General features: G+C 62.2%; 52 protein-coding genes, 1 tRNA gene and 1 pseudogene (1 of these 54 only partly in view). 35 read left to right on the forward strand and 19 right to left on the reverse strand.

The genetic code is table 11. The features are described from left to right. The 9 genes from ACIQTS_RS14675 to ACIQTS_RS14715 form a co-directional block, all read left to right on the forward strand. The coding region (locus tag ACIQTS_RS14675) for a hypothetical protein (protein WP_402473759.1) at positions 1–1423 on the forward strand (1423 nt) is incomplete at its 5' end. Positions 1424–1471: 48 nt separating this feature from the next. Continuing rightward, entirely contained in the window at positions 1472–2479 is a 1008-nt protein-coding gene (locus ACIQTS_RS14680; RefSeq protein WP_402473760.1) for an HAD-IIA family hydrolase, read from the forward strand. Positions 2480–2651: 172 nt separating this feature from the next. Then, on the forward strand, positions 2652–3440 hold the full coding sequence (locus ACIQTS_RS14685; RefSeq protein WP_402473761.1) for a TlyA family RNA methyltransferase: 789 nt from the start codon (positions 2652–2654) through the stop codon (positions 3438–3440). A gap of 74 nt (positions 3441–3514) precedes the next feature. Beyond that, positions 3515–4540, forward strand: a complete 1026-nt coding sequence (locus ACIQTS_RS14690) for an NAD kinase (protein ID WP_402473762.1) — start codon at positions 3515–3517, stop codon at positions 4538–4540. A 117-nt stretch (positions 4541–4657) separates the two neighbouring features. Next, positions 4658–6412, forward strand: a complete 1755-nt coding sequence (recN, locus tag ACIQTS_RS14695; RefSeq protein WP_402473763.1) for a DNA repair protein RecN — start codon at positions 4658–4660, stop codon at positions 6410–6412. A gap of 107 nt (positions 6413–6519) precedes the next feature. Continuing rightward, a complete protein-coding gene (locus tag ACIQTS_RS14700) occupies positions 6520–8199 on the forward strand; it encodes a CTP synthase (RefSeq protein ID WP_332487349.1) in 1680 nt (559 codons plus the stop codon). 120 nt (positions 8200–8319) lie between these two features. Then, positions 8320–8964 carry an NUDIX hydrolase gene (locus ACIQTS_RS14705; RefSeq protein WP_105659029.1) on the forward strand — a complete coding sequence of 215 codons (645 nt, stop codon included), beginning with the start codon at positions 8320–8322 and terminating at the stop codon, positions 8962–8964. Next, the gene (gene xerD / locus ACIQTS_RS14710) at positions 8961–9884 is read left to right on the forward strand and encodes a site-specific tyrosine recombinase XerD (RefSeq protein WP_402473764.1); all 924 of its coding nucleotides are present in this window, start codon (positions 8961–8963) and stop codon (positions 9882–9884) included. The genes ACIQTS_RS14705 and xerD overlap by 4 nt, the downstream gene beginning before the upstream one ends. Continuing rightward, positions 9884–10390, forward strand: a complete 507-nt coding sequence (locus ACIQTS_RS14715) for an NUDIX domain-containing protein (protein ID WP_332595000.1) — start codon at positions 9884–9886, stop codon at positions 10388–10390. Before xerD ends, ACIQTS_RS14715 begins: the two co-directional genes overlap by 1 nt. A 14-nt stretch (positions 10391–10404) precedes the next feature. On the opposite strand, the gene ACIQTS_RS14720 is transcribed toward ACIQTS_RS14715, so the two are convergent. The 6 genes from ACIQTS_RS14720 to ACIQTS_RS14745 all read right to left on the reverse strand — a co-directional run bounded on the left by ACIQTS_RS14720 (position 10405) and on the right by ACIQTS_RS14745 (position 15628). Next, positions 10405–10617, reverse strand: a complete 213-nt coding sequence (locus tag ACIQTS_RS14720; RefSeq protein ID WP_105659032.1) for a helix-turn-helix transcriptional regulator — start codon at positions 10615–10617, stop codon at positions 10405–10407. Beyond that, positions 10617–11114 (reverse strand): DUF2975 domain-containing protein, encoded by a 498-nt coding sequence (locus ACIQTS_RS14725; RefSeq protein ID WP_402473765.1) that lies wholly within the window; start codon positions 11112–11114, stop codon positions 10617–10619. The genes ACIQTS_RS14720 and ACIQTS_RS14725 overlap by 1 nt, the downstream gene beginning before the upstream one ends. Before the next feature lie 180 nt (positions 11115–11294). Then, entirely contained in the window at positions 11295–12434 is a 1140-nt protein-coding gene (locus ACIQTS_RS14730) for a bifunctional 2-methylcitrate synthase/citrate synthase (RefSeq protein WP_105659034.1), read from the reverse strand. Between the two features lie 95 nt (positions 12435–12529). Then, positions 12530–13459, reverse strand: a complete 930-nt coding sequence (prpB, locus tag ACIQTS_RS14735; RefSeq protein WP_402473766.1) for a methylisocitrate lyase — start codon at positions 13457–13459, stop codon at positions 12530–12532. A 1-nt stretch (position 13460) separates the two neighbouring features. Then, positions 13461–14978, reverse strand: coding sequence for an MmgE/PrpD family protein (locus ACIQTS_RS14740; RefSeq protein ID WP_402473767.1), 1518 nt, complete (start codon positions 14976–14978; stop codon positions 13461–13463). Then, complete coding sequence (locus ACIQTS_RS14745; RefSeq protein WP_400290604.1) at positions 14975–15628, reverse strand: GntR family transcriptional regulator; 654 nt, start codon at positions 15626–15628, stop codon at positions 14975–14977. Before ACIQTS_RS14745 ends, ACIQTS_RS14740 begins: the two co-directional genes overlap by 4 nt. 145 nt (positions 15629–15773) lie before the next feature. On the opposite strand from ACIQTS_RS14745, the pseudogene ACIQTS_RS14750 reads away from it, so the two are divergent. Then, positions 15774–17732 (forward strand): annotated as a pseudogene (locus ACIQTS_RS14750) (AMP-binding protein); the annotation flags it as partial. A 13-nt stretch (positions 17733–17745) separates the two neighbouring features. On the opposite strand, the gene ACIQTS_RS14755 reads toward ACIQTS_RS14750, so the two are convergent. Both ACIQTS_RS14755 and ACIQTS_RS14760 read right to left on the reverse strand, forming a co-directional pair. Beyond that, positions 17746–18495, reverse strand: a complete 750-nt coding sequence (locus ACIQTS_RS14755) for a response regulator (RefSeq protein ID WP_133834500.1) — start codon at positions 18493–18495, stop codon at positions 17746–17748. 14 nt (positions 18496–18509) lie between these two features. Further along, on the reverse strand, positions 18510–20216 hold the full coding sequence (locus ACIQTS_RS14760) for an ATP-binding protein (RefSeq protein ID WP_402473768.1): 1707 nt from the start codon (positions 20214–20216) through the stop codon (positions 18510–18512). Positions 20217–20383: 167 nt separating this feature from the next. Between ACIQTS_RS14760 and ACIQTS_RS14765 the strand changes: the two genes are divergently transcribed. From ACIQTS_RS14765 to ACIQTS_RS14775, 3 genes are all read left to right on the forward strand, one after another. Then, a complete protein-coding gene (locus tag ACIQTS_RS14765; RefSeq protein ID WP_105659041.1) occupies positions 20384–21682 on the forward strand; it encodes a cation:dicarboxylate symporter family transporter in 1299 nt (432 codons plus the stop codon). 115 nt (positions 21683–21797) lie between these two features. Further along, entirely contained in the window at positions 21798–22409 is a 612-nt protein-coding gene (locus tag ACIQTS_RS14770; protein ID WP_400290606.1) for a GDSL-type esterase/lipase family protein, read from the forward strand. Between the two features lie 9 nt (positions 22410–22418). Continuing rightward, the gene (locus tag ACIQTS_RS14775; protein WP_332595002.1) at positions 22419–22862 is read left to right on the forward strand and encodes a cytidine deaminase; all 444 of its coding nucleotides are present in this window, start codon (positions 22419–22421) and stop codon (positions 22860–22862) included. Between the two features lie 16 nt (positions 22863–22878). Here ACIQTS_RS14775 and ACIQTS_RS14780 read toward each other — a convergent pair whose 3' ends face one another. The 3 genes from ACIQTS_RS14780 to ACIQTS_RS14790 form a co-directional block, all read right to left on the reverse strand. Further along, positions 22879–23229: a VOC family protein gene (locus ACIQTS_RS14780; RefSeq protein WP_105659044.1), complete on the reverse strand. Its 351-nt coding sequence runs from the start codon at positions 23227–23229 to the stop codon at positions 22879–22881. 69 nt (positions 23230–23298) lie between these two features. Further along, positions 23299–23469: a maleylpyruvate isomerase N-terminal domain-containing protein gene (locus ACIQTS_RS14785; RefSeq protein WP_400290988.1), complete on the reverse strand. Its 171-nt coding sequence runs from the start codon at positions 23467–23469 to the stop codon at positions 23299–23301. A 44-nt stretch (positions 23470–23513) separates the two neighbouring features. Beyond that, on the reverse strand, positions 23514–23885 hold the full coding sequence (locus tag ACIQTS_RS14790; protein WP_400290610.1) for a hypothetical protein: 372 nt from the start codon (positions 23883–23885) through the stop codon (positions 23514–23516). Positions 23886–24071: 186 nt separating this feature from the next. Between ACIQTS_RS14790 and ACIQTS_RS14795 the strand changes: the two genes are divergently transcribed. The 10 genes from ACIQTS_RS14795 (at position 24072) to abc-f (ending at position 34077) form a co-directional block, all read left to right on the forward strand. After that, entirely contained in the window at positions 24072–24968 is an 897-nt protein-coding gene (locus ACIQTS_RS14795; protein WP_013348536.1) for a ParA family protein, read from the forward strand. Then, positions 24968–25870, forward strand: a complete 903-nt coding sequence (locus ACIQTS_RS14800; RefSeq protein WP_332487318.1) for a ScpA family protein — start codon at positions 24968–24970, stop codon at positions 25868–25870. Before ACIQTS_RS14795 ends, ACIQTS_RS14800 begins: the two co-directional genes overlap by 1 nt. Continuing rightward, positions 25863–26453 (forward strand): SMC-Scp complex subunit ScpB, encoded by a 591-nt coding sequence (gene scpB, locus ACIQTS_RS14805; protein WP_105659047.1) that lies wholly within the window; start codon positions 25863–25865, stop codon positions 26451–26453. The genes ACIQTS_RS14800 and scpB overlap by 8 nt, the downstream gene beginning before the upstream one ends. 101 nt (positions 26454–26554) lie before the next feature. After that, the gene (locus tag ACIQTS_RS14810) at positions 26555–27664 is read left to right on the forward strand and encodes a pseudouridine synthase (RefSeq protein ID WP_332502657.1); all 1110 of its coding nucleotides are present in this window, start codon (positions 26555–26557) and stop codon (positions 27662–27664) included. Between the two features lie 3 nt (positions 27665–27667). Beyond that, on the forward strand, positions 27668–28768 hold the full coding sequence (locus ACIQTS_RS14815; protein ID WP_332487314.1) for a prephenate dehydrogenase: 1101 nt from the start codon (positions 27668–27670) through the stop codon (positions 28766–28768). Then, positions 28750–29445: a (d)CMP kinase gene (gene cmk, locus ACIQTS_RS14820; protein WP_402473769.1), complete on the forward strand. Its 696-nt coding sequence runs from the start codon at positions 28750–28752 to the stop codon at positions 29443–29445. The genes ACIQTS_RS14815 and cmk overlap by 19 nt, the downstream gene beginning before the upstream one ends. A 65-nt stretch (positions 29446–29510) precedes the next feature. Continuing rightward, positions 29511–31043, forward strand: coding sequence for a ribosome biogenesis GTPase Der (gene der, locus ACIQTS_RS14825; RefSeq protein ID WP_105659051.1), 1533 nt, complete (start codon positions 29511–29513; stop codon positions 31041–31043). Between the two features lie 101 nt (positions 31044–31144). After that, positions 31145–31218, forward strand: a tRNA-Pro gene (locus ACIQTS_RS14830). 100 nt (positions 31219–31318) lie between these two features. Continuing rightward, the gene (locus ACIQTS_RS14835) at positions 31319–32161 is read left to right on the forward strand and encodes a PhzF family phenazine biosynthesis protein (RefSeq protein WP_402473770.1); all 843 of its coding nucleotides are present in this window, start codon (positions 31319–31321) and stop codon (positions 32159–32161) included. Between the two features lie 209 nt (positions 32162–32370). After that, positions 32371–34077 carry a ribosomal protection-like ABC-F family protein gene (gene abc-f / locus ACIQTS_RS14840; protein ID WP_402473771.1) on the forward strand — a complete coding sequence of 569 codons (1707 nt, stop codon included), beginning with the start codon at positions 32371–32373 and terminating at the stop codon, positions 34075–34077. Here the strand turns inward: abc-f and ACIQTS_RS14845 are convergent. Both ACIQTS_RS14845 and ACIQTS_RS14850 read right to left on the reverse strand, forming a co-directional pair. Continuing rightward, entirely contained in the window at positions 34070–35476 is a 1407-nt protein-coding gene (locus tag ACIQTS_RS14845) for an FAD-dependent oxidoreductase (protein WP_402473772.1), read from the reverse strand. The two genes, abc-f and ACIQTS_RS14845, sit on opposite strands and share 8 nt — an antisense overlap. Continuing rightward, positions 35473–36228: an SDR family oxidoreductase gene (locus tag ACIQTS_RS14850; RefSeq protein WP_402473773.1), complete on the reverse strand. Its 756-nt coding sequence runs from the start codon at positions 36226–36228 to the stop codon at positions 35473–35475. Before ACIQTS_RS14850 ends, ACIQTS_RS14845 begins: the two co-directional genes overlap by 4 nt. An 82-nt stretch (positions 36229–36310) precedes the next feature. Here ACIQTS_RS14850 and ACIQTS_RS14855 point away from each other — a divergent pair, with 82 nt between their 5' ends. The 4 genes from ACIQTS_RS14855 (at position 36311) to ACIQTS_RS14870 (ending at position 40649) form a co-directional block, all read left to right on the forward strand. Then, entirely contained in the window at positions 36311–36778 is a 468-nt protein-coding gene (locus ACIQTS_RS14855; protein ID WP_400290625.1) for a MarR family winged helix-turn-helix transcriptional regulator, read from the forward strand. 119 nt (positions 36779–36897) lie between these two features. Next, a complete protein-coding gene (locus ACIQTS_RS14860) occupies positions 36898–37839 on the forward strand; it encodes an NADP-dependent oxidoreductase (RefSeq protein WP_400290627.1) in 942 nt (313 codons plus the stop codon). Positions 37840–37863: 24 nt separating this feature from the next. After that, the gene (locus ACIQTS_RS14865) at positions 37864–38547 is read left to right on the forward strand and encodes an NADPH-dependent F420 reductase (protein WP_400290629.1); all 684 of its coding nucleotides are present in this window, start codon (positions 37864–37866) and stop codon (positions 38545–38547) included. A gap of 212 nt (positions 38548–38759) precedes the next feature. Continuing rightward, a complete protein-coding gene (locus tag ACIQTS_RS14870) occupies positions 38760–40649 on the forward strand; it encodes an FAD-binding monooxygenase (RefSeq protein ID WP_400290631.1) in 1890 nt (629 codons plus the stop codon). Between the two features lie 236 nt (positions 40650–40885). On the opposite strand, the gene ACIQTS_RS14875 is transcribed toward ACIQTS_RS14870, so the two are convergent. Continuing rightward, entirely contained in the window at positions 40886–41248 is a 363-nt protein-coding gene (locus ACIQTS_RS14875) for a DUF488 domain-containing protein (protein WP_133834491.1), read from the reverse strand. A gap of 267 nt (positions 41249–41515) precedes the next feature. Here ACIQTS_RS14875 and ACIQTS_RS14880 point away from each other — a divergent pair, with 267 nt between their 5' ends. The 4 genes from ACIQTS_RS14880 (at position 41516) to ACIQTS_RS14895 (ending at position 44157) form a co-directional block, all read left to right on the forward strand. Further along, on the forward strand, positions 41516–41968 hold the full coding sequence (locus tag ACIQTS_RS14880) for an FHA domain-containing protein (RefSeq protein ID WP_400290633.1): 453 nt from the start codon (positions 41516–41518) through the stop codon (positions 41966–41968). A 74-nt stretch (positions 41969–42042) separates the two neighbouring features. Beyond that, positions 42043–42798 carry a MerR family transcriptional regulator gene (locus tag ACIQTS_RS14885; protein WP_402473774.1) on the forward strand — a complete coding sequence of 252 codons (756 nt, stop codon included), beginning with the start codon at positions 42043–42045 and terminating at the stop codon, positions 42796–42798. A gap of 40 nt (positions 42799–42838) precedes the next feature. Further along, positions 42839–43321 (forward strand): bifunctional nuclease family protein, encoded by a 483-nt coding sequence (locus ACIQTS_RS14890; protein ID WP_400290637.1) that lies wholly within the window; start codon positions 42839–42841, stop codon positions 43319–43321. Between the two features lie 242 nt (positions 43322–43563). Continuing rightward, positions 43564–44157, forward strand: a complete 594-nt coding sequence (locus ACIQTS_RS14895) for a MerR family transcriptional regulator (RefSeq protein WP_105659060.1) — start codon at positions 43564–43566, stop codon at positions 44155–44157. A 93-nt stretch (positions 44158–44250) separates the two neighbouring features. On the opposite strand, the gene ACIQTS_RS14900 is transcribed toward ACIQTS_RS14895, so the two are convergent. Beyond that, on the reverse strand, positions 44251–45066 hold the full coding sequence (locus ACIQTS_RS14900) for a ParA family protein (protein ID WP_105659072.1): 816 nt from the start codon (positions 45064–45066) through the stop codon (positions 44251–44253). 351 nt (positions 45067–45417) lie between these two features. Here ACIQTS_RS14900 and ACIQTS_RS14905 point away from each other — a divergent pair, with 351 nt between their 5' ends. Together ACIQTS_RS14905 and ACIQTS_RS14910 are read left to right on the forward strand one after the other, a co-directional pair. Continuing rightward, entirely contained in the window at positions 45418–48870 is a 3453-nt protein-coding gene (locus tag ACIQTS_RS14905) for a pyruvate carboxylase (RefSeq protein ID WP_400290639.1), read from the forward strand. 98 nt (positions 48871–48968) lie between these two features. After that, the gene (locus ACIQTS_RS14910) at positions 48969–49511 is read left to right on the forward strand and encodes a hypothetical protein (protein WP_105662560.1); all 543 of its coding nucleotides are present in this window, start codon (positions 48969–48971) and stop codon (positions 49509–49511) included. Here ACIQTS_RS14910 and ACIQTS_RS14915 read toward each other — a convergent pair. The 3 genes from ACIQTS_RS14915 to ACIQTS_RS14925 all read right to left on the reverse strand — a co-directional run bounded on the left by ACIQTS_RS14915 (position 49484) and on the right by ACIQTS_RS14925 (position 52613). Continuing rightward, on the reverse strand, positions 49484–51295 hold the full coding sequence (locus ACIQTS_RS14915; RefSeq protein ID WP_402473775.1) for an AMP-dependent synthetase/ligase: 1812 nt from the start codon (positions 51293–51295) through the stop codon (positions 49484–49486). The genes ACIQTS_RS14910 and ACIQTS_RS14915 overlap by 28 nt on opposite strands. Before the next feature lie 113 nt (positions 51296–51408). Continuing rightward, on the reverse strand, positions 51409–51843 hold the full coding sequence (locus tag ACIQTS_RS14920) for a hypothetical protein (protein WP_400290643.1): 435 nt from the start codon (positions 51841–51843) through the stop codon (positions 51409–51411). After that, positions 51840–52613 carry an alpha/beta hydrolase gene (locus ACIQTS_RS14925; protein WP_402473776.1) on the reverse strand — a complete coding sequence of 258 codons (774 nt, stop codon included), beginning with the start codon at positions 52611–52613 and terminating at the stop codon, positions 51840–51842. Before ACIQTS_RS14925 ends, ACIQTS_RS14920 begins: the two co-directional genes overlap by 4 nt. A gap of 135 nt (positions 52614–52748) precedes the next feature. Between ACIQTS_RS14925 and ACIQTS_RS14930 the strand changes: the two genes are divergently transcribed. Beyond that, a complete protein-coding gene (locus ACIQTS_RS14930) occupies positions 52749–53420 on the forward strand; it encodes a 1-acyl-sn-glycerol-3-phosphate acyltransferase (protein WP_105659066.1) in 672 nt (223 codons plus the stop codon). Between the two features lie 71 nt (positions 53421–53491). Beyond that, positions 53492–54895: a class II 3-deoxy-7-phosphoheptulonate synthase gene (locus ACIQTS_RS14935; RefSeq protein WP_400290990.1), complete on the forward strand. Its 1404-nt coding sequence runs from the start codon at positions 53492–53494 to the stop codon at positions 54893–54895. Positions 54896–54966: 71 nt separating this feature from the next. Here ACIQTS_RS14935 and ACIQTS_RS14940 read toward each other — a convergent pair whose 3' ends face one another. Beyond that, a protein-coding gene (locus ACIQTS_RS14940) for a PASTA domain-containing protein (RefSeq protein ID WP_402473777.1) crosses the window boundary here: on the reverse strand, positions 54967–56710 show its 3' portion. It continues 473 nt past the right edge of the window; the window shows 1744 of its 2217 coding nt (coding positions 474–2217); its start codon lies off the right edge, out of view; its stop codon occupies positions 54967–54969.

The raw sequence follows: 56710 nt of genomic DNA on the forward strand, positions 1-56710 counted from the left end.
GCGTGGCGGTGGCTTCAAGCGTGATGACAACCGCGGTGGCGGTTTCCGCAATGATGACCGTGCTGGCTTCCGTGGCGAGCGTCGCGATGACAACCGTGGCGGTGGCTTCAAGCGTGATGACAACCGCGGTGGCGGTTTCCGCAATGATGACCGTGCTGGCTTCCGTGGCGAGCGTCGCGATGACAACCGCGGTGGCGGCTTCAAGCGTGATGACAACCGCGGTGGCGGTTTCCGCAATGATGACCGTGGTGGTTTCCGCGGCGAGCGTCGCGATGACAACCGTGGCGGTGGCTTCAAGCGTGATGACAACCGCGGTGGTGGCTTCAAGCGTGATGACAACCGTGGCGGTGGCTTCAAGCGTGATGACAACCGCGGTGGTGGCTTCAAGCGTGCCGACGACCGTCGCTCGAAGGGTGAGTACCCAGCACGTGAAGACCGCTTTGCTGATAAGCGCGGTGACGCACCGCGCGCACATAATCCTGGCGATCTTCGCATCTCGAACCGTGCCGATCGTGAACAGTCCCCAGATATCGATGAGGATGTTACCGGTAAGGAGTTGGACCGCGTAGCACGCGCCCAGCTGCGTTACCTCGAAGAGCGCTCGGCAAGCTGGGTCGCAAAGCACCTGGTGATGGCTGGCCGCCTGCTGGAAGACGACCCAGAGCTGGCATACGAGCACACCCTGGCAGCATCGCGCCGCGGCGGCCGTGTCGCGGTGGTTCGCGAGGCCGTTGGCATCGCTGCCTACCACGCTGGCAAGTACGCCGATGCACTGCGCGAACTGCGTACCCACCGTCGTATTTCCGGTTCGGACTACAACCTGCCATTGATCGCTGACTCGTTGCGTGGCCTGGGCCGCCCAGAGAAGGCAATCGAGCTCGCCCAGTCCGAGGAATGCGCCAATCTGGAAAGCGCCGTCAAGGTTGAAATGCAGATGGTTGCTGCCGGTTCGTATGGTGACTTGGGCAAGCTGGATAAGGCTCTGGCTGAGCTGGAGTCGCTGGAACAGCTGAACTTCAACCGTGCCTTCTCCTTCAGCCCACGTTTGTTCACTGCCTACGCTGATCTGCTGTCGGCTGCCGGCCGTACAGAAGATGCGAAGCGCTGGAACGCTCAGGTCGAGGTTGCAGAAAGCGCCCTGGGCATCGAGCGTGAAACCGAATCCTTCATCATGGACCTGGCTCCGGAGATGGATGAGGAAGAGGAAACCCCACGCGCCAAGGATCTGATCGAGCCTTCGGAAGCTGAAGACGCAGATGCCGACGCCGAGGCTGAAGAAGCAGATGCAGAAGCAGAGGCCGAAGAAGCAGAAGAGGCAGAAGCCGACCAGACCGGCATCGACGAGGAAGATGACCTGAACGAAGTCATCGAATCCGACACGGAAGCTGGCGAAGCTGACGTGGAAGAAGAATCGGCGAAGTAAGCTTTGGCGTAGTAGCCAAATACCTCGAGTAGTAGGAACCACCACCGAATGCTGATTTCCGGATTTGATTCCGTCCTCTCCGACTTGGACGGCGTCGTCTATGCTGGCCCGAACGCCATTGACGACGCCGTGGAGTCGCTGAACACCCTCGCGGAAGTGAATGTCACCTTGGCGTTCATTACCAACAATGCTGGGCGTTCGCCGATGTCCGTCGCGGCCCACCTGCGCCAGCTGGGCGTGAAAACCAGCGCTGAGCAGGTTTTGGGTTCTGCCGACGCCGGTGCGGAGATGCTGGCCCGCGAATTGAATCCGGGATCCAAGGTTTTGGTGGTGGGTTCCCCCTACCTGCGCGAATGCATTGCCGTGCGCGGGTTGGAAGTCGTCGAATCCCATAAGGAAGAACCCGTAGCGGTGATCCAGGGGTTCGACCCGGACATCTCGTGGAAGAACCTGGCCGAGGCCAGCTACGCGATCAATCACGGTGCCCAATGGGTTGCCACCAACACCGACCTGACGATTCCGCGCGCCGAGGGCCTGGCCCCGGGCAACGGATCGCTGGTCAATGCGGTGAAACTGGCCACGAGCGTGGAACCACGCGTGGCGGGCAAACCCGAATCCTACCTGTTCGCTCGGGCCGCGGACCGACTGGATTCCCAGCGCCCGCTGGTCGTCGGCGACCGCCTGGATACCGACATCCTTGGCGGCTTCCGTGCCGGGTTCTCCACCGCGCTGGTGCTGACCGGTGTGGACACGCCGCGCACAGCACTGGGCGCACCGGTCGAGCAGCGCCCCAACTACCTCATCAATTCGATGGCTGATCTGTACCGGCCGTACCCGACCATCAAGGTACTGGGCTACGGCGTGCAGGTCGGCGACGCGGTTGCCAAGGTCGATAACGGCGCGATCGAAGTCTCGGGCAGCGACCAGGACCTGAATGCCTGGCGCGCCGCCTGCCATGCCTGGTGGCTGGCCCATCCGCGCCAGTCGGGGCACGAAGAACCGGAAATCCGGTTTACCGAACGCGGGCTCGATGCCCTGCGCAAGATCCGGGGCTAAGCATGCAGCCGCAGAATCCTCTTCCGAGCCCTGGCCCTCGCGGGCCGGATGATGCAGCAGTGGAGCAGGCGCTGTCTTCCCTGGCCGACCATGACATTACCGAGCATGCCGGAATCTATGAGCAACTGCTCGCCGGCCTGCAGCAAGAACTGAATCGTACGGAGCACGGCGCGTGAATCGCCTGGATCAAGAACTTGTCACCCGTGGGCTGGCGCGCTCGCGCACCGAAGCAGCCAAGCTGATCGATGCCCAGCGGGTGCTGCTGAACGGGCAGGCCGCCACCAAGGCCGCCAAGAAGGTTTCCGCCACCGATGAGCTGGCCCTGGTGCCCAGCGAAGGCGAAGAATACGTCTCCCGTGCCGGGCATAAGCTCGCCGGAGCCCTAGATGCTTTTACGACTATTGACCCCGCTGGCCTGCACTGCCTGGACGCCGGTGCCTCGACCGGCGGCTTCACCGACGTGCTGTTGCGCCGCGGTGCGAAATCTGTGGTCGCAGCCGATGTAGGCCATGGCCAGCTGGTCGACGAGCTGCGCGAAGACCCCCGCGTCACGGTCCACGAAGGACTGAACGTCCGCTATCTGGCCCCCGAAGATATTGGGGGACCAGTCGACTTCGTAGTAGCCGACTTGTCCTTTATTTCGCTGCGCCTGGTGATCGACGCCTTGGCCGGGGCCGCCAAGGACGGCGGCTTCCTGCTGCTGATGGTCAAGCCGCAGTTCGAGGTCGGGCGCGAACACCTGAACCGCACCGGCGTGGTCACCGATCCCGCCCTGCGCCGCAGCTCCGTTGAAGCAGTGGTCGCCAGCGCGCAAGCCGCGGGACTGCACCTGCGCGGGCTGGCACGTAGCCCGCTGCCGGGACAGGACGGCAATGTCGAATTCTTCCTTTGGCTTGCCGCAGGAGAGGATCCACAGCCTGCCGATGTTCCACGCATCGGGCAGGATGTTGACTATTCTTAGTAGTGACGTGTTTTAGCCGTGGTCGATAACCACGGTCATTTTGCACCTCGCGATGCTGAGAGGGGCCGACCGCCTTGCGCCGAATCCTGATTTTCACCCATACCGGACGCCAAGAAGCGATCACCGCGGCCATAGAAACCTGCGCCCTGCTCAACGCCGCCGGAGCTATCCCGGTGATGCGCGGCAAGGACCAGCTGGCGATGACTGAAGCGATCGGCGCGGCTGTGCCTTCGGTGCAGGTGCTCGGCGAGGATTGCCAGATCGAGGACGTCGACATGGGCGTGGTGCTCGGTGGCGATGGCTCCGTGTTGCGTGCCGCGGAATTGGTGCGGGAATCCCCGATGCCGCTGGTGGGGGTAAACCTCGGGCATGTGGGTTTCCTCGCCGAAGCTGAACGCAGCGAACTGGCCTCCACCGTGGAAGCGCTGGTCAATGAGACCTACACCGTGGAAGAACGCATGACCATGGAGGTCAAGGTGTGGCTGGACAACGTCTGCCTCGCCGAGACCTGGGCCTTGAACGAGGCCGCGGTGGAAAAGGCCAACCGCGAACGCATGGTCGAGGTCGTGATCGAGGTCGACGGCCGGCCGATCTCCACCTTCGGTTGCGATGGTGTCGTGATGGCCACGCCTACCGGTTCCACCGCGTACTCCTTCTCCGCCGGCGGCCCGGTGGTCTGGCCGGACGTGGCGGCGCTGATCATGGTGCCGATCTCCGCGCACGCACTGTTCGCCAAGCCCCTGGTCATTTCCCCGGATTCGATCATGGCCGTCGAAATGCTGACCCGCACCGATGCCGGGGCCGTGCTCTGGTGCGATGGACGGCGCACCATCGAGCTGCCGCCGGGAGCCCGTGTGGAAGTAACGCGCAGTGACCGCCCGGTGTACATGGCGCGATTGAACACGACGCCGTTTTCCGAGCGCCTGGTCAACAAGTTCGAGCTGCCCATTACCGGTTGGCGCGGTCCAGCGAAGGAAGAGACGCGCCGTCCGGCCACTACGGCACTGCCGGTGATCGGACCAGGCCTGCAAAGCGTCGATCCGCATTACCGCGATGAACCGGGCATTCCCATGGTGGGACGCCCCGAGGACCAAGACTGAATAGCGGCCTCGAAGAAAAACTTTCCACACGCTCGAACATAGTTACGAAAAATAGGGTTCGAACACATATACTAAAAGCGCACGGTACGACTTGAACTCGACATTCGGGAGCAGGCATTGATTCAGGAAATCCAGATATCCAACCTTGGGGTGATCACCGAGGCCACGCTTCCGCTTGGTCCGGGACTCACGGTAGTCACCGGTGAAACCGGCGCTGGCAAGACCATGGTGATCACCGCCTTGTCCCTGCTGCTCGGGCGCCGGGCCGATGCCGGTGCGGTGCGCAACGGCGCCAAGCACGCTCTGGCTGAAGCCGTGGTGCACTTGCCGCCGGATCACCACGTGCTCGATGCCGCAGGCCAGGCAGGCGCATTCATCGAACCAGCGGGGGAGAACAGTGAACTGCTGCTTTCCCGCTCGCTCTCGGCCCAAGGCCGTTCACGCGCCACCATCGGCGGACGCAGCGCCCCTGTCGGCCTGCTGGCCGAGCTGGGGCACGATCTGGTGGCCGTCCATGGCCAATCGGACCAGATTCGCCTGAAAGAGCCGGTGGCGCAACGCGATGCCCTGGACCGTTTTGCAGGTAGCTCGCTGTCGCGCACGCTAAGCAACTACCAGAGAGCCTACCGCCAGTGGCGATCGGCTTCCAAGGAACTGGCGGGGCTCAAAACCGAATCGCGCAACCGCGTCCGCGAAGCAGAGAACTTGCGCCTGGCGCTGGACGAGATCGATTCCTTGGATCCGCAGCCGGGCGAGGACGAAGCCTTGCGCGAGCAATCCATGAAGCTGGGCAATGTCGAGTCCCTGCGCACCGCCGGCCGGCAGGCGCAAGCCGTCATCGACTCCGAGGATTTCGAGAACCCGGGCGTTACCACCTTGGCGGAGACCGCCCGCGGCGTGCTGGCCCAGGCCAGTGACGATGACACTACGCTGGCCGCCTTCGCGGAGCGGGCAGCGGAACTGGGCATTCTCGCCTCGGAACTCTCCAGTGATCTTGCCGCCTACGTTGCCGACCTCGATGAGGAAGGCCCGGAGCGCTTGGCGCAGATTGAAGCCCGCCGTGCCGATTTGAGCAAGCTCATGCGCAAGTACGCACCGAGCATTGATCAGGTGCTCGCCTGGGCTGCCGAATCCCGTACCCGTCTGGAAGAACTCGGTGGGGATGACTCGCGCATCGAGGAGCTGGAAACAGAAGTCGTTGAATTGGAGCACAAGGTGGCCTCGCTGGCCTCGGACCTCTCCGACGCGCGCCGCAAGGCTGCCAAGAAACTCTCCGCGCAGGTTTCAGCCGAGCTCAAGGCCCTGGCGATGCCGGATGCCAAGCTCGTCATCGAGGTGAAGGAACTGGAAGAACCAGGTGCCTTCGGCCAGGACGCGATTTCCATGCTGCTGGCCCCGCATGCCGGAGCCTCGCCGCGACCGCTGGGCAAGGGTGCCAGCGGCGGCGAGCTCTCCCGCGTCATGCTGGCCATTGAAGTCGTCCTAGCGGCGGTCGACCCGGTGCCGACCTTCGTCTTTGACGAGGTGGACCAGGGCGTGGGTGGCAAAGCGGCGGTGGCCATTGGCGAGCGCCTGGCGATGCTGGCAAAGCATGTGCAGGTCATCGTCGTGACCCACCTGCCCCAGGTGGCCGCCTATGCGGATCGGCACATTCGTGTGATCAAGAATTCAGATGCCAAGTCGAAGGCGGGAGCTGGCTACACTGCCAGCGATGTCATCAGCTTGGATCAGGAAGCCCGCGTCAAGGAACTTGCGCGCATGCTCGCCGGCCAAGAGGAATCCGGCACGGCGCAGGCGCATGCTGAGGAGTTGCTTGAAGAAGCGCAGAACCTAGTGTCATCGCTCACCTCCAAGAAAATGGCGAAAGCCTAAAAGTCTTGGTGAGCCCCTGAATTACGGCAATGCTAGGGCATTGGCCGGAGGTGCACTAGAGTCTTATGAGGATGCGAAATATTGGAATGGTGATAGGATGAAATCCCGTGGTGCAGCGTAATTCAACTCGTGATTCTCGGTCGTCTGAAACGACAAAGCATATCTTCGTCACCGGCGGTGTGGCCTCTTCCCTGGGTAAGGGATTGACGGCATCCAGCCTTGGACATCTACTTCGAGCTCGTGGTCTCTCAGTGACCATGCAGAAGCTCGACCCGTACCTGAACGTCGATCCAGGTACTATGAACCCCTTCCAGCACGGTGAAGTCTTCGTTACTGACGATGGCGCAGAAACCGATCTGGATATCGGACACTATGAGCGTTTCCTGGATGAGAACCTTCCGGGTACCGCCAACGTGACCACCGGACAGGTCTACTCGACCGTTCTGGAACGCGAACGTCGCGGTGAATACCTCGGCGATACCGTTCAGGTCATCCCTCACATCACCGATGAGATCAAGCGTCGTATGCGCTTGGCAGCAACCGAACCAGGGGCCGGCAAGTCGGCACCTGACGTCATCATCACGGAAATCGGTGGCACCGTCGGCGATATCGAATCCCAGCCATTCCTCGAAGCAGCACGCCAGGTCCGCCAGGACATCGGCCGCAAGAACGCATTCTTCGTACACGTTTCTCTGGTTCCATTCATCGGCCCTAGCCATGAACTGAAGACCAAGCCTACCCAGCACTCCGTTGCCGCTTTGCGTTCGATCGGTATCCAGCCAGATTCGCTGGTAATCCGCTCGGACCGTCCAATCCCGGCAGAAATGCGCGCCAAGCTCGGCCGTACCTGCGATGTGGACACCGAAGCAGTGATCAACTGCGCCGATGCTCCAAGCATCTACGACATCCCAAAGGTCATCCACTCCCAGGGCCTGGACGCTTACATCGTCCAGACCTTGGAGATGAAGTTCCGCGACGTCGACTGGGCTTCGTGGGATCGCTTGCTCGAAGTCGTGCACAACCCCGCAACCGAGCTGACCGTAGCTTTGGTGGGCAAGTACATCGATCTGCCCGATGCCTACCTGTCGGTCACCGAAGCCCTGCGTGCCGGCGGGTTCGCAAACAACGCCAAGGTCAACATCCGCTGGGTACCAGCAGATGACTGCGCTACCGAAGCAGGGGCCGCCAAGGCGCTTGAGGGTGCAGAGGCAATCTGCGTCCCCGGTGGCTTCGGCATCCGCGGTCTGGAAGGCAAGCTGGGCGCGCTGCGCTTCGCTCGCGAAAACAAGCTGCCAACCCTGGGCCTGTGCCTGGGACTGCAGTCGATGGTCATCGAATACGCCCGCAACATGGCTGGCCTCACCGATGCATCGTCCACCGAATTCGATCCTGAAACCTCGACCCCGGTCATCGCGACCATGGAAGAGCAGCTGGACATCGTTGAAGGCAAGGGCGACCTGGGCGGCACCATGCGTTTGGGCCTGTACGACGCAAAGCTGCTTGAGGGATCGGTTCTGGCTGAGACCTACGGCAAGACCGAGGTTGCGGAGCGCCATCGCCACCGCTACGAGGTCAACAACTCGTACCGCGCGCAGCTCGAAGAAGCTGGCCTGGTCTTCGCTGGCACCTCGCCAGATGGCAACCTGGTCGAGTTCGTTGAACTGCCAAGGGAAGTACACCCGTACTACGTTTCGACGCAGGCTCACCCTGAGCTCTCCAGCCGCCCGACTCGCCCGCACCCGCTGTTTGCAGGTCTGGTCGAGGCAGCTCTGGAGCTGCGCAAGTAAGTAATACAGCTTGCCGGAGGTAAAACTCTGAAGGCACTGCGCGCCGGTCGTTACTGACCGGCGCGTAGCTGTTTAAGCTGGAGAATACCGACCAGCTTTTTCTACCGAAGGACGATCCTCGTGCCGCTGCATCCTATAGCCGATGAATTCTCACCACGTGAATTGCTGAACCGTGAAACCGTGTACGAGGGACGGATCTGGGACGTCATCCATGACACGGTGAAGCTCTCCGAATCCGGGGCGACCATTGAACGCGATTACATCAACCACCCCGGTGCTGTATGCGTTCTGGTCATGGATGCTGAAGAACGCATCTTGATGGTCAACCAGTACCGCCACCCGGTAGGCATGCGGCTGTGGGAAATCCCTGCCGGGCTGCTCGATGTGGCTGGAGAACCACCTTTGGAAGCTGCCAAGCGCGAATTATGGGAAGAAGCGGATCGTACCGCCGAGCACTGGTCGATCCTCACCGATGTCTTCTTGAGCCCGGGCTCCTCGGCCGAGGCAGTGCGAGTCTACCTCGCGCGCGATGCGAAACTGGTTGCCGCCGATCAGCGCCATGAGCGTACCGAGGAGGAAGCTGAAATGATCAGCACCTGGGTGCCGCTGGAGGAAGCCGTCGCAGCCGTGCTGGCAGGCAAGATCCATAATCCCACCGCGACAATCGCGATCCTTGCCGCTCATGCAGCCCGTACCAGCAAGTACTTGGACCTGCGCGATGCGAACGAGCCATTCGATGTGCACCCATACCTGCGCGAAGGATGAGCGACCACTTCGAGACCCCGCTCAAGCGCTACCTGCAGCATCTGGCGATCGAGCGCGGGCTGGCCGAGAATACACTGGCTTCCTACCGGAGGGATCTGCTTCGCTACGTTGAAGCGCTGCAGGCAGCCGGTGTCGCGCAACCGCAGCAGATTACCGAGCTGGCCATCAGCGGCTACCTGCAGGAACTATCCCGCGGAGACGAGGAGCATAAGCCGTTGAGCGCTCGCTCGGTCGCACGTCATTCGGTAGCCATCCGTCAACTGCACAAGTATTGGGAGCTTGAAGGGATTTGCGCGCCTAATCCGGCCCGCGAGATCCAGCCCCCCGCCATCGGGCAATCCCTGCCCAAAGCGATTTCCATAGATCAGGTCACCAGGATCCTCGAATCGGTGAGCATCGAAACCCCTGCCGGGTTGAGGGATCGCGCGATTCTGGAATTCTTGTACTCCACCGGTGCGCGCATTTCCGAAGTCGTGGACCTGGACGTCGATGACCTGCACTTTGCCGACGATGCCGTTGTGCGCTTGTTCGGCAAGGGATCCAAGGAGCGGGTCGTTCCGGTGGGCGGTTATGCCCAGCGTGCGGTGAGCGATTATCTGGTGCGTGCCCGTCCCGGGCTAGCCGCCAAGGGCAAGGGAACTCCAGCGTTGTTCCTGAACCAGCGCGGGGGACGGCTTTCCCGCCAATCGGTGTGGCTGTTGCTTTCGAAGGCCGCTGAGCGCGCCGGGGTTTCCACCGAGGTTTCTCCGCATACGCTGCGCCATTCCTTCGCCACTCATTTGCTGGAGGGCGGCGCGGATGTGCGTGTTGTCCAGGAGTTGCTGGGACATGCATCGGTCACCACCACGCAGATCTACACCAAGGTCACCGTGGATTCGCTGCGTGAGGCCTACCAGCTGGCCCACCCGAGGGTGAACTAGTGGTCGCCGGCCACCAGGTGCGTTCTGCCAAGCAGGTAGCCCTCGTGGCGCTGCTGCAGGAGCGCGAAGGACGGCTGCACGTGTTGCTCGGACGCAAGCGTCGCGGATTCGGCAAGGGCAATATCGTGTTGCCTGGCGGCAAGATCGAGCAGGGAGAGAGCGCGCGGCAAGCGGCCATCCGGGAATTCTCCGAGGAAACCGGACTGCTCCTCGCTCCGGAGGAGCTGGAGCCTGCGGCGCAGGTCAATTTCCGGTTCCCCGCCCAGCCGGCAGCCGACATGGAATGCGCCACCTTCATTGCCTGGAAGGCATCGGGCCAGCTGCACATCACCGAGGAGCTCGAGCCGCTGTGGGCCGATCCGGCGGCCTTGCCCTTGGAGCAGATGTGGCAGGATTCCCCGTTGTGGCTGCCGCAACTCGTAGCCGGCGGGAAATTTACCGTCGAGATCGTGCTGGCGCAGGACAACACCTCGGTGCAGAGCATCAGCTTCGAGAACTGGGACTAGCCAGCGAGCTGCATCTAGTCCTGTTCGGTTTCGAAGATCAAAAGGTCGCCGGGTTGGCATTCCAATTCCCGGCAGAGGGCTTCAAGGGTGCTGAAACGTACGGCCTTGGCGCGCCCGTTCTTGAGCACCGCGAGGTTGGCCGGGGTAATGCCGATGCGTTCGGCCAACTCGCCGACGGCCATTTTGCGGCGGGCCAGCATCACGTCTATATCTACGCGGATTCCCATTAAATCACGCCGCCCAGTTCGGTACGGAGCGCATCGGCTTGGGCTTCGGTCATCGCCGCTTGTGCGAGCAACTGCCGCAGTACGAGCACGATGATGCTGATGCCGATCATCAGCACCCCGGCTCCACCAACAAGAAGCACGACTCCGGGTGCAATTTCCGTGCTGGCGGCGAAGATCGCTCCGAGGGCAAAAGTGGATAGGGCGCCGATCGTGAAGGCAATGATGATCGGCGTTACATAGCCCAGGGAAGCGGGATCGAAAACGGTGCCGCGTTTAACTCTCGTGGCTAGTTTCCACACGCTGTAGACGCAGGTTTCAATGATGAGCCCGGTGAGAAGCAAGTAGCCGAGGAAAGAGGCTTGAAAGAACTTGTCGGTGCCGTTGCTCGGCGACTCGTGGATCAAGATCATCGGGATCATGAACAGCTGCACAAAAAGCGTGCCGGCCAGGATCACGGCCAGAACTACCTTCAAACCGATAATGCTGAATTTTCCCATGGCAATAGACCTTATCGTTCTTCGGAATGTATCTATCGTTAAACGATAGGCCCATTGGCCTGGGACTGCAACTTCGGGCAACGACGGCAAGCCGATGCCGTTCCGCAGCTGGCACGGCAATGGCCACGGGCTGGCACGGCTGTGCCATACCCGCGGCCAATACCGGGAGTCGAAGTGTGTCTACAGCGAGCGCTGCTCCACGCCGTTATAAGCCGAAAGCGGGCGGATCAACGCATTGGCTGCGCGCTGCTCGAAGATGTGGCTGGTCCAGCCGGTGATGCGTGCCGCGATGAAGATCGGGGTGAACATCTCGGTGTCGAAGCCCATCAGATGATAGGTAGGGCCGGCCGGGTAGTCGAGGTTCGGCTTGATGGACTTGGCCTCGTCCATGGCTGCCTCCAGGCCGTCGTACAAGCCCAGCATCTCATGGCGGCCGTAGTGCTCGATCATGCGATCCAGCGCGGCCTTCATGGTTGGCACGCGTGAGTCGCCGTGCTTGTAGACGCGGTGGCCGAAGCCCATGACCTTCTTCTTGGCGGCCAGTGCCTCTTCCATCCACGACTTGGCGCGCTTGGCTGCATCCTCGCGGGATTCTTCCTTGTCGATGCCGATCTCGTTGAAGGTATGCATGACAGCTTCGTTGGCGCCGCCGTGCAGGGGGCCCTTCAGTGCGCCGATCGCCCCGGTGACAGCCGAGTGCAGGTCGGAGAGGGTCGAGGTGATCACGCGCGCGGTGAAGGTCGAAGCGTTGAAGGAGTGCTCGGCATAGAGCACCATCGATACGCGGAACGCGTCGACAACCTCGGGGGCTGCTTCTTCGCCGAAGGCCATCCACAGGAAGTTCGAGGAGTAATCCAGATCTCCGCGCGGAGCGACCGCGTCCTGGCCGCGGCGGCGGCGCTGGTCGTAGGCAACCACCGCCGGGAAGGCCGCGAACAGCTCCTTGGCCTTGAGCAGCTCCGCCTCGGGGGAGGAGTTCTCGGCCTCGGGGTGGTTGGCGCCGATTACCGAGACGGCGGTACGGCCCACATCCATGGGATGGCAGTCAGCTGGCAGCAGGTCGATGGCGGCCTTCACCCGCGGGTCCAGCGCGCGGTTGGCCCGCTCGAAAGCGCTGAACTCGGTCAGTTCGCTTTGCGTTGGCAGCTCGCCGGTCCAGAGCAGCAAGGCGACCTCTTCGAAGGACTTGTTCGCGGCCAGGTCCTGGACCGGGTAGCCGCGGTAGAGCAGCGAGTTGGTGTCTGGATTGACCTTGGAGACGGCGGTGTAGTCAACGACGACGCCTGCTAGGCCCTTCTTGATTTCCTCGGTGGCAGTCATTCTTGCTCCTCTTCATTGCCGGAGAATAATAATGCTTTGGGTCGCGCCGGCCGGCGGGTGCCGGCCGGCGCAGGGGGTAGTAGGTGCTTGCGAGCCTAGAGGTTCGCGCTGTTGGAATCAATGTCCAGGGTTGGGACCTGGAAGTTGAAGATTCCGGTGTCGAAGCGGTTGTAGGCCTCGTAGTCCACGAGCTCGTACAAACGTGACCTGGTCAACATGTTATCCACTTCACGTGCCTGGGTGCCATCCTCGCTGATGGCATCCAGTACGCGTTCAGCCGCGCCCATGGCGCTACGCAGCAAGGTGACCGGATAGATGATCAGCGCGACGCCTGCATCGGCCAGTTCCTGGCGGTTGAACAGCTCGGACTTGCCGAACTCGGTCATGTTCGCCAGTACCGGCACGTCGACCGCATTGCATACTGCCTCGAATTCGGCGACGTTCTTCATCGCCTCCGGGAAGATCGCGTCGGCACCAGCATCGACCATCGCCTTGGCGCGGTCGATCGCCGCATCCAGGCCCTCGACCGCACGGATATCGGTGCGGGCCATGATCAGGAAGTTCTCATCGATGCGTGCATCAGCGGCAGCGGCGATGCGCTTGAGCATGGTCTCGGTGTCCACCACGTTTTTGCCATCCAGGTGCCCGCAACGCTTCGGGTTGAACTGGTCCTCGATGTGGCAGCCGGCCAGGCCGGCGTATTCGAGTTCCTGGATGGTGCGGGCCACATTCATCGGCTCGCCGAATCCGGTATCGGCATCCACGATCGCCGGCAGGTCCGACATGCGCGCGATCTGCCCGGCGCGGGTTGCTACCTCGGTCAGCGAGGTCAGGCCGATATCCGGAAGGCCCAGATCGTTGGCCAGGACCGCGCCGGAGATGTAGATTCCGTCGAACTGCTTCTCGCTGATCAGCTTGGCTGAGAGCGGGTTGAAGGCTCCGGGGAACTGGCGCGCAGCTCCCGGGGTGAGCATCTCGCGCAGCGCAAGGCGCTTTTCTGCGGGGGTTTTGGTTGAGTACAACATGTTAGAACAGGCCCTTCGGTGCGGCCGCGGCGTCGATGACACCCGCTGCGGCGTTGATGTTCAGCTGATCCAATTCGCCGGCGGCCAGGTTTTCCAGGTTCTGGGCGGCCGCGATGAAGCGGTCGATCTCAGCGTCGTCCACCAGGCCGGTGGCCAGGGTGCGGAACTTGTTGATGTACTGCTCGCGGGCGAAGGGACGTGCGCCCAGTGGGTGCGCGTTGGCTACGGCAATTTCATCAGTGATCACGGTGCCATCGTTCAAGGTGATTTCCACCGAGCCGCCGAAAGCCTTCTCCGCGATATCCAGCGAGTGGTAGCGTCGGGTCCATTCGGCATCTTCTTCGGTGGTGACCTTGTTCCACAGATCCACGGTGTCGGCGCGGCCGGCACGCTCTGGTGAGTACGAATCCACGTGGTGCCATGCGCCATCCTGCAGGGCCACGGTGAAGATGTAAGGGATCGAGTGATCCAGGGTCTCGCGCGATGCGGTCGGATCGTACTTCTGCGGGTCGTTCGCTCCGGAGCCGATAACGTAGTGCGTGTGGTGGCTGGTCTTGATCAGCACCGACTTGACGTTCTCCGGGTCGGTGGCCTCCGGGTGCTCGCCATGCAGCTTGCGGGCCAAATCGATCCAGGCCTGCGCCTGGTACTCGGCCGAGTGCTCCTTGGTGTAGGTGTCCAGGATGGCGCGCTTGGCTTCGCCAGCCTCCGGCAGCGGCACCTCGTAAGCGGCATCCTTGCCGTCAAGCATCCAGGCGATAACGCCGTCTTCGCCTTCGTAGATTGGCACGGGGGAGGTCTGGCCGCGCATCGCGCGGTCGGCAGCCTCGACGGCCATCTTGCCGGCGAAGGCCGGGGCGTGGGCCTTCCAGGTGGAGATTTCACCCTTGCGCGACTGGCGGGTGGCGGTGGTGGTGTGCAGGCCCTGGCCAACGGCCTGGAAGATGGTCTCGACATCCAGTCCCAGCAGGGTGCCGATGCCGGCAGCGGCCGATGGGCCCAGGTGCGCTACGTGGTCGATCTTGTGCTTGTGCAGGCAGATGGCCTTGACCAGGTCCACCTGGATCTCGTAGCCGGTGGCGATGCCGCGGATCAGGTCCTTGCCCGAAGCTCCGGTGTGCTGGGCAACCGCCAGGATCGGCGGGATGTTGTCGCCCGGGTGGGAGTACTCGGCAGCCAGGAAGGTGTCGTGGTAGTCCAATTCGCGCACGGCCACGCCGTTAGCCCATGCGGCCCATTCCGGGGAGACCTTCTCGGAAATGCCGAAGACGCTGGCGCCGGCACCGCCGGTGGATGGGGCGTGGGCCAGTGCCTGGGCACGGGCGGCGACGATCGGGCCGCGGTTCAGCGAAGCGATCGCGACCGAAGCATTATCGATGATGCGGTTGATGATCATGTCGGTCACTTCTGCGGTGACCTCTACCGGATCGGCAGCAACCGTGGCGATCTTATGTGCCAGCTGGTCTTCGCGAGCCAGGTTTTCCTCTGAGCGGTATACGCGTACTGGGTGGTTGATCATGGTAACTGCCTTTCTGATCCGGCCGCGTGGGCCATGATGTGGGTGAAGGATTGGTGCAGGTGAACTGTGGTGGCCGCGGCTGCGACCTCGGGGTTTCCGCTGGCGATCGCTCTCGCGATGGCCGCGTGCTCGGAGGCGGAAGCCTTAAGCCTTTCGGGATTGTCCTTGGCCATGCGCCGCACCCGTTGCAGGTTCACCCGCAAGGTGCGCAGTGCGTTGGACAAGTACTTGTTGCCAGCTGCTTCGTCGATGGACTCGTCCAGCAGCTGCACCAGCTGGTAGTAGGACTCCCGGGAGCCGGGAAGTTCCACCTCCGTGACGGCTGCTTCGAAGCGGCCGGCCAGCTGATTGAAGGCCGATCGCTGCGCGGACTTGGCAGCTTCGCGTGCGCTGGCGCATTCCAATGCCAGGCGCAATACGAACAGGTCTTCTACGTGGTCTTCACTGACTTCGGAGACGACAGCACCGCGTCCGCGATGCTGTACCGCCAAGCCGTCGGCGACCAATCGGCCCAAGGCCTCGCGCACCGGAGTGCGGGAAACGCCCAGGCGTTCTGACTGTTCCACTTCGGCAAGAACGGTACCTGGAGCCAGCCGCCATTCGACGATGTCGGCACGGAGGCTCTCGTAAACCTTGTCGCTTGCTCTCATGGCTCCAGTGTATACATGAAACCCGAAAATATGTGAGCTGTGCCAAATTTTTTTGGGATTTTTTCGAAATATGTATACAAAGAAGTTGCGATGATGTGATCGTACTCATACAGTTAATGCCAAGAGGACGACCTCAACCACCACACAGGTGCCGGGTAATGACGCCCGGGGCCAGGAGGAGAGAACCATGGCGCAGGAATACCGTCAGGCCTTTGACCAAGCCACCAATGACCCAGCCGCATTCTGGCTGCAAGCTGCCCAGGATATCCATTGGGACAAAGCGCCGCAGATTGCGCTGGATGATTCGCGCAAGCCGCTGTATGGCTGGTTTCCGGATGGCACGCTGAATCTTTCGGCCAATGCGCTGGACCGCCACGTTCAAGCCGGCCGCGGAGATAGCACCGCCCTGATCTACGATTCGGCAATGCTGGGCACTGTCACCGAGTACTCCTACTCCGAGCTGCTGCGCGAAGTGGAAATCTTCGCCGGGGTGCTGGCCGAACGCGGCGTGAAGACCGGCGACCGCGTGCTGGTCTACCTGCCGATGATCCCGCAGGCGGCCATCGCGATGCTTGCTTGCGCACGCCTCGGTGCAATCCACTCGGTGGTCTTCGGCGGCTTCGCGCCCAAGGAACTGGCTGCCCGCATTACCGACTGCGCCCCGGTCGCGATCGTCACCGCCTCTGGCGGCATCGAGCCAAGCCGCCGCATCGAATACCTGCCGGCCGTGGCCGAGGCGTTGAGCCTGGCCGAGCCTGCGGTCAGGGACGTGATCGTCGCCCATCGGGATGGTTTCGGGCACTCCTTGGACGAATACCAGGGCAAGCAGGTCAACGGCCAGGAGATCAATTGGCTGGACTGGGATGAGCAGGCGAAGACCTCTTCGCCGGCCGGGCCAGTATCCGTGCCATCCACCCACCCGCTCTACGTGCTCTACACCTCGGGAACCACCGGTGCCCCGAAGGGCGTGGTGCGCGACACCGGCGGCTACGCCACGGCCCTGCAGTACTCCATGAACGCGGTCTACGACGTGCATCCGGGAGACACCATGTTCACCGCCTCCGACGTGGGCTGGGTGGTCGGACACTCCTACATCGTTTATGCGCCGCTGATCGCCGGGGCCACCACGGTGCTCTACGAGGGCAAGCCCATCGGCACTCCGGATGCCGGCGCGTTCGGCCGGATCATCGAGGACCACAAGGTCACCACGATGTTCACCGCGCCGACTGCGCTGCGCGCGGTGCGCAAGGCCGACCCGGAAGGCGCGATGATCGCCAGCCACGATCTGTCATCGCTGCGTGCGCTGTTCGTCGCCGGCGAGCGGCTGGATCCGGATACCTACCACTTCGCCTCGAAGCTGCTGGGCATCCCCGTGGTGGATAACTGGTGGCAGACCGAAACCGGCTGGCCGATCGCGTCCAACCCGCTGGGCCTGGAAGAGCTGCCTGCCAAGGCCGGTTCGCCGACCACCCCGGTACCCGGGTTCGACGTGCAGATCCGCGATGCGCTGGGCGAGCAGCTCGGCGCGAACCAGGAAGGCAACATCGTTGTCCGGCTACCCTTGCCGCCCGGCGCCTTGACCACCCTGTGGGGCAACGACCAGCGCTTCATCGACACCTACCTCTCGCAGATCCAGGGGTGCTACCTCACCGGCGATTCCGGCTTCCTGGACGACGACGGCTACCTGTTCGTCATGGGGCGAACCGATGACGTGATCAACGTGTCCGGGCACCGCCTGTCCACCGGTGCCATGGAGCAGGTCCTGGCAAGCCATCCCGCCGTGGCCGAATGCGCGGTGATCGGCCTGGCCGACGCGCTCAAGGGCCAACGGGCCAGCGGCTATGTGGTGCTCAAGTCCGGTGTGCAGATCCAGGAGGAAACGCTGAAGAAGGAAATCGTCGCGCTGGTGCGCCAGCATATCGGCGCGGTGGCCGACTTCCGCGAAGTCACCGTCGTGGCGGCGCTGCCCAAAACCCGTTCGGGCAAGATCCTGCGCAAGACCATGCGGCAGATTGCCGATGGCAAGGACTACTCGGTCCCATCGACCATCGAGGACACCGCGGTGCTCGACGAACTGGTGCCGCTGCTGCGGCCCGAAGCCTAGGGGAAACCAGAGCCTAGCTGCGCGAGGCTGCCCGGTATTCGTATTCCGGGCGGCCTCGTGTGCCATGCCGGGGCTGCTTGACCACGGCCTTGACCTCGGCAAGATGCTCCAGATAGCGCCGGGCGGTGACCCGGGAGATGCCCAGCTCTTCTCCGAGCTCGGTCGCTGACAGGCAGGTATCGGGCTTGCTGCGCAGATGGTCGGTGATCTGCGCCAACGTTTCCGGAATCAACCCCTTGGGCAGGGACGCGGAAGCGCTGGTGGTGCGCAGGGCCGAGAACGCATTATCCAGCGCGGCCTGGCTGGTATCCGGACCGGTGGAGCTGATCTCGGAAATGAACCGCCGGTGGTTCTCCAATTTCTCGGTGAACGCCGCGAAGGTGAAGGGCTTGATCAGGTACTGGGTGATTCCGGTGGCTACCGCCGAACGCACCACAGCCAGGTCCCGCACCGCGGTAATGGCGATGATGTCGGTGGTCAGCCCGCGGCCGCGCATGCGCTTGGCGACGTCGATGCCGTGCAGGTCTGGCAGGGTCATATCCAGCAGGACCAGGTCAAAGGGGTCGTGGGCATCGCGGGCCGCGGCCAGGAGCCCGAGCGCCTGCTGGCCGTTGGCGGCAATGGCGCCGGTGGCGAATCCCGGAACGCGGTTGACGTACTTGGCGTGGGAGGCGGCAGTTTGCGGCTCGTCGTCGACCACGAGCACCTTGAAGCTGTGCGAGGCGGTGCCCGGCGGGGGCGTGGCTGCAGGGGATTCGTGCACGGTACCCTCCTGGGCTAGTCGCTGATTCTCAAGGGCAAGGTGACGGTGAAGATTGCGCCGGCATCGTTATCAACACCCATTGTGCCACCTAGCCGCAGCACCGCCTGCTGCACCAGTGCCAGCCCCAGGCCGCGCGGCTGGCCGCCGGCCTTGGTGCTGGCCCCGAAGCGCAGCAGCTGATCGAGGAACTCGGGTTCGATGCCCGGGCCGGAATCGGCCACCGCGATGATCAGCTCGTCATCGGCCGCGGCCACTTCCACCCACACCGTCGCGTCCTGGGTGCCCGCCGAAGCATCCAGCGCGTTATCCAGCAAGTTGCCGACGATGGTGACGATGTCGGTGGCGGCAAAGGCATTGCCCGGAATCATGCCCTGCGCGTTGATATCGAGCTTCACGCCGCGCTCATGGGCTTGGGCGGCCTTGGCCACCAGCAGGCTGGAAAGATAGACGTCGTCGATGGAATGCACGATCGCATCGGTGAGCTTCTGCGAATGCTGGCGGTCATCGACCGCGAAGGCCAGCGCCTTGTCGCTCTGGCCATTTTCGATCAGCGTGGCAATGGTGTGCAGGCGGTTGGCATGCTCATGGGTTTGCGCTCGCAGGGCGGTGGAGAAGGTCTTCAGCGATTGCACTTCGCCGGCCAGTTCCTGCACTTCGGTCAAATCGCGCAGCGTCATGACCTGGCCGGTCACCGGCTGGGAGCCGAACCAGCGGGCCGGCAGCCCGCCGCGGCGGGGCAATCGCGCGTTGGTCAGGCGGGCCGGGCCCTGGGAAATGGACAGCACGGTGTGGGTGCCCAAATGGATTTCGTCCTTGCAGCTGCGTCCGGTCGCCATCAGGGTGCGCAGGGTTTCGGGGATCTGCACCTGGTCGAGGTCCAATCCGCCGGAAGGCACTTCCTCGGGGAAGCCGAGCAATCTTGAAGCTTCCTGGTTGTAGAGCACGATGCGGTGCCGCCGGTCCAGCAGGACCAGGCCCTCGCGAACCGAGTGCAGGGCCGAGAAGTAGAAGGCGTAGAGCCGGCGCAGCCCGTGCGGGCCGAAGCCGAGCGTGGCCTGGTTGACGTAGCGGGAGAAGGACCATGAGCTGAAACCCGCCAGCAGCAGGGCCAGCGCCGAAACGGTCATGATCTGCGGAAGTTCGCTGCGGTAGATCGACTCCAGGCTCTCCAGCGTGATGCCCGAAGAGACCATCCCCACCAGCTCGCCGTCATGGTAGACCGGGGCGATGGTGCGCACCGATAGGCCCAAGGTGCCCGCGGCCACCTCGTTGTGGGTCTGGCCGGCCAGTGCCTGGTTGATGCTGCCCGAATATCCCTTGCCCAGCTGCTCGGGGTCGGGGTGGGTGACGCGCAGGGCATCGGGGGTCATGATCGTAATGAAATCCACGCCTTGCCCGCGGTCCAGGATCTTGTCGGTGTAGGGCTGCAGCTGCTCGGTGGGGTGATCGCCGGCCAGGGCCTGGGACACGAAAGGATCGTTGGCCAGGGTGATGGAAATCGTGGCCACCGTGGCCTGCTTGTCATCCTGGATCACCTGCGCCTGGTGCTGGTAGGTGGCGACCGCCAGGCCGACGACGACGAAGATGACCACCAGCATCTGGGCGGCGAAGATGACTACCGCCAGGGACCAGCCGTCGCGGCTGAGCGGTGCGGGGGAGGCGGCCTCGCGGGTGGGGCGGACCAGCGACAGGTCGGTGAAATGATCGGTCACTGCGCTCATCTCCTTGTGCTGCCTGGTCCTTGTACTGTTCACCGCGTGACCAATATGAACGCAATGGAGATGCGGATCACTTCGAACCGCACCATGGATACAGAACGATTCTACGTAATGCCGGCTGTGCAAGGGTGCACGGTTCGGTTCCATGCGCTCACAAGGGTAGGACTACCATGGCTGTCACAGACCAGATGCCGCCGGCAGGCAATTCGCCGCAGGCCGGAACGAAGAAGAAAGACAAGACCCACTGGCTGTACATCATGGTGATTGCCGCCGTGGTGCTCGGCGCAGCAGTCGGCCTGCTGGCCCCGGAGGTGGGCAAGGCCCTCAAGCCCCTGGGCACCGGATTCGTCGCACTGATCAAGATGCTGATCGGTCCAGTCATCTTCTGCACCATCGTCCTGGGCGTTGGTTCCATTGCCAAGGCGGCAACCGTCGGCAAGGTCGGCGGCCTGGCGCTGCTGTACTTCATCACCATGTCCACCTTTGCGCTGGCCATCGGACTGGTCGTCGGCAACATCATCCACCCGGGTTCGGGGCTGAAGCTCGAGCCGTACGAGTCGGGATCCGGCGGCGGGGAGAACTCCACCGTGGCCTTCCTGCTGGAAATGATTCCGGGCGACATCCCCGTGCTGCCGACCCTGGTGCTGGCCCTGCTGGTCGGCTTCGCGCTGCAGTCCATGGGCAAGTCCGGCGAGCCTGTGCTCAACGCAGTCAAGCACATCCAGGCGGTGGTCTTCCGCCTGATGATGATGATCATGTGGGCTGCCCCGATCGGTGCCTTCGGTGCCATTGCCGCAGTGGTCGGCGCTACCGGCTGGGCCGCCATCGGCTCGATGGCGATCCTCATGGGTGCCTTCTACGTAACCTGCGCGCTCTTCATCGTCGTCGTCCTCGGTTCCCTGTTGCGCCTGGTCACCGGCCTGAACATCTTCTTACTGCTGAAGTACCTGGCTCGCGAATACCTGCTGATCTTCTCCACCTCATCCTCCGAGTCGGCACTGCCGCGCCTGATCGCCAAGATGGAGCACGCAGGGGTGTCCAAGCCCGTCGTCGGCATCACCGTGCCTACCGGCTACTCCTTCAACCTCGATGGCACCGCCATCTACCTGACCATGGCGGCACTCTTCGTCTCAACGGCCATGGGCATGCCCATGAGCCTGAGCGAGCAGATCGGCCTGCTGGTCTTCATGATCATCGCTTCCAAGGGCGCAGCCGGCGTGACCGGCGCCGGCCTGGCCACCCTGGCAGCCGGCCTGCAGTCGCACCGCCCGGAACTGCTGGACGGCATGGGCGTGATCGTGGGCATCGACAAGTTCATGTCCGAGGCCCGCGCGCTGACCAACTTCACCGGCAACGCCGTGGCAACCTTGCTGATCGGCAAGTGGACCAGGGAGATCGACATGGACCAGGCCAAGGCCGTACTGGCGGGCAGCCTTCCATTCGACGAGAGCAGCGTCGAAGGCCACTAGGACCTTGCTGGAAATCCGTTATCCGACACGTTCGGGTAACGGATTTTCTGCGTCTGGGCGCCTTTGGCAAGATAGGGCCTAGCCGGGCGCAGCAGCCAGCAGGCGGAAAGGCATCATGGGTTCAGCGGTACGAGTGTGCTTTGTCGGCGATTCCTTCGTCGCAGGAGTCGGCGATGAAACCCATCGCGGATGGGCGGGGCGGCTGGTCGCCCGGGGAATCGAACGGGGCCATGGGCTCACCGGCTACAACCTCGGTGTTCGCGGCGATACCAGCGCCATGATCCGGCAGCGATTCGAAGCTGAATGCGCCGCACGCTTTCCGCCAGGGGATTACGCGCCAGGCGTGGTGCTCTGCTTCGGGGTCAACGACGTGATCCGCTGGGACGCGAAGCCGCGGGTGGCCGCCGGAGAACGGATCCAGAACCTCGAGGCCATCCTGGATGCGGCAAAGGAACGCAATTGGCCGGTTCTCATGATCGGTCCGCCGCCGATCGCCGATGATGCATTGAACGCGGAACTGCGCGAGCTGGATGCGCAAATGCGGGCACGGTGCGCGTCGAGGAATGTGCCTTATCTAAGCGTGTTCGGGGATCTTGCGGGACATGAGCTGTGGCGCCGCCAAGTGGCCGCCGATGATGGAGCGCACCCGCGCGCAGCAGGATACGACCTGCTGGCGGAGATGGCCAGCCAGGCTTGGGACCCGTGGCTTGCGGAACTGGGCAGCTAGGCTGGAGCAATGAACGGGACACCGCACCGGCAGCAGTATCGTGCACTGGCAGACGCCGAGGAAGAACTGGTCGAACTCGCCCGGCGGACCATTGAGGCAGCAACCGACGCGCCCGATGGCGGCGACGGGGTGCACACCATGGGTGCCGCGGTGCTGGCTGCCGACGGCGCCATGCACGCGGGCGTGAATTTCTACCACTTCACCGGAGGCCCGTGTGCAGAGCTGGTGGCCTTCGGTGCGGCCCGTGCGGCCGGGGCAAGGGATCCGCAGGTGGTGGTGGCGGTGGGCAACCAGGGGCGCGGCATCAAAAGCCCGTGCGGGCGCTGCCGCCAGGTGATGGCTGATAGCTATCCGTGGCTGCGGGTCATCGTCGATACCCCGCACGGGGCGCGCAGCATCGGCATTCGCGAGCTGCTGCCGTTGTCTTTCGACTGGTTGGCCGAGCAAGCCTGAGAGCCTGATGCCCGGCTCAGCGCGAGAGGCCGGGCAAGGGCGAAGCGAGCACCACCCGGTTGCCGTCGGGATCCTGCAGCTGCACGATCCGTGCTCCGCCGCCAGGCTGCGGGCCGTGATGCCCGATGCCCGCATCCAGCAGGCGCGCGGCCTGCGCGTCGAGGTCGGCCACTTCCAGGACCAGCGTGCTGTATCCGGCACGGTCGGGCTCCGCGAAGACCTGGACTCCGAATCCCGGGGCCAGATGCCATTCGAGCAGCCCGTCCATGGGCCGCTGGTCCGGCGCCCGGTTGAAGAGCCGCGCGTACCAGTGCTCGGCCCGGGCCAAATTCGATACCGTGCAATTGCTGAGCATTCCCGTGAACATCTGCCTCGCCCCTTATGCCGCCGGATGCCGGCGCGTGTGGAACCATTCGACCACCGGAATGCGCCAGGATCAAGAACTTATCCGAATAGCCAGCGGATGATCGGGCTGGGCACCAGGGCGCTGCCCAGCCGGGGACTCCACGGCAGGATCACCCTCCAGTGCCTGGCCGGTGGCTAGGGCCAGATCGCAGAGGTGGTCAAGCAGTTCGCGTACCGTCCAAGCGGTGCATGGCGCGGGAATCCTGGTTCATGATGATTCCGGTTTTCGGCCCAGAAGCACGCAGGTCAGTGGCCGGCCGCGGTGTGCAGGCGCGGGCCGAACTGGACCTCATGATCCAGAGCCATCAGCTCGTTGATCGACGCGTGCAGCTGTTGCGCAGCGAGAATCGACTGGATGTACTCCCAATAAGCATGCAGCTCCTCGGCCCGTCTCCACCCCGGTGCCGGTTCATCCGGGCCCACCACAACCAACGCGGTTTCGCGGATTCCGGCCGGCGTCACCTGCGCCCATTCTTCGCTGCTGGACCATCCGCGGTCGTCGAGCACCACGATGAATTGCCCGTCGTCCAGTTGGGCCTGGAGGAGCACACGGACCCTTGCCTGCTTGCTGCCTGGCTCGGCTTCCGCCCAGCTGGCGAGCTTTTCAATGGTGCGCATCGCGCCCTTCCCGTAAATGCCAGATTGCGTTCAGCTCGCATACAACATTAGAGCTAAGGTTCAAGGTAAAGGCTCGCCGTGGAAGAACCCAAAAAACCAAGATCTTTTGCTTCGACCGATAACCTTGAAAAGAGCTTACAGCTCGAAGAATCAGGTTTATCGAACGGGAAGTGTGGTTTACCCATCGTGAGCGAGGAACAGGGAAACAAGCACCGCGGAGCGGGGATGCTCAAGGAGCCTCGCCCAGTGGGTCCTACTGGCAAGCCATTGACAGATTTCCCCGTGCCAGCACCGTTGCCATCGCACGGCCCGGCACGCGTGATCGCCATGGTGAACCAGAAGGGCGGCGTCGGCAAGACCACCTCCACCATCAATCTCGCCGCCGCGCTCGCCGAGTACGGCCGCAAGGTGCTGCTGGTGGACTTCGACCCGCAGGGCGCGCTGTCTGCCGGCTTCGGAACCAACCCGCATGAAATGGACATCACCGTCTACAACGTGCTGATGGACCGCAAGGTGAAGATCACCGACGCCATCGTGAAGACCGACGTCGAGAACATCGATCTGCTGCCAGCTAACATCGATTTGTCCGCAGCCGAGGTGCAGCTGGTCAACGAGGTCGCCCGCGAGCAGGTGCTGGAACGTGCGCTGCGCAATGTCATCGACGACTACGATGTGGTGCTCATCGACTGCCAGCCATCGCTGGGCCTGCTGACCATCAACGCGCTCACCGCCGCCCATGGCGTGATCATCCCGCTGACCGCAGAGTTCTTTGCGCTGCGTGCGGTGGCATTGCTGATGGAAACCATCGACAAGGTCAAGGACCGGCTGAACCAAGTGCTGGAGTTGGACGGCGTGGTGGCCACCATGTACGACGCCCGCACCCTGCACAGCCGCGAGGTCATCACCCGGCTGGATGAGGCCTTCGGCGACAAGCTCTTCGAGACCGTCATCAAGCGCACCATCAAGTTCGCCGACGCGAACGTGGCCGCCGAACCGATTACTTCCTACGCCGCCAACCACCCGGGCGCTGAGGCCTACCGCAACCTCGCCCGCGAACTGATTTGGCGTGGTGGTGCCCCGTAATGAGCGCCACGCTCAGCGAAGAAGCCGCCACCGATTCCACCACGCCAGCAGGAGCTGAGCAGGAATCGGCTGGCGGTTTTCGCCTTGCCCTGCAGAATTTCAACGGGCCCTTCGATGTGCTGCTGCACCTGATTACCAAACGCGAGCTGGATATTACCGAGGTCGCGTTGGCAGAGGTCACCGACGAATTCATCGCCTACCTGCGCGAGCTGCAAGCCACCAGTGCCGCCGAGGGGAGCGACGGGATGAAGGTGCTCGATGAAACCACCGAATTCCTCGTGGTCGCCTCCACGCTGCTGGATTTGAAGGCGGCCCGCTTGCTGCCGCGCGGCGAAATGGCCGATGAGGAGGACTTCGAGCTGCTCGAAGCCCGCGACCTGCTTTTCGCGCGGCTGCTGCAGTACAAGGCCTTCAAGCAGGCCGCCGAGTTCTTGGGCGAACGCTACGGAATCGAGGGAGCGCGCCATCCCCGCGAAGTCTCGCTGGAACCGCAGTTCGCGGCCCTGCTGCCGGAACTGGTGTTCAGCATCGGGCCGGACGCCTTGGCCGCGATGGCGGCCAAGGCGCTGGCGCCGAAGCCGGAACCGGAAACAGAGGTCGGCATCGGGCACCTGCACGGGGCGAACGTCACCATTGCCGAGGAAGCAGATGCGATCACCGCCCTGCTCGAAGCCCGCGGCACGCTGGCATTCACCGAGCTGGTGGCAGACGCGGATGCGCAGCTGGTGGTGGTCGTGCGTTTTCTGGCATTGTTGGAGATGTTCAGGCAGAAAGCCATTAGCTTTGCGCAGGAAGATCCGCTCGGCCCGCTGCTGATCTCGCTGGTCCAGGAGTCCAGTTTCGATGCGCAGGCCGTGCAAGACGACTACGAGGGGAGTGCTGGTGAGGTGGATCATGAGTGAGATTGCACCCATTGACCAGCTGCCAGGAGGCCTGGAATCGGGCCTTGAAGCGGTGCTGATGGTCGCCGATATCCCCGTATCTTCGGCGCGTTTGGCCGAAATCTTCGAAGTCCCCACCGCCAGGGTTGCCGCCGCTTTGGAGACCCTTGCTACCGAGTATGATAGTAAGGATCGCCCGCGCGGATTTGAACTGCGTCGCGTCGCCTCCGGGTGGCGCTTCTATTCGCGGGCCGATTACGCCGATTTCGTCTCCAGTTATGTGCTCGACGGGCAGACAGCACGCCTGTCACAGGCCGCCCTAGAAACCCTGGCTGTCATCGCTTACCGACAGCCGGTCTCGCGTGGACGTATTTCGGCGATTCGAGGTGTCAACGTCGATTCAGTGGTGCGCACGCTGCTCACCCGCGGATTGATCACGGAGTATCCGGAAGTTGGGGATGGCGGAGCGACGCTGTACCAAACCACTGAATACTTCCTGGAACGACTGGGACTGGGCTCGCTTGATGAGTTGCCTGCGCTGTCCCCGTATCTTCCCGGGGTGGCCGACCTCGAATCGCTCGATTCGGCAACCTACGACGACTAGGTAGCTGCCAGCCGGCAGCTACAACGGACCAACCACGCGTGAAGCCCCAAGACTGGCGGGCTCGCGCAGCGAACACGTAACAGCAAGGGACACAGGCAAGCATGAGCAGGGGACCATCCTCAGGCCGCAACGATCGCGGCAACAATTCAAACTTCGGCGGCAAGCCAGCAGGCGGCCGCGGCAAGTCCGGCGGCAAGGCCTACGGCAAGCCAGGCGGTGCAGGCCGCACCGGTGGCAAGTCCTTCGGCGAGAAGCCATTCGGCGAGAAGCCGTATGGCAAGTCCGCCTCGGGCAAGCCAGGGGAAAAGTCGAATTCGGCCAAGCGCAACACCGCAGCACCGCGCAAGAACTCCGAGCGTGCTTTCGGCAAGGAACGCTTCGGCAACTCCGTGCCGACCAACTATGCGCGCCCGACCCAGCGCGCCCGCGCCCAGGCTCGTGCCGAAAGCCAGGCAGCTCGCGAGATCAACGGCGAGCAGCAGGACGGCATCCGCCTGCAGAAGGCCATGGCCAACGCCGGGGTGGCCTCGCGCCGCGTCTGCGAGGAGATGATCCTCGAAGGCCGCGTCGAGGTCAACGGCAACCTGGTCGTCGAGCTGGGTTCGCGCGTGGATCCAGCCAAGGACCGCATCCACGTCGATGGCATGCGCATCCAGATGAACCAGGCAAACCGCTACTTCGTCTTCAACAAGCCGAAGCACGTGATGTGCACCATGGATGACCCGGAGGGCCGCCGCACCATCGCCGACTACTTCAAGAACGAGCACCACTCGCTGCGCTTGTTCCACGTTGGCCGACTGGACTACAAGACCGAAGGCGTCTTGATCCTGACCAACGACGGCGAGCTGGCCAACCGCCTGCAGCACCCGAAGTACGAAGTCCCCAAGACCTACCTGGTGCAGATCCCCGGTCCGCTGCCGCGTGCGGTGAGCAACCAGCTGCGCGAGGGAATCAAGCTCGAAGATGGCTGGATCAAGGTCGATGACCTGAAGATCATCGCCACCACCCCGAAGCACGTGATGGTCGAGGTGACCCTGCACTCGGGCCGCAACCGCATCGTGCGCCGCATGTTCGACGCCGTAGGCCACCCGGTCCAGCGCCTGGTGCGCGTTGCCGTGGGTCCGGTGCTGCTGGGCGACCAGAAGCAGGGCACCATCCGCTCCCTGGGCAACCAGGAAGTCGGGCACCTCATGGCCATGGTGGGGATGTAGCCCATGGCGTCTTCTCACCTTGCAGGCCCGGTGCTGGTCATCGGCACCGGCTTGCTGGGCACCTCGGTGGGATTGGGCCTGCGCGCCAAGGGCGTGCACGTCTACCTGTCGGATATTTCGCCAACCGCTGCCGGAGTAGCCCAGGACATTGGCGCCGGGGTGCTGCTGGAGCACCAGCAGATCGCCCCGGAACTGGTCGTGATCGGTGCTCCACCGGATGTCACCTCCGCCCTGGTGGGCGACGCGCTGCTGGCCTATCCGAACGCGGCCGTGGTGGACATCGCCAGTGTCAAGGGCTCGATCCTGGCCGGCGTGCTGGCGGACGAGCGGCTGGGTGAGGCCGAGACGTCCCGCTATGTGGGGACGCACCCGATGGCGGGCCGGGAGAAGTCCGGACCGGCCGCGGCCCGTGGCGAATTGTTCACCTCCATGCCGTGGGTCATCTGCGCCCATGAAGGAGCGCAGGCTTCGCGGGTCAAGGCCGCCGAATCCCTGGCCATCGACCTGGGTGCGACCATGTACCGGATGAGCGTGGTCGAGCACGATGAGTCCGTCGCGCTGATCAGCCACTTCCCGCAAGCGGCCAGCTCGATGATCGCCTCGCGCCTGCTGAACGCCGAAAGCCACCAGCTGGCCTTGGCGGGCAACGGGCTGCGCGACACCACGCGCATCGCGGCCAGCGACGAGAAGCTCTGGATCCAGATCTTCTCGCACAATGCCGCCGCACTGGTGCCGATCCTGACCGGGATGAAGGAAGATCTGGACCGGCTGATCAGCACGCTGCAGAACCCGCAGGGCCCCGGCGCGCTGCTGGACCTCTCGCAGCTGATGACCGAGGGCAACGCCGGCAAGGCCCGGATTCCGGGCAAGCACGGTGCACCGCCGCAGGCGTTCGCGTTGGTCACCGTCGTGATCGATGACCGGCCGGGGCAGATCGCCCAGCTGCTGACCGAAATCGGCGACGCGCAGATTAACATCGAGGATTTGCGCATGGAGCACTCCGCAGGCCATCAGGTCGGCATGGTGGATGTTTCGGTCGTGCCCGGCCGGCGCGATGAATTGATAGATGTATTGACCAAGAACGGATGGAAGGTAGCCCAGTGAGCACCTTGAACAACGACAAGCTTGTTATTGCCATCGACGGCCCTAGCGGCTCGGGCAAGTCCTCGGTCTCCAAGGCCGTCGCCCGCAAGCTGGGCGCAGCCTACCTGGACACCGGTGCCATGTACCGTGCGATCACCTACTCGGTGCTCGCCGATGGCACCGATCTGTCCAACGCCGGGGCCATTGCCCAGGCCGTGCGCGATGCCAAGCTGTCCATCTCGGTCGATCCTGATGCTGAACTGGTTGAAATCGGCGGTGTGGACGTGACCGCGGCAATCCGCGAACCACGCATCTCCGAGCAGGTTTCCGCCGTTGCCACCAACCTGGACGCGCGTGCCGAACTGGTCCGCCGCCAGCAGGAAATCATTGCGGCCAACACCCGCATCGTGGCCGAAGGCCGCGACATCACCACCGTGGTCGCCCCGGATGCCGATGCGCGCATCCTGCTGACCGCATCGAAAGAAGCCCGCCTGCGCCGTCGCGGCCTGCAGCTGGGCGGAACGCAGAACGAGTCGCAGCTGGCTACCCAGGTGCTGGCGCGCGATGCGAAGGACTCCACCGTGGTGAACTTCACCCAGGCCGCCGACGGAGTCATGACCGTAGACTCCTCGGACCTGGATTTCGAGCAGACCATCGACGCAGTGCTTGACGCAGTCGGCACTGCAACGAAAAACTAGCCTAAAGCTGGTGCCCATCCTCGGCGAGAGCCGATGAAGATTACGATCGCTGTGAAGGGAAAATCATGAGCGAGAACAACTCCACCCACGACGAGGAATACATCCCCGTTGGAGACGACGATATCGCCGAGCGCCTGGCCGAACTGAGCGAGGAAGAGGCCGCGGTTCGCGCCCAAGCCCTGCTCAGCGGACTGGAAGACTACGAACTGGACGAAGAGGACTCCGCCCTGCTTGCAGGCCTGGATAGCTTCGATGACGATGATGAAGACGTTGTCATTCCGCCGGTTCTGGCTGTTATCGGACGACCTAACGTCGGCAAGTCCACCTTGGTCAACCGCATCCTGGGCCGCCGCGAAGCGGTAGTCGAGGATACCCCGGGCGTCACCCGCGACCGCGTGTCCTATTCCGCCGAGTGGGTGGGACGCCCATTCACCATCGTCGATACCGGTGGCTGGGAGCACGATGCCAAGGGCATCCACGCCTCGGTTGCCGACCAGGCCGAAATCGCCGCCGACGTCGCTGACGCCATCCTCTTCGTGGTCGACTCCCACGTGGGCGCGACCGCAACCGACGAGGCTGTGGTGAAGATGCTGCGCAAGAAGGGCAAGCCGGTCTTCCTAGTGGCCAACAAGGTCGACGACTTCAACCAGGAAGCCGAAGCCGCCGCGCTGTGGGGACTGGGATTCGGCCAGCCATGGCCAGTCTCGGCCCTGCACGGCCGCGGCACCGCCGACCTGCTGGACGCTGTCATGGAGAAAATGCCGGCCCATTCGGCTTTCGGCGGCATGATCCCATCGGGCGGTCCGCGCCGCATTGCGCTGATCGGCCGTCCGAATGTGGGCAAGTCCTCGCTGCTGAACAAGGTGGCCGGCTCCGAGCGCGTGGTTGTCGACGATCTGGCCGGCACCACCCGCGATCCCGTGGACGAACTTGTCGAGCTGGGCGGCGAAGTCTGGCGCTTCGTGGATACCGCCGGTATCCGCCGCCGCCAGCACATGGCCGTCGGCTCGGACTACTACGCGTCGCTGCGTACCCAGACCGCGCTGGAGAAGGCCGAAGTCGCCGTCATCCTGCTGGCTGCCAATGAAACCATCTCCGAGCAGGACGTGCGCATCATCCAGCTGGCCATCGAAGCCGGCCGCGCGATGGTCATCGTCTACAACAAGTGGGATGAGGTGGATGAGGACCGCCGCTACTACCTGGACCAGGAGATCGAGCGCGACCTTGCCCATATCGAGTGGGCACCGCGCGTGAACATCTCGGCGAAGACCGGCTGGCACAAGGACAAGCTCGTTCCCGCACTGAATACCGCGCTGGAATCCTGGGACAAGCGCATTCCAACGGGCAAGCTGAACGCCTTCCTGGGTGAACTTGTCGCAGCCCACCCGCACCCGGTGCGCGGCGGCAAGCAGCCACGCATCCTGTTCGGCACCCAGGCTTCGGCCCGTCCGCCGCGCTTCGTGCTGTTCACCACCGGCTTCCTGGATCCAGGCTACCGCCGCTTCATCACCCGGCGGCTGCGCGAAACCTTCGGTTTCGAAGGAAGCCCCATCGAGGTTTCGATGCGAATCCGCGAACGCCGCGGACGCAATCGCTAAATTTCGAATTTAGCCCTTCACTTGGTGTAGGCTAATAAAGGAGCTTTTCGCAGACGGCACCCTTGGTTCTCACGACTTGGGGATAACGGCTGCGAGGGCATCGGGCTATGGCGCAGCTTGGTAGCGCGCCTCACTGGGGGTGAGGAGGTCGCAAGTTCAAATCTTGTTAGCCCGACGATCCAATCGCAAAACCCCGTCGAGAGTTTCTCTCGGCGGGGTTTTGCCGTGCCTCCCCAGAATTCCACACCCACTGCGAAGATCCGGAAGATGGTCCAATGCAACGCAGATTCCAGCAGGTCGATGTCTTCAGCGCCACCCCGTACAAGGGCAACCCGCTAGGCGTGGTGCTCGACGGGCAGGGCCTGGATACCGAGTCGATGCAGGACTACTCGCTCTGGTCCAATCTCTCCGAGGTCACCTACGTACTGCCGGCCAGCGATGAGCGGGCCGATTACCGTTTCCGCATCTTTGCGCGCGAACGCGAATTTCCATTTGCCGGCCACCCTGCCTTGGGCACAGCGCGTGCCTGGCTGCATGCCGGGGGAGTGCCGCAGGATCCGAAGCAGCTGGTCGTCGAGTGCGAAGCTGGTTTGGTGCCGATCAGGATCGAAGGTGAAACGCTTTCCTTTGCTTCGCCGCCGGCTGTTCGAACCGGTGCAATTGCGCCGCACGAAATGAAGGAAATGATCCAGATCCTGGGCATTGAGCCCGAGCAGATTGTGGATTCGCAGTGGACGGACAACGGGCCGGGGTGGGCCGCAGTGCTGCTGGAAAACTCGCAGCAGGTTTTGGACATCGCACCGCGGATCCCCAATAGGCCAGGACGCTGGAAAATCGGGGTCTTCGGCGCACTGCCGCAGTCGTCGGCACCGGAAAAATTCGAAGTCCGAGCTCTGGCCATCGAAAACGGGGGCTTGCGCGAGGATCCGGTCACCGGAAGCCTGAATGGAGCGGCCACGCAATGGCTGATGGCCGCCGGGCACGCCACCGCGCCACTGGTCAACCGGCAGGGTGCGAAAGTCGGACGCGATGGGCATGTGCATCTGGACTTGGCCGACGGCCAGTTTTGGGTTGGCGGGGCCGCGAACGTCCTGATTGAGGGCATCATCGAGCTGTAGTGCGCAAAACCTTGCCTGTTGTGATGGCTTGGGCTTAGCCTTGAATGGTGGGAACGTTAATTCATGGAGTCCATTTCTTCTAGGCGGTAACCAGTGTCGAGCTTCGCTCCGCTGACGCCATCTTCATTGCACCTTTGTGGTGCCCGCCAACCACCAGCACCGCACCGGCCCTGATTACTCGGCGAACCGGTGCTAGGCAGGAAACTCCCATGACCCAGTCCCAAAATATCCACCAGTCTTCCCAGCATGAGCGCGAAACCGAACCGGACTACGTATGCTCATTGCAAGGCATCGCAGTCAGTTTCGGCGAACGGGATGTGCTGACCGGCATCGACCTTGCAATTTCCGGTACCGACCGCATCGCAGTACTTGGCGATAACGGTTCGGGAAAATCCACGCTGATGCGCGTGATTGCAGGGAATCTCGAACCCGACCACGGGCAGCGGAAGATGAACGCGCCCGGTGCCGTTGCCTACGCTGCGCAGAACCCGAGCTTCGCTGCGAACATGAGCGTGCAACAGGTGATCGATTCCTATCATCGGCGCTTCCGTGAACTGGAAGGCTTGATGCGCGTCGTCTCGGCCAAGCTCGAAGATGCTCCAGAACCTGTCGCCGAACGTTTGATGAAGCAGCTGCAGCAGGTTACCGACCTGTATGAGGCGGCCGACGGCTATTCGCTGGCTCCGCGCCTGGATAGCGCCTTGGAGCAGCTGGGCCTAGGAGATCTGGATCGCCAGCGCCTTGTGTCCCAACTTTCCGGTGGGCAGCGATCCCGGCTGTCGCTGGCCTGTGTCCTGTGTTCGGGTGCGCAATTGCTCCTGCTCGATGAACCAACGAACGACCTGGACGAGGCAGCCATGAACTGGCTGGAGCGCACCCTGGATAAGCATCGCGGCGCGCTGGTGCTGATCAGCCATGACCGGATGTTCCTCAAGCGTTTTGCCCGATCCATCGTGGAGGTTGCCGACGGGTCGATCGCGCATTACGGCAATGGCTATGACGGTTATCTGCATGCCAAGGAGCAGGAGCGCATCGCGATCCGCGTCGCCTACGAAAATTGGGTGCAGGAGCTTGAGCGTTCACAGAACTTGGTTGATAAGTATGCTTCACGCGTCAGCGCCATTCCGCGCAAGCAGGAGAAATCCAGTTTCGGACATGGAAATTTCCGGGCCCGCGATTCCAGCCATGGGTCGACCTCCAAGATCCGCCAGGCAAAATCCCGAATCGAAGACCTCGAAACCCACCGGGCACCCGAGCCGGCTGCTGAGCCGTCCTTCTTGATGCCCGGCAGCACCCAGGACCAGGCTGGTGGCGAAACCCTGCTGCAGGTGATGAACGCCCGGCGCGGCTCGGATCCGAAACTGTCCACGCCACGCTTCGACATCAAGCTCGGCGAGCGCTGGCTGGTCACCGGCCCCAATGGTGCTGGCAAATCCACATTGCTCAAAATGCTCGCCGGAGAACTGGAATGCACCGAGGGGAAGATCGAGCGCGCTGCCAACTTGCACTGCGGTTGGCTCCGCCAGGAAGTCGGAATTTTTTCTGGCAGCACCCTGATTGAAGCCTTCGCCGCGGCCACCGGCCAGTATGTCCAGGACGCCGGTGCGTCCCTGGCCCAGCTGGGCCTGTTTGCGCCGCAGGATTTCCTGCGGCACCCCATGGCGCTTTCGGTAGGCCAGCGCCGCCGCCTGGAACTGGCTATTGCGGTCAGCACCAAAGCGCAGATGCTGTTCCTGGACGAGCCGACGAACCATCTCTCACCGGCTTTGGTGGAGCAGCTGGAGTCAGCGCTGGCGGAATATCCGGGCACCGTGGTCACGGTCAGCCACGACCGGCGCTGGCAGCAGAAAATGCGCGAGTATTCGGTGGTGCATCGGCTCGGGGTGGAAGCAGGACGCGCCGAGCTGATCAGGTAGCGCTGGAGTTCTGGCGTCTCAAGTTCAGTCCGCCATCAAACAGGTGCTGCGGGTCAGTTCTCTCGGACAGGGCACGCAGCCGGGTTCCGGTCTGCCCAGGCCAGGCGAGCTCGGCAGCCGAACGGCGAACGTCCGAAGAGTAGGCGCCGTACGCGCCGGTGCCCAGAACCTGCAGGGCAGCGAACGACTGGTCCTGCTCGGCGATGCCCAACGGGTGGATCCAGGTAGCTGCCAGCACTTCTTGATGCCGCGACCCCCAGGCGGTGGCTTGGGCCGGAACCCGGGCTACGGCACCGCCCAAGGCCCGCAATTCGCCGACCAGGCTGGCCCGATGGGCCAATGACTGCGCCATGGCAGCGCCCAACTGCTCATCCGCCTGATCGACCAGGACATCACGCATTTTGATGCGCTGCTGACCGGCATGCGGCGAATTCGGGGCTGGCACGATCAGCGGATAAGGCACTAGCTCGGTGCGCGAATCGTGAAGTTGGGCCAGGCCCAGGGCCTCGCGCAAGACCGGTGCTGCCTGGTCCTGGCCATCGCCAGCCCAGACATTGCGCGCCTGAATTGCGTGCTGTCCATCGCCCAATGCCTGCACCATCAGGAAGCTTTCCAGCTCGTCAGGCGACTGGCGCACCCACTGGCCCCAATCAGCGGTGAATTGCGGCAGCGAATCGGTCAGGTAGGTCAGTTGCTGGTGGATGATGCTGGCGTCACCGGCGGCAGTTCGCAGATCGGTGGCCGTGAACTCGAAGGCCGTGACTACTCCGGCATGGGTCGCACCTCCGCGCACGGCCCAGAACAATTCGGGCTCATGATCAGTGTCTACCCAGCGGATCGTTCCGTCGGCGGTGACCAATTTGGCCCGCACCATGGAGTCCAGCGTCAGTCCCTGCGAACGGGCGAAGTAGCCGATGCCGCCAGCCGTGGCCAGGCCGCCGACGCCGGTGTCGCCAAAGTTGCCGCTGCTGATGACCAGGTCTTCGGCGGCTAGCTGTCCGGCAATTTGTCCCCACGTGGCTCCGGCGCCCACCCGGACCAGGCCAAGTTGCGGATCGAGCATTTCGAAGTGCCGCAGGGCGGAAAGATCCAGGATGATGCCCCCGGTATTCGTCGAGGTGCCTGCGATGCCGTGGCCCCCTGAAAGGATGCTGAATTCAACGCGGGTTCCCGATTGCTCTCGGAGCCGCGCTGCATAGAGCACCGTTTCCTGCACGTCCTGTTCGCTCCGGGCCTTGATGATCAGGGCCGGTGCGCCAACAGACATGTAGCTGGACCGTTCCATGGCATAGCCTGCCCGATGCTCGGTGATCGCGCGTGCGGCCAGCGTGCCCGGAAGTCCGGGCCAGCCGTCGGGCAGCACCAGGTCGTGCGATCGTGCTAGGCGGTTGGTGTTCATGCTGCCAGTTCCTTCATCAGCTGCGCTGCGGCCTGCGTGGTGCGAAGCGTGTAGTGCGCCGAGGGGCGCTCGGGCCGGGCGGCCAGGGCCGCGGTGATCGAGCCGAGTTCTTCGTTGGTGATCCACTGCGGATCAACCCATGGGCGTTCGCGGGTTGCCACTGGTCCGAGCTCGTGGGCGAAGACGCGGCGCTGGGTTCCGGCTTCGGCGCTGAGCACCCGATGCATCATCAAGAGTCCCGCTTGTTCCATGTTGATGATCGATGCACCGGGAACCGGGGTCGTAGCGCTCCCGCCAAGGACCAGATGGTAGCTGCCTGCAGGCGCCAGCAGGGGGAGCCAGGCACGCACATTTGCGACATGGGCGGTGGACAGATCGAGGTTGAAGCGCTGCCATTCCGATTCGGTGACTTCCCACAGCGGCTTTCCCTGCCACCAGCCGCCGATAGCAGCGATCACATCGGTAACGTCCCCGAATTCGCCGGTGATGCGCTGGGCCATGTCGGTTGCTGCGGTGAAACTGGTGTACTCGCCCACGACCAATTCCAGATTCGCGGTGTCGATGTTCTCGAGACGGGCCAGCAGTTCCTTGTCGCGGTTTTCGGTGCGGGTAGGAATGATGACTTCGGCACCGGCGGCCAGCCAGGAACGGACGATGCCCTCGCCGACCCGGCCGGTTCCGCCGAGGATCACCACGCGGTGCGCGCTCAATGCCGGCTGTTTGGTGCCCAGTTTGCTGTCGTTGGTGGTCATTTAGGTTCCATGCCTTTCATCCGTGTACTAGAATCAATTACTGTAACTACAGATACTTTGATCCTATTCCCGGGAGGCATCCATGAAGACGGAATTGAACGATCGGCAGGAGATCTGGCGCGGCCTGCTCTACGGGCAGCGCTCGATGATGCTGCGGCTATCGGTTGAGCTCAAGAGGGATTTCGGGTTGAACAGTGCGCAATTCGAGGCGCTGCTGTACCTCTGGGAGGCGAAGGCGAACCGCTTGCCAGCCACTCAGCTTTCCAATCAGCTGCTCTACAGTTCCGGCTCGGGGTCCCATCTGATCAGCAGGCTTGAGCAACTCCACCTGGTGCGCCGGGACCGTGATTCCCAGGATGCGCGCATGGTCGTGGTGACGCTGACCGAAGCGGGTCTTGATCTCATAAGCCGAGCCCGAGCCGCGCACATTGAATCGCTGGCAAAGGAATTCGACCCGCTGATCGGGGATGCCGAGGTCCCGGTACTGCTGGACTTCGCGCGCCGGCTCTCCCGTCATGAAAGTGTCACCTCGCAGCCCTATTCCGGATAGCCTCACCGCATCCCGCTGGCCCAATGGATCCGGGCTAGCGGGATTATCCTTGCAAATATATCTGTTATTACAGATATACTTGCGGAAAGCACTTGTAAAGCAACGAAGGAAGGAAAACCATGAAGCAGCATTATCGTGTTGCTGTGGCCAGGCAGTTCGGCGCCCCGGAAGTCATCAGTATCGAAAATCATCCAGTGCAGCCACTGGCTGCGGGCGAGGTCCGCGTGGCGGTACGTGCCGCGGGCCAAAACCCCGTGGATGCCCGTCGCCGGGCCGGCAATTTCGGCGGCCAGGTGCCTCTGGTCTTTGGCACCGAATTCTCCGGAATTGTCCATGAGTCGAAAGACCCGGGTTGGGCTGCGGGGGATGAGGTGGTGGGCTGGGGTGCCGTCGGCGCCGACGCCGATCTGGTTCTCACCTCGGGGGACAAGCTGGCGGCTAAGCCCAAGGAACTGCCGTGGGCCGTGGCTGGCGGACTCAGTGGTGCGGGTCAGACCTCCCTGACAGCCCTTGCCGCACTGGAGCTGCAACCAGGAGATGTGATTCTGGTGCACGCAGCGGCAGGTGGCGTAGGAAGCATGCTGGTTCAGCTCGCCATGCATCAAGGCCTGGTCGTCATTGGTACCGCCGGAACAGGCAACCAGGAATATCTGCGTCAGCTAGGGGTTCTTCCTGTCGTTTACGGACCGGGCCTCAGCGAGCGCGTGGCCCAGGCCGCGGGAGGCCGGGCAATTGCCGCGTCCATCGATTTAGCCGGAAGCATGGAAGCCGGCGACCTGGCCCGTGAACTGGCAAGCGGTGGAGCGCAGTGCATCACGCTGGTTCCCGAGACCTGGCAATCCCATGGCCTGCCACTGGTGAGCGTCCGAGCCAGCGCGCAACGGTTCGCAGAGCTGGTGCGCAGCTATCGGGATGGCGGCTTGCAACTGCAGGTGAACACCCTCGAATTCAACGATGTCGTGAAGGCCCATCGCCAGATGGATGCCAAGCATTCACGCGGAAAACTCGTCTTGGAAATGAGCGATAACCCCTACCTCGCCAACAGCGGCGACGCGGCCTAGCTGCCGCTCAAGAAAGGCATGAACATGGCTTCAATAGCACTGATCGGACCGGGGCGGCACGGAACCGCCATCGCAGAACTCTTCGCCTCCCACGGGGTAAGCGTCGTGATCTACCACCACAATGCCGCCAAGGCGGAGGCAGCTGCGCAAAAGATTCGACAGGCCGCGGTAGACGCGCAGGTGCAGGTGGCCGCTGACCTGGCCTCAGCTGTGGAAGGCCAAGAGGTCGTAGTCTTGGCCACGCTCTGGGACCAGCCGCAACGCAAGGTCCTGGCCGAGCTGGGCTCCAGGCTGGCAGGCAAGGTACTGCTCGATGTTTCGAACCCCTTGGACGTGACACCAGCGGGCATTATTCCGCGCTCGCCGGCCGAAGGCTCGGCAGGCCAATTCGTGGCTTCATTGCTGCCGCACGGTGCAGGGCATGCCAAGGCGTTTTCGAACTTGGCCACTGCGTTCATTCGCGAGGGAGCGGATCGGGAACCACCGGCGATCCTGCCATTTGCCGCGGACTGCGCTGCCACGGCCAGCATCATCCGCCCCTATCTGTCGGCCACCAAATGGAAGCCGTGGCTGGTCGGAGATATCTCGTCCTCGCGCGACTTGGAGATTGGCGGGAAGTTCAACGCGGTGCACGGAGCCTATGGGCGTTCGCAACTTAATGAAGAGCAGATGCTGGAGTATGCCGGACCCGAGTGGGAGCATCGGTAGCAGCTGGCATCAGTGATGGGCCCCGGCGCGAGGTTATTGCGCCGGGGCTTCTGCCCATCTGCGGCTTAGGGGTGGCCGGCGCAGCGTGCATGAACTTGTGCCTGAGCTCACAGATTGTATATGATTAGTGTGCGATAAAAGATCATGCAGTTCTAATATCGAACATAATATTTATTGACTGAGGTCATCACAGGGAAATGGGGGATGAAACGGTGCAGTTTCACCACAACGGATACATTTCAGCCGATCCACGGGTGCAGCCAGCGGCTGGCGTGGGCATAAACCGTCCCATGGAGATGCCCGATGTCATGGATGTGCTGATCGTCGGTGCCGGTCCCGCAGGCATCATCACCGCCGCCCAGCTTTCCCAGTTCCCTGATGTGCACACCCGCATCATCGACCGACGGCCCGGCCGCCTGGAAATCGGCCAGGCCGACGGGATCCAGTCACGCACGGTGGAGACGTTCCAGGCTTTCGGTTTTGCCGAGCGCATCACCGCCGAGGCCTACATCATCAAGGAAACCACCTTCTGGAACCCTGATCCGCAGAACCCGGATCAGATCATCCGCACCGACCGCACCGCCGATGATCCAACCGGCGTCAGCGAATTCCCGCACCTCGTGGTCAACCAGGCGCGCGTTATCGACTATTTCGCTGATTTCGCGGCGAACTCCCCAGCTCGCACCGTCCCGGACTACGGGTGGGACTGCAAGGAACTGGTCGTTGAAGACGGCGAAGAGTACCCGGTGAAGGTCACCCTGATCGGCTGCGGCGAGAGCAATGACGGCATTGAGCGTGTAGTGCGTGCCAAGTACGTGGTCGGTTCCGATGGGGCCAGAAGCAATGTCCGCCGCTCGATCGGCGCGAAGCTCTCCGGTGACAAGGCCAATCACGCTTGGGGCGTCATGGACACCCTGGGCCTGACCAACTTCCCGGATGTGCGCACCAAGTGCGCCATCCATTCCAAGGCTGGTTCGATCCTGCTGATTCCGCGCGAAGGCGGGCAGCTCTTCCGCCTCTACGTCGACCTGGGTGAAGTTCCGGAAGGGGATAACGGCAAGGTCCGCGAGACTCCGCTGGAAGAAATCATCGAGCGTGCCAAGGCGATTTTGAATCCCTATACCCTCGAGGTCAAGGACGTCGCGTGGCACAGCGTCTACGAAGTAGGCCACCGGCTGGCTGACCGCTTCGATGATGTGCCGGTTGAAGAGATCGGGACCCGTGAGCCGCGCGTGTTCATTACCGGCGACGCCTGCCACACCCACTCGGCCAAGGCCGGCCAAGGCATGAACGTCTCCATGCAGGACGGGTTCAACCTGGCCTGGAAGATCGGCTATGTGCTCTCGGGCCAAGCTCCGGAAAGCCTGCTGCGCACCTACTCGGACGAGCGCAAGGTGATCGCCAAGGACCTGATCGACTTCGACAAGAAGTGGTCCTCCATCATGGCTGCTACTGCGAAGGAGCTTGAAGGCCAAGAAGGCGTTGCCGAGTTCTATGTACGCACGGCCGAATTCCCTGCCGGCTTCATGACCGAGTACGCGGCATCTGCGCTGGTCGCCGGCAAGGAGCACCAGGAGCTGGCCGCCGGATTCCCCGTGGGCAAGCGCTTCCGCTCTTCGGAAGTCATGCGCTTGGCCGATGCCAACCCAACGCACCTGGGCCACCACCATCGTGCCGACGGCCGCTACCGCATCTACGTCTTTGCTGATCAGCAGCCGGTGGGAGAGTCCCAGAAAATTGCCGCCTTGTCGAGTTGGCTGCTGGAGAATGAGCGCTCGCCACTGGTTCGCTTCACGCCGAAGGGTGCCGACGCCGACGCGCTGTTCGATGTCAAGGTGGTCTACCAGCAGGACTACACCACGATGAACGTGAATGACGCGCCGAAGGTGTTCCGTCCGGACACCGGCGTATTCGGCCTGATGGATTACGAGAAGGTCTACACCGCATTGGACGGCTCGGACATCTTCGAGGAGCGCCAGATCTCCCGCGATGGCGCGATCGTGATCGTCCGTCCGGATATGTATGTTGCCAGCATCCTGCCATTGGATGCGGCCAACGAGCTGGCCCGTTTCTTCGAGCCGATCCTGCTGGAGCAGAACTAGTAGCGCCCTCGCTCCACATATCACCGATGGCACCGCGAGTATCTCGCGGTGCCATCGGTTTCCCTGCGCAGGGCGTCGCGTGGAAGTGCGGAATATTCTTTGTCGCAACGTGGTTGAACCACCAAGGGACAGGACTTCGATGAAAGGTGCCACGGTGAGCCAGGAATTCAGCTTTGACCTTCAGCAGGTGGTCGATTCGGATATGGTGTGTGCCGACGGCGTGTGCTTCGTGCCGCCTACGGACCAGAGAGCTGATCGAGCAGATAGTCACGCAACACCACAGCATGATTAGCCTGCTCATTTTTTGCTCCGTAGACCAAAGTGACCACGGGATGCTGGTCCAGTACTTCCAGGAAGCCATCGACAGCGGGGTTCTGATCTAGCTCGGCGCGATAGTGCTGCGCAAATTCGCCAAAGCGGTCGGCATCGTGATCCCAACCTTTGCGAAGCCCGGTGCTCGGTGCCAAGGCCTTGGCCCAGTGATCCAGCTGAAGGGCAGCCTTGCTCTTCCCGCGCGGCCAGAGCCTGTCAACCAGGATCCTGTAGCCGTCCTCGACGCTGGGCGCGGTATACGCGCGTTTGAGAAGTATCTTCGTCATGATTCACCTGAAAGTTCCTGATTTATCCTTGCATCGCCTCCATCTGTGGGAAAGGATCGAAGTGCAGGCGCTGCCAAGGCATCATCGTCTCTCTTGGCATCTTGCCACACTGGCAATCCCTTGCAGCGGAAAATATGTACTTTTCTGTTATCAGTTGGGCAGTGAGTAGGCTAATCTGTAAATAGTTTGGTATTACTGACTGTGCCAACACAGAACTCAAGGTCGTCACGCACGAACTGTTAACAGAATTTTCTGGAGGACCCCATAATGTCGGAACATCGGCCGGTTGACCCGCACAACGAGTCTGCCTCTGAGACGACCAATATCGCTCTTCCTGCGGTGCACAAGGGTGCTGAACCTTCGGTCATCTACACCCTGAGTGAGGATGAGAAAAACGCAGTTGACGCCCTGCCAGCTGGTTCTGCGCTGCTGATTGCCCATTCCGGACCAAACAAGGGCGCACGCTTCTTGCTGGACACCGACGAGAGCATCGCAGGCCGCCATCCAAACGCGGATATCTTCCTGGACGATGTGACCGTTTCGCGTCGGCATGCCAAGTTCTCCCGAACGGACGCGCGGTTCACGCTCAGCGACATCGGATCGCTGAATGGTACCTACATCAACGGCGACCGTATCGACGAGATCCCGTTGAGCACTGGTGTTCAGGTTCAGATCGGCAAATTCCGCCTGAATTTCTACCAAAGCGTTCCGAACCTTTAAACTAGTAGAGTTCGAGGTTTTGTCCGCCGGCGTCTGGCACGCCGACATATCCATACATCCGAGGTGTAGACCCTTTGCCGATCTTTGACGCAGCCCGCAGCCCACGTCTCGAGGCTCAACGCCACGAGACCGCCCGGCAGGCCGCGCTGAATATCGGCGAGGTGCTCTCGGAACTCAAGGATGAGTTCCCACGTGTCACTGCGTCCAAGATCCGCTTCCTGGAAGACAAGGGACTGATCATCCCGCAACGCACCTCCGCTGGATATCGAAAGTACTCCGCGTCGGATGTGAGCCGCTTGCGTTTCATCCTTTCGGTTCAGCGCGACCAGTACCTGCCGTTGAAGGTTATCAAGGACCATCTCGACTCGGTGGATCGGGGTGAAGCGCCAGCAGCATTGCCTGGGGGAGCCCCGGTGGCGCCACAGGCGGTCAACGATGACATGGCTGAGGCCGTGGAGCGCAAAACCCGTTCGGTGTCCTTGGCTGAACTGCAGGGGCTGACCGGTGCCAGCGAGGAGCTCGTTGGCGAATTGATAAAGTTCGGCTTGATCGAACCCGTTGCTGGCCTGTTCGACGCCAACAGCATCAAGGTCACCAAATCGGCCGTTCAGCTGGCGGGCCATGGCGTTGAACCTCGCCACCTGCGGCAGTTCCGTACCGCAGCTGATCGCGAGTTCTCGCTGATTGAATCGATTGTCGGCAACGAACTGAAGAAGCCTGAAGTCTCCGCTCGTGCCCGCGCTGCGGAAGAGGCCCAGGAAATCTCGCGCCAGTGCCTGGAAATTCACGAGGCCCTGGTGCAACGTGCTATTTCCCAACTGGATCGCTAGGCTGAATTCGAACAGGCAACAACAACTCTAAGGGGCTAGCATGCTGGAACTGGAGTTTGCCGGAATCCGTATTCAACTGCCGGCGAATCAGCCGCTGTTGCTGCTCAAATACCCTGAGCGTAATCTCTACCTTCCGCTGTGGATAGGTGCGCCCGAAGCCTCGGCCATCGCAATGTCTGAACAAGGGCTCACTCCGCCTCGGCCGATGACCCATGATCTGCTGCTCAGCGTCATTGAAAGCATGGACGTGAAGCTTGAGCGGATCGAAATAGTCTCGGTAAACAATGCCGTGTTCGTCGCGGAGCTTGTCCTTTCCAACGGCAAACGCGTAGATTCCCGTTCCTCGGATGCCGTCGCCCTTGCCGTGCGCGCCCAGTGCCCGATCATGTGCGCCGAGCACGTCCTGGAAGAAGCTGGCGTGGCCATCGAGAATGAAACTGGCGGCGGAGAGGCACCCGAAGAGCAGTTGCGCGAATTCCGTGAATTCTTGGACAATATTGATCCAGAAGATTTTTCTTCGTAGATATCGCGCGTTTGGTTTCAGTGGAATATTGGCCTTGAATTGGGTAATTCCCCAAGCCTGCGCGACACGCCTTAAAGTTAAGCTTGAAGGTCTTTGACCATTAGTCGTTATCGCCGTACCGTCTTTGCATAGGGACATTTAAAAAGAGCTGTTTTTTGATGGTCATCACTCGCATCTGCGCGGTTCTCATTCGGTCCCTGGATACTCGTTTAGGAACGTGCTGACACGCAAGGAGCAATTGGATGGAGTCTCGCCAGACTGGGCCTCACTATGGGGTCGACGGTGGCAACAAGCAATCCAGCACCCAGGGATTGCTCTTCACCGATGACCTGCCTGAGCTGGATGAACATGCCGGCTACCGCGGTCCAATTGTGTGCAAGGCAGCCGGCATCACCTACCGCCAACTCGACTACTGGGCACGTACTGGCCTGGTTGAGCCGGCAGTGCGCGGAGCCAAGGGATCCGGCAGCCACCGCCTTTATTCATTCCGGGATATCCTCGTGCTCAAGGTTGTCAAGCGGCTGCTGGACACCGGAGTATCCCTGCAGCAGATCCGTTCGGCCGTTTTGCACCTGCGTGAACGCGGCGTTGAGGACCTTGCCCAGATCACGTTGATGAGCGATGGAGCTTCGGTCTACGAATGCACCAGCGCCGACGAGGTCATTGACCTTGTCCAGAAGGGCCAGGGCGTATTCGGCATCGCCGTAGGCCGTGTTTGGCGCGAGGTGGAAGGTTCCCTTGCCCAGCTGCCTTCAGAGAGCTCGGTGCAGCAGACCCTGCCAGAAGATGAATTGGCTGCCCGTCGGGCTGCCAAGGCGGCGCGCAACGTCGGCTAGAGCCGGCAGATAATTCAGCAGCTTAAGCAATTGACCGGATCTTCCTTGAAGGAAGATCCGGTCAATTGCTTAAGCTGCTATCCGTATCCGGGCCTAGGTGTTGTTCGGGCCTGCTGCGGACATGACTTCCTTGAGCAACGCGTCGAACTGCGCCAGCATCGGAGCGGTAGCTTTGGAAGGCCACTGGTGCACCGAGTACGCGGCACCTTGGATCTGCTGCCATTCCGGGTGTTCGGGAATCTCGGGCTTGACCATGGAGTCGCCGAACATCTGGCGCATTTCGCCCAAACGGAAGGTATGCTCCGCGGAGTCCTTGCGGACGCGGTTGGCGACAACACGTACCGGTCCCAGGGAAGGAGCGAATTCACGGCGGAAGAGTTCCAATGCGCGCTGGGTGCGCTCGGTGCCGGCCACGGAGAACAAGCTGGGTTCTGCCACTAGCACGAGCTGATCCGACGCGCTCCATGCCATGCGGGTCAAGCCGTTCAGCGATGGCGGGCAGTCGATGAGAACCAACTGGTAACCGCTGGTGCGGCTCAGAAGCTGGGAGAGGCGGCGTAGGTCGCGGGTCCGCAGATCTGGTCGATCGTAGATGCCGGTGAATGCGTCGCCAACGGCAACATCGAGCACTGGAATGCGGGTACGGGATTTCTTCTCTGCTGCCTTGGACTGCCAAGCGCTGGCGACAACCTGATCTTGCAGACGGGCGCGACGAGCGTTCTTGAGCATTTGCCCAATTGGCTGCTTCCCATTAGCACGGACTCCAAGGCCAGTGCTGGCATCCGCATGGGGATCCAGGTCAATGACGAGAGTCGGAATGCCGGCGGCAAGTGCTGCTGAAGCCAATCCGAGTGTCACGGAGGTTTTTCCTACGCCACCCTTGAGGCTGCTGATGCTCACTACGTGCACGGACCAGACCACGCCTTTCACTGTTCGTTAGTTTAAACGTCCCACCGAATTTTTAGTCTCTCATCATCATAGTGTGCCGAGCCGTGTTTCTCCGACTTTGCAACGTCAGTTTTTGCCATTAGGCACAAGTTAGTGATTAAAACTTCAAAGATCCAATTATTTCATGTGGTCTGACCACAGGACGAAATGTTTGGACGTTCTGGAGAATCCCCGTGTAGTGTGTTTCACAGAAGTGGCAAATGCTAGCTGCTTTTCGAGACCCGACACGCTGGGATGGCGGGCCTGCACCTGAGGGGAACAGTCCTGATTGTGCCGTTGAACCAGCGTGTACAGATTCGATGTAGGGACACTATGTTTGAAAAGATCTTGGTCGCCAACCGCGGTGAGATTGCGATTCGCGCTTTCCGCGCCGGCTACGAGCTGGGCGCAAAGACCGTTGCTGTCTACCCACATGAGGATCGCAATTCGATCCACCGCCAGAAGGCCGCAGAGGCCTACCAGATCGGCGAAGAGGGCCATCCGGTCCGCGCCTACCTGGATATCGACGAGATTATCCGCGTTGCCAAAGAAGCCGGCGCGGATGCAATCTACCCGGGCTACGGCTTCCTCTCGGAAAATCCTGACCTCGCACGAGCTGCTGAAGCAGCAGGCATCAAGTTCATCGGTCCAAAGGCGGACGTGCTTGAACTGGCCGGCAATAAGGTAGCGGCGCTGAAGGCTGCTCGCGAGGCAGGCATTCCGGTACTGGAATCCTCCGAGCCAAGCGATGATGTTGATTACCTGATTGCCGAGGCCGATCGCATCGGCTTCCCGATCTTCGTCAAGGCTGTAGCCGGCGGCGGCGGTCGCGGCATGCGCCGTGTCGACAAGCGCGAAGACCTGCCGGAGCTGATGGGCGCGGCAATGCGCGAAGCCGGCACCGCCTTCGGGGACCCCACCGTTTTCCTGGAACAAGCAGTGCTGCGTCCGCGCCACATCGAGGTGCAGATCCTCGCCGACGAGCAGGGCAACATTGTCCACCTGCATGAGCGCGACTGCTCGCTGCAGCGCCGCCACCAGAAGGTTGTCGAAATCGCTCCAGCACCGAATCTGGATGAATCGATTCGCCAGGCGCTGTTCCGAGACGCCGTGAAGTTCGCGCAGACTCTGGGCTACCAGAACGCAGGCACCGTCGAATTCCTCGTTGATACCGTGGGCGACCGCGCCGGGCAGCACGTATTCATTGAAATGAACCCGCGCATCCAGGTTGAGCACACGGTGACCGAAGAGGTTACCGACATCGACCTGGTGCAGGCGCAGATGCGCATCGCTGCTGGCGAGTCGCTGAAGGATCTGGAGATCAGCCAGGACACCATCCAGGTGCGTGGCTGGGCCTTGCAGTCCCGCATCACCACCGAAGATCCAGCCAATGGCTTCCGTCCGGATGTTGGAACCATTACCGTCTACCGCTCCGCCGGCGGCTCGGGTGTCCGCCTGGATGGCGGCACAATCTACACCGGCGCCGAGGTGTCCCCGCACTTCGACTCGATGCTGGTCAAGCTCACTTGTCGTGGCCGTGACTACCAGACGGCTGTGGCTCGCGCCCGCCGTGCGCTGGCCGAGTTCCGCGTGCGCGGTGTGGCCACCAACATCCCGTTCATCCAGAATGTGCTCAGTGATCCGCAGTTCCTGGCCGGTGATGTCGCTACCGACTTCATCGACTCCCGCCCGGATCTGCTCACCGGCAATGAATCCCAGGACCGCGGCACCAAGGCGCTGAACTTCCTGGCCCATGTCACGGTGAACCAGCCAAATGGCAGCCGTGTCGAGGGAATCGACCCGCGCAAGAAGCTTCCTGCTTTCCCGGGTGACAAGACCGACGAGCCAGAGCGTTCGCCATTCGATGGCCCCTCCAAGTCCGCCTTGCCGGCCGATGGCTGGCGCCAGAAGCTGCTGGATCTCGGTCCGGAAGGATTCGCCAAGGCCCTGCGCGAGTCGAAGGCGGTGGGCATCACCGATACCACCTTCCGCGATGCGCACCAGTCGCTGCTGGCCACCCGCGTCCGCACCCGCGACCTGCTCGCGGCAGCACCGGCCTACGCGCACAACGTCCCGCAGCTGTTCTCCATGGAAGTCTGGGGCGGTGCCACCTACGATGTGTCCCTGCGATTCCTGGGCGAAGATCCCTGGAAGCGCCTGGAGCTGCTGCGTGCGGAGCTGCCGAACATCCCGTTGCAGATGCTGCTGCGCGGCCGCAATACCGTGGGCTACACTCCATACCCAACCGAGGTCACCGACGCTTTCGTGAAGGAAGCCGCGTCCGCCGGCATCGACATCTTCCGCATCTTCGATGCGCTGAACGATGTTTCGCAGATGGCTCCGGCCATCAAGGCGGTACGCGACACCGGCACCGCAGTCGCCGAAGTGGCCCTGTGCTACACCGGCAACCTGCTGGATGCCAACGAGACGCTGTACACCCTGGACTACTACCTGGAGCTGGCACAGCAGATCGTCGACGCTGGCGCGCATATCCTCGCAATCAAGGACATGGCCGGCCTGCTGCGCCCAGCGGCAGCAACCAAGCTGGTCACGGCCCTGCGCGAACGCTTCGATCTTCCGGTGCACCTGCACACCCACGACACCTCCGGCGGGCAGCTGGCGACGTTGATGGCTGCCATCGACGCCGGTGTGGACGCCGTCGACGTGGCCAGCGCGGCCATGGCGGGCACCACCTCGCAGCCATCGGCCTCTGCACTGGTCGCAGCGCTGGAGTTCACCGAGCGTGATCCCGGCCTGTCACTGGATGCCGTGGCGTCGCTGGAACCGTACTGGGAAGCAGTGCGCGCCATGTACAAGCCATTCGAATCCGGACTGCCAGCGCCAACCGGCCGTGTCTACCAGCACGAGATTCCGGGCGGCCAGCTTTCGAACCTGCGCCAGCAGGCCATTGCATTGGGCCTGGGCGAGCGTTTCGAAGCCATCGAGTCGATGTACGCCTCGGTCAATGACATGCTCGGCAATGTGGTCAAGGTGACTCCATCGTCCAAGGTCGTCGGCGACCTGGCCTTGCAGCTGGTGGGTTCCGGAGTCCCAGCCGCGGACTTCGAAGCGAACCCGCAGAACTACGACATCCCGGATTCGGTCATCCAGTTCCTCTCGGGCGAGCTGGGCAACCCTCCAGGCGGTTGGCCGGAACCGTTCCGCACCAAGGCGCTGCAGGGACGCAATGTCAAGGCCCATGTCGAGGACCTCTCGGCAGAGGACCTGGCAGCGCTGCAGGCGGATTCGGACACGATTCGCGGTACCCTGAACCGGTTGCTCTTCGCTGGCCCAACCCGTGACTTCGAGAAGTCGGTGGAGAACTACGGCGATTTGTCCGTCCTGCACACCCGCGACTACCTCTACGGCCTGGTTCCCGGCTTCGAGCATGTCATTTCGCTGGGTACGGGTGTTCGATTGCTGGTCAGGCTGGTATCGGTATCGGAAGCCGATGAGAAGGGCCTGCGCACCGTCGTGGTCAACCTCAACGGCCAGTCCCGCCAGCTCAAGGTTCGCGACGAATCGGTAGAATCCACCGTGAAGTCCGCGCCGAAGGCCGATCCGAACAACAACGGCCACGTCGCTGCACCCTTCGCGGGAGCGGTGACTGTGAACGTCAAGGTCGGCGACCTGATCGAGGCCGGCCAGTCCGTAGCCACCATTGAAGCAATGAAGATGGAAGCTGGCATCACCGCCAACGCGGGCGGCGTGGTCAGCCAGGTAACCCTGAATGGCACCAGCCAGGTACAGGGTGGCGATCTGCTGCTGGTGATCGAACCCAAATAGCATCCGCAGTACCCAGAGCACAGGGGCTCGTGACCAAGGTTGCGGGCCCCTGCGCTCTGCCAACTAATCGTGCGAACCACAAAGCAGAAGGAGCAGTGATGCGCCCAAGCAAGATGACGCCCGGGGCTGTGCCCGCCCGGCTGAGGCAGCAGGTTGCCGAGCTGGGATCCAAGGGCCAGCCGATCACGGTACTGGTCTTCACCCTCGACACGCATCTTCCGTTCTGCGAAATCGCAGAGCACTTGGCCGAGCAATTCGGTGAATTGGATTGCAAGGCCCAGGTGGCCACGGCCGGACCGCAGCGCGTGCAATCGGTGATGGACGGTAAATTCACCGGCACCAACGTGTTGGTGGTTGTGGGCGATACCAGTGCCGACTCGGAAGACCGGCTCATGGAATTGGTCGAATGGCTGCTGGCCAATGGCCGCAAGGACCTGGCTGGGAACCTGATCTACGCGGTGCTTGGCCACGAGCACCAGAATCACGCCACCCAGGCATTCAGCCGCGTGGTATTGCCGCGCAGCTACTATGCCCGAACACAGCAAAGCGGCCTCAAGTTGCCTTGGGCCGCTTCAGCTCGCGAATCGTGGGAGCTGGCTAATGCAGTGCTGGACTATGCTGTCGGCTTGGGCGCCGAGTAGATGCCTTCGATCACGGCCTCGTAGTCCTTGAGCACTACTGCACGCTTGATCTTCATCGAGGGAGTCAAATGACCGGTTTCCTCGGTGAAGTCAGCAGGCACAACGCGGAAGGATTTGATCGCCTCGGCCTTGGATACCGAGGTGTTGGCCTTGTCGATGACCGCCTGCACGGTTTCGAGCACCTTTGGATGGGTCGATAGCTCGTCCAGCGACAGGTTCTGGTCCATCTGGTGACGGGCCAGCCAACCTGGCAGGGCTTCTGGATCCAAGGTCACCAGGGCCGCAATGAACGAGCGGCCCTCGCCGATGACCACGCACTGGGAAACCAGCGCGTCGGCGCGGATCTGGTCCTCAAGCAGCGCAGGAACCACGTTCTTGCCGCTGGCGGTGACGATGATTTCCTTCTTGCGCCCGGTGATCCTCAGGAATCCGTCGGCGTCGAGTTCGCCGATATCCCCGGTGCGGAACCAGCCATCGGTGAAGGTCTCATCTTGCAGCTCTGGACGGTTGCGGTAGCCGCGCATCACGCAAATGCCCTTGGTGAGGATCTCTCCGTCCGCGGCGATGCGCACGGCGTTGCCCGGCAGCGGCTTGCCTACGGTGCCGATCTTGATCCGGTCCAGGGTGTTCACCGTGATCGGTGCGGTGGTTTCAGTCAGGCCGTAGCCTTCCAGAATGGTCACCCCGATGCCGTTGAAGAAGTGGCCCAGGCGCTCGCCCAGCGGACCTCCGCCGGAGACCGCATGGCGGATGTTGCCACCCATCGCGGTGCGCAGTTTCTGGTAGAGCAGGGCGTCGAAGAGCTTGTGCTTCAGGTTCAGCACCAGCGGAACCTTGCCCTCCTGCTTGGCGCGGGAGTATGCCACTGCAACGTCAACGCCGGCGTGGAAGATCTTGCCCTTGCCGCTATCTTCAGCCTTGAGCATGGCCGAGTTGTAGACCTTCTCGAAGACGCGTGGCACAGCGAGGATGAAGTTCGGCTTGAAGGACTGGAGGTCCTCGAGCAGGTGCTTGACATCGGGGGTGTGCCCGGTGCGGCAACCAGCGGCAATGTTGACTACCGAGATGAAGCGGGCGAAAACATGAGCCAGCGGCAGGAACATGATGGTCGATGCGCCCGGGTAAACGGCGCCAGGCAAGGTAGCCACAGCGTTCTCCGCCAGCTCCACGAAGTTGCCGTGGGTCAGCTCGCAGCCCTTGGGGCGGCCGGTGGTGCCCGAGGTGTAGATGATCGTGGCGATGTCATCCAATGCTGCGCCCGAACGGCGGGCTTCGAGCAACTGGTCATCGACGTTCCGGCCATCTTCGGAGAGCTGTTCCAGCCCGCCATCGAACTGCCAGACGTGATCCAGTCCGTCGAGCTGTTCCTGATGGGCGGCGCGGCGCACCACGGCTTCCTGGGCGGCGGCCTCAACGACGACGGCCTTGGCACCGGAATCGGAAACGATCCAGGCAAACTGGCTAGGGGAGGAAGTTTCATAGACGGGGACGGTGACGCAGCCGGCGAACCAGATGGCGAAGTCAACCAGCGTCCACTCGTAGCGGGTCTTGGCCATCAGCGCGATGCGGTCGCCAGGTTCGATGCCATTGGCGATGAACCCCTTCGCAATAGCCCGGGCGTCGGCAGCGAACTGCGATGCCGTGACATCATTCCACGTTCCGTCGGTTCCCGGCTTTGAGAACAATGCCGGGTTGGCCGCTGAATTCGCGTGGCGTAATAGCAGATCTGTAATATTCGACTGCTGTGGCGAATGAATGCGAATTGGCGAGCTGTATTCGCGCATCTGGTCTTCAACTCCTGAAACTCTGTGTGACCCCATTAGCAATAGCGGGTAACCCGCATCACATATTTATTACTATAGAGTAACCTACCGTGTGGTGTACTCAAAGCCGTTTTCTATACTTGAGCCCCATCATCTCCCGGATCGCGTTCAGTGGGAAGACGTTTGAGCAAGTAGGCGATTCCGAGCAGGGCGGCGAGTGCCAGCCCGAAATAGATGAACACCGGAGCTGAGCGGAAAAACACCACACACAGCAGCAACCCAAGCGGACCGCCAGCGGCGCCAACCCAGGCGAGGTTCAGCATCGGATCACCCGAACCCAGCGCGGCGGGTTCTTCTGGAACGAACTCTTCCGGCGTCTGCTCAGCAACATAGTCGCGCGGTCCGCGAACCGCGGCAGGCCCGGTGTTGAAGAGCTTCGCCAGTTTCGCCGCGCGCTCGTCGGCGCTGGGTTCGCGGGGTGCCGAGGCATCAAGCTGACGGAAATTCTCGACTAGCTCATCCCACTGCGGATCATTCTGGTTTGAAGGATGGGCATCTTCCGGATTCATGCGCGCTCCTCCTTGCGCTTCCGTTCCGTGGCGGCCAGCTGCGCGAAGAAGCGAGCGGATTCGTGGAAAATCTGCTCCGCATCGTAGTCCAGGGTGGCTACGTGCTTGGAGTGCAAGAGCATGTGGTGCTCGGCCAGGGTGCCCGAGTTCAGGCCCTCGACCAGCTCGCGCACCGACTGGTCTGAAACTACGTTGTCAACGGTGGAACGGAAAAGCTGCACCGGGGCGTTCACCAGCTCCAAGCGCCGGCGGGTCTGGGCAAAGAGCGAACGGAGTTCGGCTACGGCTGCTACCGGGGTGCGCGGGTAGGCCCCTTCATCGACACCGCGCTTGGCGATGTCATTGCTGATAGGGGCAACGCTGCGCACTACATGCTTGAGCCAAGGAGTATAGGGGGACAAGGGGGAGTCCACGACCAGGCCCGGATTGACCAGCGAAACACCGGCTACATTGCGGCGGGTCGCCAGATGCAGGGCCAGGGCGCCACCCATGGAAAGGCCAGCGGCGAATACCTGCTCGTGCGTGCGCGCGAGCCTGTCAAAAGCCGCTTCGGTAGCGTGGATCCACTGGCCATAACCTCGACCGACCATGTCCTGCCATTGCGTTCCGTGCCCGGGCAAAAGGGGAATGTCCGTGTCGAATCCGGCCTGCTCCAAGGAATCCGCCCATGGCTGCATGGAAACAGCGGAGCCGGTAAAACCGTGGATCAAAAGTACTGCACATGGACGTTTGCGCTCGTCCAGCGGAGTATTGCCTGCATCAAGTTTCATCGTGAACCCTCCGGATTTCTGCCTTCACCTTCGAGCGTAGTGCACAATTGAAGGGTGCGGAGTGCGCTTCGACCAGTAAGGTCGCGGTTTCTCTTCCCGCGTAGCTGGTCAACTAGAAGAAGGAATTTTCCCGCTGTGCTGTACGACTTCCTCAAGCGTTTCGCTGTCCGGCCGCTAATACGAATTTTCTTCCGCGTCAAGATCCAAGGCATCGGCAATGTGCCTGAAACCGGTGCGGCGATCTTGGCTTCCAACCACCTGTCGGTGAGCGACTCGGTGTTCCTCCCAGCGGCGCTGGATCGTACCGTGATTTTCCTGGCCAAGGACGAGTACTTCAACGGCAAGGGCATCAAGGGCCGGATCACCGCGTGGTTCTTCCGCAATATCAACCAGCTGCCCATGGACCGTTCAGGCGGGCAGAAATCGGCTGCTTCGCTGGCCAGTGCCAAGAACGCACTGGCGCAGGGCCAGGTGCTGGGCATCTATCCGGAAGGCACCCGTTCACCGGATGGACGGTTGTACCGGGCCAAGCTCGGCGTCGCAAAGCTCGCCCTGGAAACCGGTGCCCCGGTGATACCAATTGCAATGATTGGCACCGACAAGGTCCAGCCCATCGGCCAAAGCCTTCCGCATCCGGGCCGGATCGGGATCAAGATCGGCAAGCCGCTGACCTTCGAGCACCTGAACGGCAGGTCCGCGAATCCTGAAACGCTTCGCGCTTGCGCCGACGAAATCCGCAAGGCAATCAATGTCCTGTCGGGTCAGAGCTACGTCGACATCTATGCTCCACGCAAACCAAAGAAGTAGCAGGCCACTATGCGCAGTGTTACGGCGACTTGTTACATTCGTCGCGGTCCTTTGAGCTGATGCCACGTAGAATGGGCAAGGTGAGCGAAGAAAACCGAACCCCATTGCCAGGCTCCTCCGTAGCCGGCCCCGCCACCGATCCGCAACTAGATTTGTGGCGTGAATTGCCAATTGCCCAGCAGCCGACTTGGCGTGAGCACAAGGACTATCAGTCCTCTATCAACGAATTGGGTTCGCGTCCGCCACTGGTATTTGCCGGCGAAGTCGACGTACTGCGCGAACGCTTGGCCGCAGCAGCCCAGGGCAAGGCCTTCTTGCTGCAGGGCGGCGACTGCGCCGAAACCTTTGCCGATGCAACCGCCGACAAGATCTCCTCGCGAGTTCGCACCATCTTGCAGATGGCTGTGGTACTGACCTATGGCGCTTCGATGCCGGTAATCAAGATGGGACGCATGGCTGGCCAGTTCGCCAAGCCGCGCTCCTCGAATGACGAAACCCGAGATGGTGTAACTTTGCCGGCATTCCGCGGCGACATTGTCAACGGCTTCGACTTCACACCCGATTCCCGTGCCCACGATCCGAAGCGCATGGTGCAGGCCTACAACACCTCATCGGCCACGCTGAACCTGATCCGCGCGTTCACCCAGGGCGGCTTCGCAGACCTGCGCAGCGTGCACTCGTGGAACAGCGGATTCATGGCCAACCCGGCGCACTCCGCCTACGAGCAGCTGGCCGGCGAGATCGACTCGGCCATCCGCTTCATGGATGCCTGCGGTGCAGACTTCGAGGCACTTAAGCGCACCGAGTTCTTCGCCTCCCATGAAGCACTGCTGCTGGACTACGAGCGTGCGTTGACGCGTACCGATTCGCGGACCGGCCTGCCGTACGACACCTCCGGCCACTTCCTGTGGATCGGTGAACGAACCCGTCAGCTGGACCACGCACATGTGGACTTCCTCTCGCGCGTGCGCAACCCAATCGGCGTGAAGCTGGGCCCGAACTCGGATCCGGAAGATGTCCTCGCGCTGATCGAAAAGCTCGATCCGAACCGCGAACCAGGACGCCTGACCTTCATCACCCGCATGGGTGCGAAGAACATCCGCGAGAAGCTGCCAAACCTGATCGAAAAGGTCACGGCCTCCGGCGCCCAGGTGCTGTGGGTTACGGACCCAATGCACGGCAACACGGTCACCAGCCAGAACGGCTACAAGACCCGCAACTTCGACGATGTAATGGACGAAGTCCGCGGCTTCTTCGAAGTGCACGACGCGCTGGGCACCTTCCCAGGCGGCCTGCATGTGGAGATGACCGGCGACGATGTGGCTGAGTGCCTCGGCGGAGCGGATCCGATCCGCGAGGAAGACTTCGACTCGCTGTACGAGTCGCTGTGCGACCCGCGCCTGAACCACCGCCAGTCCCTGGAGATGGCCTTCCTGGTCTCCTCGGCGCTGCAGAGCCGCAGCCGAAACCGCTAGCAGCTAGAGAATAATCCGGTTCCCGACAGCGGGAACCGGATTATTTTTATGCCTGGGGAACGGCACAGGCCTCAGAAGGCGTATATGCTGATCTCGCTGCCGCGCACGGCTTGCTGGTGCAATGGAGACTGCATGCGAACGGTCTGGCTAAAACCGCCAAAGACATTGTGCGTCCTCACGGAAAAGCCGGCGGCTTCCAGTGCAGAGATTGCTTCCTCGACGCCCAGGCCGAGCACGGATGGGATCTGGACGTATTCTGGTCCTTGCGAGAGATTCACTGTCACGGTGCTGCCGTACGCAACGGTGCCCTGGGCCGGGTCCTGTACGGCGACTAGGCCTTTTTCTGTTGTCGTGGAATGGACGGATTCACCGGTTTCCAGCTTCAAGCCCATGGACTCAAGCTTTTCCTTGGCCGCATCCTTGCTAAGACCAATGACCGCAGGAACACGAACCGGGGCATGTCCCTTGGAAACAGTGAGGGTGATGATGTTCTTCCGCGGCAATTCCTTGCCGGCGGCAGGGGAGGAACTGATAATCTCGCCCTTAGTCACCGATTCCGAGTAGGCCTCGGCTTCCTGGACATCTTCGAAACCGATTTGATCGAGCAACTTGGTGGCCTGATCCAGGGTTTTCCCGGTGAAATCCGGAACTGCAAAAAGCTGAGGGCCTTGCGAAACGATCAGATCGATTCCCTGGAACTTCATGATGTTCTCGCCGGTCCCCGGCTGCGAGTCGACCACCCTGCCGATGGCAATCTCATCGTTGTAGGTCGTGCCTACCCGAACTGGAACACCTTGGCCATCCATTTGCGCGACTGCCTGCGATTGAAGCATGCCGGTCAATGACGGGATGCGGATGACGGTTCCGGGGCCGCGGCCGAAGAACCATCCGGCACCTGCGACCAGAGCCACAATGAGGATCCACATCACGGTGATGACGAACTTCTGCGTACCCGAGCGAGGCTGACGCAACCGGTGGGTGGGTACCTGTGCTTCCTTGCGCCACTTTCTTGCAGCCTGCTTCTGCGCACGCTTTTGGCCACGTACCGACAGAGGTGCTTCGGAATCGGCGTCATTCTCGTGGGCCGGTTCCAGATCGCGGCCGCGGGTGTACACCGACGTTGCGGCTATGCCAGAATCAGCGGCAAGATCAGTGGGACGAGGCTGGGCCAGTGTGGCTTGTGCATCGCGAAGATCCAAGACTTCGGTGGCGTCAACCGCGGCAATGACGGTTGTCTGGTCAGGATCGGCGGGGGCATCATCGATAACGTAGCTGGCCTCGTGCTGAGCAGTATTCCGCTTCAGCCATACCTGTTCACGCTCATCTTCGCGCTCGCGTTGCATCGCATCAAGACGCTGCTGCAGCGTAGTGGGCATCTGCGCCATAGTTTGCGGGGTGAGATCTTCAATCCCGCCGAGGTCCTCGGCGCCCAGGTCCAGTTGCGCATCGTTGAGCGTTGAGCGGATCTGGATGATCTCCTCCAGCAGCAGCGAAGCATCCTGCGGGCGCTTCTCTGGATCCTTCTCGGTGCACCATCGAACCAACTCATCGAGATCTTCGGCCAATCCCGGAACCAAGTCCGAGGGCATGGGCATGGGGGAGTCCAGATGATGCTTCATTAATGCAGCGGCATTGGTCTCGGTATATGGTGCTTGTCCAGTCAGCATCTGGTAGATCATGATGCCCAGTGCGTAGATGTCGCTGCGCGAATCGGCTGGTGCCCCTGAAACTAGTTCGGGGGAGACATGGGACAGCGTGGCGACGAGCGTGGCTGACTGGGTATGGGCGCTGGCAGCACGGGCCAAGCCGAAGTCG

Origin of the sequence: Glutamicibacter sp. NPDC090743 (assembly GCF_044769125.1) — a bacterium.
GTDB lineage: Bacteria > Actinomycetota > Actinomycetes > Actinomycetales > Micrococcaceae > Glutamicibacter.

Excerpts from the sequence above, each read along its gene's own strand:
- ACIQTS_RS14680 (WP_402473760.1), top strand. The coding sequence starts at position 1,472 with ATGCTGATTTCCGGATTTGATTCCGTCCTCTCCGACTTGGACGGCGTC.
- xerD (WP_402473764.1), top strand. The coding sequence starts at position 8,961 with ATGAGCGACCACTTCGAGACCCCGCTCAAGCGCTACCTGCAGCATCTG.
- ACIQTS_RS14720 (WP_105659032.1), bottom strand. The coding sequence starts at position 10,617 with ATGGGAATCCGCGTAGATATAGACGTGATGCTGGCCCGCCGCAAAATG.
- ACIQTS_RS14725 (WP_402473765.1), bottom strand. The coding sequence starts at position 11,114 with ATGGGAAAATTCAGCATTATCGGTTTGAAGGTAGTTCTGGCCGTGATC.
- ACIQTS_RS14730 (WP_105659034.1), bottom strand. The coding sequence starts at position 12,434 with ATGACTGCCACCGAGGAAATCAAGAAGGGCCTAGCAGGCGTCGTCGTT.
- prpB (WP_402473766.1), bottom strand. The coding sequence starts at position 13,459 with ATGTTGTACTCAACCAAAACCCCCGCAGAAAAGCGCCTTGCGCTGCGC.
- ACIQTS_RS14740 (WP_402473767.1), bottom strand. The coding sequence starts at position 14,978 with ATGATCAACCACCCAGTACGCGTATACCGCTCAGAGGAAAACCTGGCT.
- ACIQTS_RS14745 (WP_400290604.1), bottom strand. The coding sequence starts at position 15,628 with ATGAGAGCAAGCGACAAGGTTTACGAGAGCCTCCGTGCCGACATCGTC.
- ACIQTS_RS14760 (WP_402473768.1), bottom strand. The coding sequence starts at position 20,216 with ATGAGCGCAGTGACCGATCATTTCACCGACCTGTCGCTGGTCCGCCCC.
- ACIQTS_RS14765 (WP_105659041.1), top strand. The coding sequence starts at position 20,384 with ATGGCTGTCACAGACCAGATGCCGCCGGCAGGCAATTCGCCGCAGGCC.
- ACIQTS_RS14770 (WP_400290606.1), top strand. The coding sequence starts at position 21,798 with ATGGGTTCAGCGGTACGAGTGTGCTTTGTCGGCGATTCCTTCGTCGCA.
- ACIQTS_RS14775 (WP_332595002.1), top strand. The coding sequence starts at position 22,419 with ATGAACGGGACACCGCACCGGCAGCAGTATCGTGCACTGGCAGACGCC.
- ACIQTS_RS14780 (WP_105659044.1), bottom strand. The coding sequence starts at position 23,229 with ATGTTCACGGGAATGCTCAGCAATTGCACGGTATCGAATTTGGCCCGG.
- ACIQTS_RS14790 (WP_400290610.1), bottom strand. The coding sequence starts at position 23,885 with ATGCGCACCATTGAAAAGCTCGCCAGCTGGGCGGAAGCCGAGCCAGGC.
- ACIQTS_RS14800 (WP_332487318.1), top strand. The coding sequence starts at position 24,968 with ATGAGCGCCACGCTCAGCGAAGAAGCCGCCACCGATTCCACCACGCCA.
- scpB (WP_105659047.1), top strand. The coding sequence starts at position 25,863 with ATGAGTGAGATTGCACCCATTGACCAGCTGCCAGGAGGCCTGGAATCG.
- ACIQTS_RS14810 (WP_332502657.1), top strand. The coding sequence starts at position 26,555 with ATGAGCAGGGGACCATCCTCAGGCCGCAACGATCGCGGCAACAATTCA.
- ACIQTS_RS14815 (WP_332487314.1), top strand. The coding sequence starts at position 27,668 with ATGGCGTCTTCTCACCTTGCAGGCCCGGTGCTGGTCATCGGCACCGGC.
- cmk (WP_402473769.1), top strand. The coding sequence starts at position 28,750 with ATGGAAGGTAGCCCAGTGAGCACCTTGAACAACGACAAGCTTGTTATT.
- der (WP_105659051.1), top strand. The coding sequence starts at position 29,511 with ATGAGCGAGAACAACTCCACCCACGACGAGGAATACATCCCCGTTGGA.
- ACIQTS_RS14835 (WP_402473770.1), top strand. The coding sequence starts at position 31,319 with ATGCAACGCAGATTCCAGCAGGTCGATGTCTTCAGCGCCACCCCGTAC.
- abc-f (WP_402473771.1), top strand. The coding sequence starts at position 32,371 with ATGACCCAGTCCCAAAATATCCACCAGTCTTCCCAGCATGAGCGCGAA.
- ACIQTS_RS14845 (WP_402473772.1), bottom strand. The coding sequence starts at position 35,476 with ATGAACACCAACCGCCTAGCACGATCGCACGACCTGGTGCTGCCCGAC.
- ACIQTS_RS14850 (WP_402473773.1), bottom strand. The coding sequence starts at position 36,228 with ATGACCACCAACGACAGCAAACTGGGCACCAAACAGCCGGCATTGAGC.
- ACIQTS_RS14855 (WP_400290625.1), top strand. The coding sequence starts at position 36,311 with ATGAAGACGGAATTGAACGATCGGCAGGAGATCTGGCGCGGCCTGCTC.
- ACIQTS_RS14860 (WP_400290627.1), top strand. The coding sequence starts at position 36,898 with ATGAAGCAGCATTATCGTGTTGCTGTGGCCAGGCAGTTCGGCGCCCCG.
- ACIQTS_RS14865 (WP_400290629.1), top strand. The coding sequence starts at position 37,864 with ATGGCTTCAATAGCACTGATCGGACCGGGGCGGCACGGAACCGCCATC.
- ACIQTS_RS14875 (WP_133834491.1), bottom strand. The coding sequence starts at position 41,248 with ATGACGAAGATACTTCTCAAACGCGCGTATACCGCGCCCAGCGTCGAG.
- ACIQTS_RS14880 (WP_400290633.1), top strand. The coding sequence starts at position 41,516 with ATGTCGGAACATCGGCCGGTTGACCCGCACAACGAGTCTGCCTCTGAG.
- ACIQTS_RS14890 (WP_400290637.1), top strand. The coding sequence starts at position 42,839 with ATGCTGGAACTGGAGTTTGCCGGAATCCGTATTCAACTGCCGGCGAAT.
- ACIQTS_RS14895 (WP_105659060.1), top strand. The coding sequence starts at position 43,564 with ATGGAGTCTCGCCAGACTGGGCCTCACTATGGGGTCGACGGTGGCAAC.
- ACIQTS_RS14905 (WP_400290639.1), top strand. The coding sequence starts at position 45,418 with ATGTTTGAAAAGATCTTGGTCGCCAACCGCGGTGAGATTGCGATTCGC.
- ACIQTS_RS14910 (WP_105662560.1), top strand. The coding sequence starts at position 48,969 with ATGCGCCCAAGCAAGATGACGCCCGGGGCTGTGCCCGCCCGGCTGAGG.
- ACIQTS_RS14915 (WP_402473775.1), bottom strand. The coding sequence starts at position 51,295 with ATGCGCGAATACAGCTCGCCAATTCGCATTCATTCGCCACAGCAGTCG.
- ACIQTS_RS14920 (WP_400290643.1), bottom strand. The coding sequence starts at position 51,843 with ATGAATCCGGAAGATGCCCATCCTTCAAACCAGAATGATCCGCAGTGG.
- ACIQTS_RS14925 (WP_402473776.1), bottom strand. The coding sequence starts at position 52,613 with ATGAAACTTGATGCAGGCAATACTCCGCTGGACGAGCGCAAACGTCCA.
- ACIQTS_RS14935 (WP_400290990.1), top strand. The coding sequence starts at position 53,492 with ATGGGCAAGGTGAGCGAAGAAAACCGAACCCCATTGCCAGGCTCCTCC.